General features: G+C 60.6%; 36 protein-coding genes and 7 pseudogenes. 12 read left to right on the forward strand and 31 right to left on the reverse strand.

Features of this window, described 5'->3' with window-relative positions; all coding sequences use genetic code 11:
* A partial coding sequence (locus tag N0B15_RS03710; RefSeq protein ID WP_263004897.1) for an IS5 family transposase occupies window positions 1-556 on the forward strand: 556 nt, incomplete at its 5' end.
* A gap of 5 nt (window positions 557-561) precedes the next feature.
* Here N0B15_RS03710 and N0B15_RS03715 read toward each other — a convergent pair.
* Window positions 562-1,872: a DEAD/DEAH box helicase gene (locus N0B15_RS03715; protein ID WP_263018098.1), complete on the reverse strand. Its 1,311-nt coding sequence runs from the start codon at window positions 1,870-1,872 to the stop codon at window positions 562-564.
* 44 nt (window positions 1,873-1,916) lie between these two features.
* On the opposite strand from N0B15_RS03715, the gene N0B15_RS03720 reads away from it, so the two are divergent.
* On the forward strand, window positions 1,917-2,909 hold the full coding sequence (locus N0B15_RS03720) for a transposase (RefSeq protein WP_263018099.1): 993 nt from the start codon (window positions 1,917-1,919) through the stop codon (window positions 2,907-2,909).
* A 138-nt stretch (window positions 2,910-3,047) separates the two neighbouring features.
* Here N0B15_RS03720 and N0B15_RS03725 read toward each other — a convergent pair.
* Window positions 3,048-3,551, reverse strand: a pseudogene (locus N0B15_RS03725) (DEAD/DEAH box helicase family protein); the annotation flags it as partial.
* 43 nt (window positions 3,552-3,594) lie between these two features.
* Here N0B15_RS03725 and N0B15_RS03730 point away from each other — a divergent pair.
* Window positions 3,595-4,353: pseudogene (locus N0B15_RS03730) on the forward strand (ISH3 family transposase); the annotation flags it as partial.
* 286 nt (window positions 4,354-4,639) lie between these two features.
* Here N0B15_RS03730 and N0B15_RS03735 read toward each other — a convergent pair.
* From N0B15_RS03735 to N0B15_RS03770, 7 genes and pseudogenes are all read right to left on the reverse strand, one after another.
* Window positions 4,640-5,560, reverse strand: coding sequence for a transcription initiation factor IIB (locus N0B15_RS03735; protein ID WP_263018100.1), 921 nt, complete (start codon window positions 5,558-5,560; stop codon window positions 4,640-4,642).
* Window positions 5,561-6,148: 588 nt separating this feature from the next.
* Window positions 6,149-6,585: pseudogene (locus N0B15_RS03745) on the reverse strand (PIN domain-containing protein).
* Window positions 6,582-6,887 carry an AbrB/MazE/SpoVT family DNA-binding domain-containing protein gene (locus tag N0B15_RS03750; RefSeq protein WP_263018102.1) on the reverse strand — a complete coding sequence of 102 codons (306 nt, stop codon included), beginning with the start codon at window positions 6,885-6,887 and terminating at the stop codon, window positions 6,582-6,584. The pseudogene N0B15_RS03745 and the gene N0B15_RS03750 overlap by 4 nt, the downstream one beginning before the upstream one ends.
* 72 nt (window positions 6,888-6,959) lie before the next feature.
* Window positions 6,960-7,682, reverse strand: a complete 723-nt coding sequence (locus N0B15_RS03755) for a DUF7437 domain-containing protein (RefSeq protein ID WP_263018103.1) — start codon at window positions 7,680-7,682, stop codon at window positions 6,960-6,962.
* A gap of 347 nt (window positions 7,683-8,029) precedes the next feature.
* The gene (locus tag N0B15_RS03760; RefSeq protein WP_263018104.1) at window positions 8,030-9,418 is read right to left on the reverse strand and encodes an ATP-binding protein; all 1,389 of its coding nucleotides are present in this window, start codon (window positions 9,416-9,418) and stop codon (window positions 8,030-8,032) included.
* 246 nt (window positions 9,419-9,664) lie between these two features.
* Window positions 9,665-10,099, reverse strand: a complete 435-nt coding sequence (locus tag N0B15_RS03765) for a hypothetical protein (protein WP_263018105.1) — start codon at window positions 10,097-10,099, stop codon at window positions 9,665-9,667.
* Between the two features lie 9 nt (window positions 10,100-10,108).
* The gene (locus tag N0B15_RS03770) at window positions 10,109-10,663 is read right to left on the reverse strand and encodes a DUF7342 family protein (protein WP_263018106.1); all 555 of its coding nucleotides are present in this window, start codon (window positions 10,661-10,663) and stop codon (window positions 10,109-10,111) included.
* 400 nt (window positions 10,664-11,063) lie between these two features.
* Here N0B15_RS03770 and N0B15_RS03775 point away from each other — a divergent pair, with 400 nt between their 5' ends.
* Entirely contained in the window at window positions 11,064-12,704 is a 1,641-nt protein-coding gene (locus N0B15_RS03775) for an MBL fold metallo-hydrolase (RefSeq protein WP_263018107.1), read from the forward strand.
* A gap of 127 nt (window positions 12,705-12,831) precedes the next feature.
* Here N0B15_RS03775 and N0B15_RS03780 read toward each other — a convergent pair whose 3' ends face one another.
* From N0B15_RS03780 to N0B15_RS03805, 6 genes and pseudogenes are all read right to left on the reverse strand, one after another.
* Window positions 12,832-13,152, reverse strand: coding sequence for a hypothetical protein (locus N0B15_RS03780; protein WP_263018109.1), 321 nt, complete (start codon window positions 13,150-13,152; stop codon window positions 12,832-12,834).
* A 1-nt stretch (window position 13,153) separates the two neighbouring features.
* Entirely contained in the window at window positions 13,154-13,558 is a 405-nt protein-coding gene (locus tag N0B15_RS03785; protein ID WP_263018110.1) for a DUF6166 domain-containing protein, read from the reverse strand.
* Between the two features lie 80 nt (window positions 13,559-13,638).
* Window positions 13,639-13,953: a hypothetical protein gene (locus N0B15_RS03790; protein ID WP_263018111.1), complete on the reverse strand. Its 315-nt coding sequence runs from the start codon at window positions 13,951-13,953 to the stop codon at window positions 13,639-13,641.
* A 685-nt stretch (window positions 13,954-14,638) separates the two neighbouring features.
* Window positions 14,639-15,256, reverse strand: a complete 618-nt coding sequence (locus N0B15_RS03795) for a hypothetical protein (protein ID WP_263018112.1) — start codon at window positions 15,254-15,256, stop codon at window positions 14,639-14,641.
* A 583-nt stretch (window positions 15,257-15,839) separates the two neighbouring features.
* Window positions 15,840-16,403 (reverse strand): annotated as a pseudogene (locus tag N0B15_RS03800) (hypothetical protein).
* A gap of 239 nt (window positions 16,404-16,642) precedes the next feature.
* Window positions 16,643-17,881 (reverse strand): orc1/cdc6 family replication initiation protein, encoded by a 1,239-nt coding sequence (locus N0B15_RS03805; protein WP_263018113.1) that lies wholly within the window; start codon window positions 17,879-17,881, stop codon window positions 16,643-16,645.
* Between the two features lie 627 nt (window positions 17,882-18,508).
* Between N0B15_RS03805 and N0B15_RS03810 the strand changes: the two are divergent.
* Window positions 18,509-19,188: pseudogene (locus tag N0B15_RS03810) on the forward strand (IS6 family transposase).
* Between the two features lie 40 nt (window positions 19,189-19,228).
* Here the strand turns inward: N0B15_RS03810 and N0B15_RS18385 are convergent.
* The 15 genes and pseudogenes from N0B15_RS18385 to N0B15_RS03880 form a co-directional block, all read right to left on the reverse strand.
* Complete coding sequence (locus tag N0B15_RS18385; RefSeq protein WP_464502988.1) at window positions 19,229-19,399, reverse strand: hypothetical protein; 171 nt, start codon at window positions 19,397-19,399, stop codon at window positions 19,229-19,231.
* A gap of 34 nt (window positions 19,400-19,433) precedes the next feature.
* The gene (locus tag N0B15_RS03815; RefSeq protein ID WP_263018115.1) at window positions 19,434-19,832 is read right to left on the reverse strand and encodes a type II toxin-antitoxin system death-on-curing family toxin; all 399 of its coding nucleotides are present in this window, start codon (window positions 19,830-19,832) and stop codon (window positions 19,434-19,436) included.
* Between the two features lie 293 nt (window positions 19,833-20,125).
* Window positions 20,126-21,013, reverse strand: coding sequence for a DNA-binding protein (locus tag N0B15_RS03820; RefSeq protein ID WP_263018116.1), 888 nt, complete (start codon window positions 21,011-21,013; stop codon window positions 20,126-20,128).
* Between the two features lie 679 nt (window positions 21,014-21,692).
* A complete protein-coding gene (locus N0B15_RS03825) occupies window positions 21,693-22,034 on the reverse strand; it encodes a PemK-like protein (RefSeq protein WP_263018118.1) in 342 nt (113 codons plus the stop codon).
* Window positions 22,031-22,390, reverse strand: a complete 360-nt coding sequence (locus N0B15_RS03830; protein WP_317618586.1) for a helix-turn-helix domain-containing protein — start codon at window positions 22,388-22,390, stop codon at window positions 22,031-22,033. The genes N0B15_RS03825 and N0B15_RS03830 overlap by 4 nt, the downstream gene beginning before the upstream one ends.
* Window positions 22,391-22,838: 448 nt before the next feature.
* Window positions 22,839-23,135 carry a hypothetical protein gene (locus N0B15_RS03835; RefSeq protein WP_263018122.1) on the reverse strand — a complete coding sequence of 99 codons (297 nt, stop codon included), beginning with the start codon at window positions 23,133-23,135 and terminating at the stop codon, window positions 22,839-22,841.
* A 539-nt stretch (window positions 23,136-23,674) separates the two neighbouring features.
* Window positions 23,675-24,952 (reverse strand): phage NrS-1 polymerase family protein, encoded by a 1,278-nt coding sequence (locus N0B15_RS03840; RefSeq protein ID WP_263018124.1) that lies wholly within the window; start codon window positions 24,950-24,952, stop codon window positions 23,675-23,677.
* A 292-nt stretch (window positions 24,953-25,244) separates the two neighbouring features.
* Window positions 25,245-26,429, reverse strand: a complete 1,185-nt coding sequence (locus N0B15_RS03845) for a winged helix-turn-helix domain-containing protein (RefSeq protein WP_263018125.1) — start codon at window positions 26,427-26,429, stop codon at window positions 25,245-25,247.
* A gap of 3,225 nt (window positions 26,430-29,654) precedes the next feature.
* Window positions 29,655-31,811 (reverse strand): VirB4 family type IV secretion system protein, encoded by a 2,157-nt coding sequence (locus N0B15_RS03850; protein ID WP_263018142.1) that lies wholly within the window; start codon window positions 31,809-31,811, stop codon window positions 29,655-29,657.
* A gap of 250 nt (window positions 31,812-32,061) precedes the next feature.
* Window positions 32,062-33,144, reverse strand: a complete 1,083-nt coding sequence (locus N0B15_RS03855; RefSeq protein WP_263018126.1) for a TraC-like domain-containing protein — start codon at window positions 33,142-33,144, stop codon at window positions 32,062-32,064.
* Between the two features lie 35 nt (window positions 33,145-33,179).
* Window positions 33,180-34,319 (reverse strand): TrbL/VirB6 family protein, encoded by a 1,140-nt coding sequence (locus tag N0B15_RS03860; RefSeq protein WP_263018127.1) that lies wholly within the window; start codon window positions 34,317-34,319, stop codon window positions 33,180-33,182.
* Window positions 34,316-34,744, reverse strand: coding sequence for a hypothetical protein (locus N0B15_RS03865; RefSeq protein WP_263018128.1), 429 nt, complete (start codon window positions 34,742-34,744; stop codon window positions 34,316-34,318). The genes N0B15_RS03860 and N0B15_RS03865 overlap by 4 nt, the downstream gene beginning before the upstream one ends.
* 481 nt (window positions 34,745-35,225) lie before the next feature.
* A complete protein-coding gene (locus N0B15_RS03870) occupies window positions 35,226-36,167 on the reverse strand; it encodes a DUF8186 domain-containing protein (protein WP_484549507.1) in 942 nt (313 codons plus the stop codon).
* A gap of 27 nt (window positions 36,168-36,194) precedes the next feature.
* A pseudogene (locus tag N0B15_RS18390) lies at window positions 36,195-37,079 on the reverse strand (DUF8186 domain-containing protein); the annotation flags it as partial.
* A gap of 17 nt (window positions 37,080-37,096) precedes the next feature.
* Window positions 37,097-37,510 (reverse strand): DUF7985 family protein, encoded by a 414-nt coding sequence (locus tag N0B15_RS03880; RefSeq protein ID WP_263018132.1) that lies wholly within the window; start codon window positions 37,508-37,510, stop codon window positions 37,097-37,099.
* Between the two features lie 350 nt (window positions 37,511-37,860).
* Here N0B15_RS03880 and N0B15_RS03885 point away from each other — a divergent pair, with 350 nt between their 5' ends.
* The 5 genes and pseudogenes from N0B15_RS03885 to N0B15_RS03905 all read left to right on the forward strand — a co-directional run.
* On the forward strand, window positions 37,861-38,250 hold the full coding sequence (locus tag N0B15_RS03885) for a hypothetical protein (RefSeq protein ID WP_263018134.1): 390 nt from the start codon (window positions 37,861-37,863) through the stop codon (window positions 38,248-38,250).
* Window positions 38,251-39,507: 1,257 nt separating this feature from the next.
* Window positions 39,508-40,710, forward strand: coding sequence for a Cdc6/Cdc18 family protein (locus N0B15_RS03890; RefSeq protein ID WP_263018135.1), 1,203 nt, complete (start codon window positions 39,508-39,510; stop codon window positions 40,708-40,710).
* A gap of 743 nt (window positions 40,711-41,453) precedes the next feature.
* On the forward strand, window positions 41,454-45,989 hold the full coding sequence (locus tag N0B15_RS03895; RefSeq protein WP_263018136.1) for a VWA domain-containing protein: 4,536 nt from the start codon (window positions 41,454-41,456) through the stop codon (window positions 45,987-45,989).
* Between the two features lie 4 nt (window positions 45,990-45,993).
* Entirely contained in the window at window positions 45,994-47,172 is a 1,179-nt protein-coding gene (locus tag N0B15_RS03900) for an Imm49 family immunity protein (protein WP_263018137.1), read from the forward strand.
* 276 nt (window positions 47,173-47,448) lie between these two features.
* A pseudogene (locus N0B15_RS03905) lies at window positions 47,449-47,658 on the forward strand (MarR family transcriptional regulator); the annotation flags it as partial.
* Window positions 47,659-47,900: 242 nt separating this feature from the next.
* On the opposite strand, the gene N0B15_RS03910 reads toward N0B15_RS03905, so the two are convergent.
* Window positions 47,901-49,067, reverse strand: coding sequence for a hypothetical protein (locus tag N0B15_RS03910; RefSeq protein WP_263018138.1), 1,167 nt, complete (start codon window positions 49,065-49,067; stop codon window positions 47,901-47,903).
* 201 nt (window positions 49,068-49,268) lie between these two features.
* On the opposite strand from N0B15_RS03910, the gene N0B15_RS03915 reads away from it, so the two are divergent.
* Both N0B15_RS03915 and N0B15_RS03920 read left to right on the forward strand, forming a co-directional pair.
* Window positions 49,269-50,573, forward strand: coding sequence for a metallophosphoesterase family protein (locus N0B15_RS03915; RefSeq protein WP_263018139.1), 1,305 nt, complete (start codon window positions 49,269-49,271; stop codon window positions 50,571-50,573).
* On the forward strand, window positions 50,570-54,094 hold the full coding sequence (locus N0B15_RS03920; RefSeq protein ID WP_263018141.1) for an SMC family ATPase: 3,525 nt from the start codon (window positions 50,570-50,572) through the stop codon (window positions 54,092-54,094). Before N0B15_RS03915 ends, N0B15_RS03920 begins: the two co-directional genes overlap by 4 nt.
* Window positions 54,095-54,492: the final 398 nt, after the last annotated feature.

The following is a 54,492-nucleotide window of genomic DNA, read 5'->3' on the forward strand; positions in this document are numbered from 1 at the left end:
CCAGATGGCGGTCTGGCGAGTGCTGCTGCGCCTGTCGGCGCAGTTGCACGAGCCATCTGGTCATGCAGCGATGGATGCGACGTTTTTCGACCGTGAAAACGCCAGCAAACACTACTGCCGCCGGACGGATTACCGCGTACAGACGCTCAAAACAACCGCACTCGTCGATACAGCGTCACAAGCTGTCCTCGACGTTCACTGCACGACCGAGAAACGTCACGATACGCAGATCGGCTGGCAACTCGCCCGCCGCAACGCGGGCGAGTTGCACAGCCTCGCCGCAGACAAAGGATACGACTGGCAACGATTACGTGATAAACTTCGAGAAGAGGGCGTCAGACCGCTAATCAAGCATCGAACGTTCCGCCCCATCGATCACGCGCATAACGCGCGGATCGATGAGGCTCTCTACGGCCGGAGAGCGTTGTCTGAGACCGTCTTCTCGGTGATCAAGCGCACGCTCGGCGACGCCGTGCGTGCGCGAAGTTGGTACCGCGAGTTCCGTGAAATCGTCCTGATGTGTGTCGTCTACAACATCAAGCGTGCCGTCAATTAACCAAATCAAGCGCCGTATAGCGATTCACCACGGCCGTCAAATTCAGTATCGATCACGCGTGGAATTTCTCCGCCGTCGACAGTCTTTCGGAAGGATCTCCCCGTTCCAACTGGCGAGCCTGTATACGTATCGACCAGTTCGCGAAGTTGCTCCATCTCGTCAGTATCGTCCTGTTCTCGTTCTGTCTCGAATGTCGATTGCTGACCATCGTCTGGACGGTGTCTTTTCACCGCTTCAGCGACTGGTCGAGCCTGCCGATCAATGGAGCTTCCGTTGAATGTTCTCAGGATCGACTCGTTCGTTTCAGCATCGCTCACACTCTCTATCGTCTGTCGTACTGTTCGAAGGAATTCCTGTGCAATTTCGTCCCCGACGATTTCGTCGACAGACCGTTCATCTGCAGTCACCGCAGCTGCACCGCGGCGTTCAAGCGTAGCGAGAGTCTTCTCTGTAGCTTCGTCAGCGACATCGTAACTAGGAAGTTGCCGGAGTCGTGCACCGAGCGCTCGGAACTCACTTGCCCGACGAAGCAACCGTCGTCCATCTTCACCCAGAAGTAGTCCCTGTGGATCCGATGGAAGAGTCACGAGGTGGTAGAATTTCGCTTCTTTGTCACCGTTTGGGTTTCGGAGAACACGACCGATCCGCTGGATGAGCGACGCGTTGACGCCCCCTTTCGAGAGGTTGATCGCAATTTCTGCGTTCGGGAGGTCGACACCCGTTCCGAGGACGCGTGCCGGACCGACGATAATCCCCGACTCTCTGTCTCTGAAATCCTTTATCTCGTCGAACTGTTCCGATGAACCACTGTCCGGTGTGTAGACGAAATCCTCTCCGTAGCGTTTCCTCAGTACGTCACCGACCTGTTGAGCCTGTTCGTAGCTTTGCACGAGGACAACACACTGCTGCTCGGGGGCGTGACGGGCCACCAGTTCGACGAGTGTTTCGACCGGTGGGAACAGCTGCCATCGCTTCGGTCGACGTGTGAACGCATCCGTCGCGAGTTTGTCGAATTCAGATGATGCTTCACGAGCATTCGCCCCCTCTTTCGACTGGCTAAACGACCGAAGATCAGTGAGTGTCTCGAACGTCTCTGGGACGGTCGAGGGCAGGTCTCCATCGAGGTCACCGACGCGGATTTTGTGCTTCTCACCGTCGTAGACGTCCCTGATCGAGGCTGTGGATTTGACCACCTCTTCCTGAGCTGTCGAAGTTGCCGCGTGAGCGTAATATACGTCCCACTCGAAGTCGGCGACGACACCTGCGTCTCGTGCTTCGTCGACGGAGAACCGCTTGCACTCGTGAGAGGGTGTCATAGAACGGTTACCATACCAAAGAGCAGGGTGAACGCTGAGGTGGAATGAGTTCAGCGACCCTGCAAGATGAGCCTTGGATAGACGAGTTCTTTAATCTCGTGGCGGTCGAGACGCTTCCGCTCTTCGAGTATCTCGAATTTGATTTTCTCAGAGAGTATGACGTGTTCGCCCCCACTTGTCGGGGGCGAACACGAGCCCATCATCCGCCAGCGTTGTTCAAAGCCTTTTTCCACTGCTACTACAAAGGTATCTACGGGCCTCGTCCGGTCACCCGAGAACTCCAGAACACGGCTGTCTGGGTGAGTTGTGGCTTCGATCGACCGCCGTCGAGAGACGCGGTCGATCGCTTCCTCACGGATCTCGGACTGGTCGTTGACGACGTGTTCAGTCGCCTCGTCGAGCAGGCCGCCGTCCGCGGCCTGCTCGACTTCACCTTCCGAATCGATTCAACCGATCTCGAAGCTCTCGCGTGGAACGATGACGCGTCGTGGAACTACGACCCAACGGCTGAAGAGTACTACTACGGATTCGGCCTCACCATCGTTTCGGCAGGGCCAAAAATTCCGATTGCGGCGGAGTTTATGCAGGCGAAACAGGCCTCGAAGGAGACGGCGATGCGCGTCACACGTGACGCGCTCGCGGTTAAACACCCGACTTGGATGCTTGGAGACAGTGCTTACGACATCCTCGATTGGCACGACTTCCTGCTGGAAGCAGGAGTCGTGCCGATCGCCCCGTACAACCCACGAAACACTAGCGAACCGCTCGATATCGAATACCGTGTCGAAAACCGAATCAGCGAATTTACCGAGAAGGTGACGCTGAAGCGTTCGAGCCTCGCTGAGACCTACAAGCGTAGAACACAAGTTGAGCGAACGTTTGGAGCGTGTTCAGACTGCGGCCTCGGGACGCTTCGCGCCCGAGGCCGCGTCCATGCGCGGGTACAAGCGTACCTCGGACTGTGTCTTCGAGTGATCGTCGCCATCACGAACTACGAACTGGGTGAAAACCCGGGCCGAACCAAGCTCGTGGCATGAGATGAATTGTATGACACCCTCCTCGTGAAGGTGTTCCTCTAGCATCCGTTTGACCACTGAATCACCTTGCCACGAGGTGTCAATCGACCCGGACATCGCGAGAACTGCCTCGCTCTTTTGAGCCAACTCCTCGAGCACAGTTCGCCATCCGCCACTTCGCCCTCCACGTTTGTACTGATGAGCTTCGTCGAGGATAACGAGATTGTATCCACCCAGCGTGTCCATCTGGAGGAGGTCGGGAGCCGTGCGGAACTCGATCGATCCCCACGAGGGGAATCGCATCGTGTTCCCTTCCACGCGAGTTCGCTCGCGCGGGATGTTGAGATGCTCGTCGAACTCGCTCTGCCACTGTTCGAGGATCAGTTCCTGACCGGCGACGACGAGAACACGGGCATGAGCCTGATCGACGGTGACCGAAAGGTACTGACGATAATCGGTTTCCTCGAGGACATTGTCATCTCCATTTTCAGAGAAGATCGTCGTTGCGTCGTCAGGATGCAACTGGCCATAAAGGAGGGCGACCGCAGCTAACCCGAGGACGGTTTTTCCAGTCGCCGTCGCCATATCGACGTAGCCCTTGCAGTCGTGTTCGACCCACTTTCGGAGTGCCTCGCGCTGGTGGTCCCAGAGTGGCGTCGTCATATGCGGTGCTTCGAGCCGCTCGAGAAAAGACTCCGTCTGAGCGACTGCGTTCCACGCTTACGCCACGCTCTACGCACGCGTGAACAACAAGCGCTACACCTTGGCGGTGCGCCGTCTCACCGACGGCGACACCGCCAGCGACGTCCTCGCTGAGTTCCTTGGACTGCTCAACAACTTCGAGTTCGACGTCAAAGCGGTCTATCTCGACAGCGGCTTCTACGACGGCAAGTGCCTCACGTTACTCCAAGCGCACAATTTCGCCTACATCGTTCCGATCATCAAGTGGGGCAGCAAGATCAAAACCGAACTCAACCAGGGCTGGAGTCGTGAGATCTCTCACGATCTCACGACGTCCTACGGCGAGCACGAGTGGACCGTCGAATTCCCGGTGATGATCGACTGTACCTACAAGAATGGCCGATACGGTGAGCATGGAGTGGCGCGTCACGGCTACGCCGTCGACGCGCCGTTCATCGACGAACCACGACAGGCTCGATCCCACTACAGCAAACGCTTCGGGATCGAAGCGAGCTACCGCCTTTCCGAGTCAACGCTGATCTCGACGACGACGCAAGATCCGGTGAGACGGCTGTTATTCGTCATGTTGAGTCTGCTGCTCCAAAACGTCTGGCGGTACTTGCACTGGGAGTACGCGGCGACGCCCCGCCGTGGCGGGCGTCGCCTCTGGTGGTGGCCCTTCGAAGAGTTCATCGACATGGTAACTCGGGCAGCGTGGACGGTCCTCGCGGTGCGTCGGGCCGTCCCCGCAAATCGGCCACCGGATGATCGGTTCCACCGGTAACTGGAGACCGAGTTCGCCCTGCCGATCAGTGGCAACCCTGTCGCGTCGGCGGCTGATCGCCGCCGACTGCGACGATCTCCCGTTTCTTGCCGTCGGTATAGATCTACGGAGCACCAAATCGAGCTCTGGTTCGTCGGTAACTCATGCTCCAGCGTCAGTTAGATGAGGATGCTTTGTGAGGTACTGATACTGCGGTGGACGAGGGTTACCCCACGTCACCAAACCGAGTCTTCATTGTGGGGTAACTGCGAGTACTTCAGTATCCCTTCTCATTTTCCTCCGGTAATCACGTGAGTCGCTCGAGTGCTTTCCAGTGTTTTCGAAGTGTGTTCGGAGAGATGTTCGCGAGTGAGGCGACGTCACGCTGTGTGGGCCACATACCGTGTTCACGTGCTGCAGTGTAGACGCAGGCCATTGCGAACGCCTGTGGACGTCTTCCGATCGAGAGACCGTTCTCCTCGGCCAGCGTAGCGAGGTCGTAGGCCCGCTGTTGGATCTCAGTCGAGACCTCGAGGCGACTGGCCATCGTCGGAATGAATGCACCCGGGGTAGGCGGCCTGGCCGGTAGTCCGAGCTCGGTATTCAGTACGTTGTAGGCGTGTTTCACACGGGAGTACTCGACGCGGGCACAGGTGACGACTTCTTCGAGGGATCGTGAGAAGCCGTTACATCGACAAGCACCGTAGACGCTCGCGGCCGCCATGCTCTCGATCGACCGGCCTCGAAGGAGGTCTTCGTTCTGAGCGCTCCGGAAGAGCTGACACGCCTGCTCACGAATCGTCTTCGGAAGCCCGAGCGCGCCTGTGATCCGTCGTACTTCTCCCAGGCCTACCGCCAGGTTCTGTTCTCGCTTCGATCGCCACTGGGCTCGACCATGCTCTCGCCGCAATCGGTTTAACTGCCGACGCTTTCGCTGAGAGAGGCGATTCCCGTGACCATCCGTAAACCGACCGATCTCGCTCGAGAGCCCACGATCGTGCCGGCCAGCCGTAAGCGGCGCTCCAGCTCGGTTCCCTGACTCACCCTCGAACGTTCGCCAATCTGGCCCCCGGTCGAGGCGGTCCTCCTCGAGGATCAGGCCACACTCGTGGCAGATCGTTTCGTGGTTCTCTGTGACCGCCCGCCCACCACAGTCCGGACACTGGTCTGTACGTAACGTCGAACGCTCCTCGTCGATCGTCTGCTGATAGTTGTCACTAGCTGCCATGATTCATTTGAGGGAACGCATCACTTCGCGACGCCCCTCAACCCTACAGGGGGTGAAAAATCCCACGGGGCGGACAGGGCAGGAATACGTGGACTCTGCCTACTAGAAAAGGAGCGCGAACACCTCAATGTCTGTCGCAGATGACTCCGTACCCTCCGAGGACGGTTTCGACGTACTCCTCCATCCAATCTCGACGGGCCTTGATTTCTCGCTGTCCTCGTCGCGTGACCGAGGAGACGTTCGTTCGACGCTAACCGATTCGGCGTGCTTTCGGACGCTCGCGGTCGCGATGCTCGGAATGTGCAACGCGTCTTCCGGTGCGCGAGGAACCCCGACGACGCAAGCACCGAGCGGAGTGAGGCACGTGGTTCGAACGACGCCTGCGTCTCGCCAGGCGCGGACTCGAGCCCGCCAGGGACTTTCGGTGTCAACAGCTCTGCTCTGACTCACGATGGGTCGGTTCTCGAGGTCGCTGTCGAAGCACGCGAGAACGCTGCGAAGCCGAATACCTTCCTGAAGCCACACAGTCTCGCAAGGAGTATGTACAGGAGCGCCTCGATCGTCTCTCGACGAAGGTATCGGACCAAGTTAGACGCCGTCCTCGCGAAATCGAACGACATCGACGTCGATCGGAAGCGTCTCGAAGTCATCATCAGCACCGGCGATGAGTGTCGCATCCCTCTCGTGGGCGAGTGCAACGCCATGAGCGTCCGCGAATGAGATGTGACCATCCGCTTTCACCTCGGCGGCAAGTCGCCAGTCAGCTCGTTCGAGTTGAATTCCCACCGCTCGAGCGCACGGAGATCGCGATCGGCAGTGCGAAGTGAGTCTGTCGTGGGTTTGTCGTCAATTCCTTCGAAGCGAGCGATAAGAGAGAGGACTTCACCAGCGTTGGTCTCTGTCAGCAGCCCATCGACAGCCCCGTCACGAACGTCTCGAAGATACGCTTCGACGACGCTCCGACCTGGCTCGTCGTAGAGGTATGCGATGATCGCTTCGGTGTCAAAGACGTACCGGTCGCTCATTCATCCTCCGAGTCAGCCGGTCGGAGTCGGTCAGCACGGGCCGCTTCGCGCCGGTGGTCCTCGTGTTTCAGTTCGCGAACCCGGTCGAGTACCTCGCCACGCTCGCGGTCGGTGTCGGCGTGAATCCCACCTAACTCCTCGAGTGAGGGAACCGGTTCGACGATGATTCGTTCGTCCTCCTCGTAGATGAACACCTCACCAGGGGTGTCGATCCCGAACTTCTCTCGGAGCGTCTTCGGGATCGTCGCCTGTCCCTTCTGCGAGACGCGTACGACCTCTGGGTCTCGAGTACTACCCGACATATTGTGTTGTACTACGAAATCGTCGTACTACTATTTGTCGGTGAGAAAACCCTCCCGGCTCATCCAACGTCCTCACTCGGTGGAACCCAACCCTGCTGAGGCACCATCTACCTCGTCGAGGGAAGAAAGATCCATCTCATCGTGGACATCCGGAAACAGATGCTCGAAGAATGGATCGTGCGTCCGGCCAACAGTCAGCGCTGGCTCGAGCGCATAGATAACCATCATCGCTTCGGTCTCGCGAACGTCGATATCGGTCGCGAGCATTCGTTGGGTCGTCTTCGCCGCGAAGTGAAGCCCTGCACCCCGTAACGCAGCGATGAGCTTCCCGGCACCATACCGATCCATGAAGTACTCGACGTCCTCGTCAACTTCCTGGAGTGCGAGTGCGTGCAGGACCGTTGGCGTGATGACGATGGGGACGTACTGCGCGACGATGATGATCGGATCGGCCATCAGTTGCTGCGGACGTGTCGAGTCATCCCGATCGACGAGTCCGAGGTCGACCAGCTGGTCGACGTACTCGTAGGCAGTCGATTTCGACAGCTCGAGACCGTCCATAATCTCCGGCGGCGAAACGGGTCCCCAATAGCAGACGTAGACGTACACACGAGCCAGCGCTGGCTGATTGAGGAGGTGAACAACTGCTTCGAGGCGAGGTGCGTTCTGAGCAAGCGCTGCCGGGTCGAGCGTCTCTTCATCTATGATGTCTGTCGGTGGTGGATCCAACGCGTCGATTCCACCATCAGGACGAAAACGATCCGTATCAGTCATACTCATTTGTTCGAAGTCCATGTACTTCGGACTGCCGCCGACCCTTCTCGAGTTTTCTGTACGCTTGGATATTAATTCGAATTCTGCAACTCCGGTGAATCACTAGACGTCGGCGACTGTCGGTGGAAAATCACGCCGCTCGAGGCGCCACACGGGGACGATCGTGACGAGAACCGTACCTCCCGAAAAGGCTCTGTACCAGGGCGAACGCGATCTCCCGGGACCTGGTCTCGAGTATCGATCGGTTCGAGGATGGTCAGCCCACCGTGACGAGCGCTCAGTTCGTCAACCTCAGTAGCGGAGGGTGCGGACATCGACGGGGACCGAACACGATCGACATCACCCTGGAAACGGTGAGGAAGTGACGGTCAGCCCGTCGTGAGGTCGTCTAGCTCCGTGAGGCTGAGCAATGACCAGGAGTCGTCGAGTTGGTCCTCGAGTCCGTCGACGAACCCACTTCTCGAGAACAGCGCGAAGCGTTCGTCTCGGTCACTGGGGCCCCAGCGTACGTTCGCTGCCTTCTCCTCGAGGGATGCCACCAGCGCGTTTCCGACCGGATCTGCGGTCCACTTACACTCGGCGAAGAGGATCCGGTCGTCGTTCGGCGCGAGCCCGACGATGTCGATCTCATCTTCCCCGTACCACCAGCGCCCGATCTCCCCGTAGGGATCGAACGCACCGCGTCGAACTCCCTCCCAGACGGCTTCCCGACACACGTCTTCGAACGTACTCGCAGTGTGGGTCGGCAAATCGGGCGCAATGGTCCCGTCGTAGACGATCTCCGGCGCTTCTTCGATACTCGAGCGGTTCGGCTCGACGTACCGGAACCAGAATCGGAGGTACTCGTCCGCAACGAGGTACCGGGACCGTTTTGATTTCTTTCTCGACGCAGTCACGGGGACCTCCCGGCCGACGAGTCGGAGCTGGCGAAGCGTCTGCAGGTACTTCGAAAGCGGGCCCGGGTCGATCCCCGTCGCACCTGAGATCTCGTTCGGCGTCGTGTGCCCCAGCGCGATCGCCTCGAGAATGCTCAGATATCGAGCCGGGTTTCGGAGCTCCGTCCGGAGCAAGAACTCCGGCTCGTTGTACAACACGGCAGTCGGCGACAGCACCTGTGATTTGACGTTCGCCGCGAGCGACTGCTCGTAGTCGAACAACGTGAGGTACATCGGCGTTCCACCGGTGACCGAGTACGAGCGAATCGCGTCTGCCGTCTCGTATTCGATGACCTTCCGCGCCTGCGTAAACGAGAAGGGACGCACGTCGAGCTGTGCCGTCCGACGACCGTACAACGGACTCTCGTGGCCGAGTACCTCCGATTCCATCGTGCTCACACTCGAGCCACACAGAACCAGCATGGAGTCAGTCTCTCGGAGTTGCTCGTCGACGAACCCCTGAACGTAGGACGGAATCGAATCGTTCTCCCCGACGAGATACGGGAACTCGTCGATGACGACGACCAGGTCTTCAGTGTGCAGCCTCTCTCCGAGGTAGTCGAACGCCTCGTCCCAGCCATCAATCCGGGGGACGCGCTCGTCGAAATACTCCGCAACCTGGTCGACGAATTTCTCACGCTGGCGACTCTCGGCTTCTTGCGCCGCCAGGAAGTATATGTGTGGGCGGTCAGCACAGAACTCCTTGAGTAGCTCCGTCTTACCGACACGCCGCCGCCCGTAGACGACGAAAAAGTCCGCGCCGGGAGACTCGAGCGCGGACGTCAGTGCGTCGAGCTCCGCTTCTCGATTGTAGAAGGTCATACGTTGGGTAATCATTATCTCGATAATGACTTATGTGTTCCGGGGATGGAGCTTCTCCAGTAGCGTACACACCAAGAAACCGGGACAAACGAGAGCGGACGCTCTCGTGAAGGACATTGGTGATGAGTCAGAGAACAGTTCGAATGATTTCTTTCAGGACGTCTCGTCCGAACCTGCGTGGGATTTTCCGGCGACGTTCGAAACATCCTCTATTAGTAGAGTCGTACAGAGAGAAACCACAGGTCGTTAGCGCACGTTGTCGAGTTCCGTTGGAAGACGACGAAGGCAGGTTTCGAGAAAACTCAGCGGTGCTTCTGCCTCGAGAGATCCAGGTTCGTGGACGACCTCTCCATGACTCTCGACCTGGAAGTGGGTCGTTCCCAGGTCCTCGTGGTCATCGTCTTTACGCCAGCCCAGGCTCACGGTGTCATCAATCCACTGAACCCGCTGGATGTCACTGCCGGCTCGTGGCCGCCACATCACCTCGAGTTTCGCCTGTTGTCGTGGAAACTCGCGACCGAGAAACATCTCGACAGCAACCTCTGCAACAATCGATCGAGGACGTAATCGCGAGGGACGATACTGCACACTCGAGAGCCCGGGTTCTTTCTCGATCCGTTCTTTGAGTCTACAAAGCCCTTCACGCTGGGTGAATCCCCGACCACCAGCAAGAAAGATCATCACTCCTCTCTACCCTTCCTGCGGAAGCACATTCGAACCCTGGCCCTCGAGACGGGGTTCTGCATCCAGCCTCGTTAGCGAGCCCTTGAGGCTGATCGCCAGCTGCAGCGACTCACGAACCTGGACGTTGTACTCCCACTCGTCGACGATCTCGAGACGCTCACGGCGATCCTCGGGCGAGAGCTCGTCGCTGCCGATACTGCGGCGAAGTTCCTCGAGCGAGTCGACCTCGTACGTGGCTTGCCACGAGTCGATTTCGTCTCCGATCGCTCGAAGCTCCTCGGTGAGGTCGTCGAGGGAGTACTCTTCAGCGAATGATCGAACCTCACGAAGGAATTGCGTAACGTCGTCGGGCTTGTAACACGTCCCGTCGGCTGTCTCCACCGCCTCGAGTTCGCCGTGATCGACTAACCGGGTAAGATACTTCACAGCGGTGTCCCTCGAGACGTCCGCCTCCTCGGCGATCCACCCTGCATTCTGGGGTGTCGTCCGCGTCAGCGCAACGTGACGGACGCGGTCCGCTGCATCCATGTCAGCAGGCCACTCGCGAGCCTGATCGGTCATTGGTCCTTCTTGGGCGCCGACACACTAATAATTTGGTATCGGCGCGCATTATATCTCATTCTCTAATTGGCGGGTAATGACGGTGGTGCATGTATCACTCGCCCTACGTTCACTTCGTCACTGTTGGAATCCTCGACGTCACAGTCGAGATCGTTCCAGCGTGACGCCTCAAGCGAGGTGAGTACTCATCGAAAGTTGCTGGCGTCTATCGATTTACCAAAACCAGTGCAAAGCGATGTTGTCCGAAAATCGTGCTCGTGAGGCCGTTACCCTGAGATGACTCCTCGTCCACCGTCAATCAACGTTTTGACCCCTAGCAAAATTGTCACCACAACGTATCGAGATGAGCGCTATCCTGAAGCTTATGTATTTATGGGTCGAATGAATGTCATCTCAGTGTATGCGTGTCTCTTACCAACATACGAACGTCCACAGCGGAAACGAGTCGACACTGCTCCGATTTAGGACTGCAGACGGCACGCGTGCGTGTATCCTCGTCGACGCCGGAGACGGTGTCGACCTGGATTCGCTCCTCGCAGACGACGAGTATCTGAACGCGGTTTTGCTCACTCACGCCCACATCGATCACTACCTCACGCTCGCACGAAACGTTCGCCATAGCGCGCCGGTCTACACCTCAGAGGCAACGGCGACGATTCTCGAGCACGCCTTGCCGGAAGCACAGAAAGACAACGACCTTGGTGACGTCTCGGTCGCGCTGGATGCACTCGAGCCAATCGACGAGTGGGTACCAATCCTCAACGATCTCGAGGTTCGTCCGATCTCAGCGGGTCACACACCCGGCGGGGCTGGATTCGTGATCCGATTTCGTGACGAAAGTGTAGGTGATGACCTCTTGAGTGGCGAACAGCACATCCTCGTCACTGGTGACTTCACTCACCGTCCGTGTACTGTCTTCCCGGGACTCGCGACATCGTATCCGTTCGAGATCGATTGCCTGCTTCTCAACGTCTCGACTGACGACTCGTACACGACATCGCTCAACGAGTCACTCGAGACGGTTCTCGAGCGAGCGTACGCTGGGTCGCGTGTGGTCGTGGCCACGAGTTCACTGACCGGCGTTCATTACGCGACGTTGCTGGCTCACAGTACAGAGACACTGGACCGGGACCTCCCGATTACCATTGTCGGGCAGGCCGCGAAACTCTACAACGCACTCGAGTGTGACGCACCTGGCGTCGACACGCAGGAGGTTTTCGATCGGGTTGGTGACGTCCTCGAGGACGGTGGTGTGACGATTGGAGGGCCGGAGACGCCGACGACGGGGAGTGCACGTCGACTCTTCGAGGCGATCGACGACGATCCGGCGGCGGTGTTCGTCCAGCTCTCGACGGGGGACGGCGACGGCTTCTCAGACGTTCGGTGTACGACGAAATCGTTTAGATTGTGTAACCATCCATCTCTCGAGACGGTCGACAGACTCGTCGACGAACTGGTTCCGTTGGAGGTCGTCATCAAGCACGCCAGTGGGAACAGACTCAATCAGTTACAGCGTCGCTTCGACCGCTGTTTTACCTGGGGAACGAACGACGAGGACGTCCACCGCCTCTACGAGGATGGGCAGTGGAAGGCACCAGGGTGGATCGCCGAGACCACGGCTCAACAAATCCGCAGACGTCAGTGGGAGGCACTGCAGGAGCTGTCGCTCGCGTCTGAGGCATCACTCTCTGCTAGTCAGCGCCAGCAGGTCGACCTTGAGGCAGAAGGCATCGACCTTGAGGCGCTCGAGACGGTGTTCTCACGGACATCACCTGACCCGTATCCTCAGTCCACACCTGATGCTCCTGGAGATGGTGATGACGAAGCGGATGTGGAAAACCCAGAGGAACGAGCAATCGAGGAGGAACTGCTCGCTCGTCTCGATGCGATCGACGCGAAACTCGAGCGCTCTGAGGAGACAGTCCAGGCTCGCGTCCTGAGTGGGGGAGAAGGTGAACAGTTCTTAGAACTGCTCGAGCGGGCTGATCTCGAGCCTGGAGCTATCGTGGAGCTCACGATCAGGACGTCTTCCCGGCAGTAGCCCGAAGGTGGCGTTCGCCGAAGAGATCGCAGACTCACACGGTCTCCAGTGACTGTCGCCGTGAACGACTCACCGCGACCGGAATCACAGTACGTCGATTCTGAAACTCTCTACCCTCGAGGGAACGCTACCTTCCGGTCAGAGCGTCCGCAGTCACAACCACGTTGCTGTGTGAGATCGAAAGAATTAGTCGTGGGAGATCGGTTTCGGTGGTCGTATCGAGACCGATGACGGTTGCTTCGAGGCTCTCGGCTGCGAGAGCGGTCTCCACAGCATCGAATGGGTAGTACTCTGTCTCGGTTGGATCCATTTGAACGCCGATGAAGGACGTCGTCGGAGCGACACCGATCAACTCAACCGTAGACAGTGGTGGCCACTCACACAGTGCCTGTTCCACGTGTCGGACGATCAGTGGCCGGTCGTCGACTGGACGAATCGATGTTGCCATCTCAGACACGTGCAGCCACCTCCGACTCGGTCTCATCGCGAAGAATAGCATCGATCTCACCCGTTGAAAGCTGCCAGCAACCATCCGATCCAGTACACTCGAGTTGGCTCACGACCTCGTCTTTGAACGCCACGTAGTGCTCGAGGGCGACGCCTTCGTCGTCAGTGTAGTCCAGCAGGATCGCGAGCGCGAGTTGTGCTGGGCCGCTTCCGTTGTAGCCCCACTCGAACCCACCGGGACTGTGATTTCGAAGCTCGAGGCTTCGCTCTGGCGAGAGTTCGTCGTTCGTCGCGAATCGCTCGACGACTGGCCGCCCGTGACGTCGGTGTCCGGTGTACGCGATAGCCGCAGTCGTTTGCTGGCCGTGCAGTTCCTTTGTCGGTCGGTTTTCGGAAATTCCACTCATATTCATACAGGAGTACGCTCTCGAGTACCCCCGCACCCTCCAGGGGTGAAAAATTCACAGGCGAGAGATGAGTGGCTGTGCTACTCGATCAGTGACTCACCATCCGCGCGATGCACAGCTTTCACTCGAGCGCATGCTTCTGCTGTCACCGTCACCTCTGTGATTGACGTGGAGAGCGTCAATGGCTCGGGAAGACGTGTCTCGAGTTCTCTCAGTTCCTGTTCGACCTCGAGGAGCGCTTCGTGAAGGTCGTCAACGAGGGTCTGACCGCCGTCGAGTTCACGCTCCGGGTGATACCCTCGGTCGCCGTACTCCGCATCGGGAACTGGATCGTCGATTCCGAGTGCGCGATCCAACCCCGGGACGTCGTATGGGTCCGGATCGGTCGGTGTCATCGCTTGTGTACCTCGTTGTCGGTAGTCGTACCAGCCAGCCCGGAAACTGACCTCGCACGCTCGAGTGACCCAGCGTGATCGTACCGTGTGACTGGTGCGTCGTCGACATCCTCCTCACAGACCGTGAAGCGCTTCCCCCAATGATCGCGTTGCTCGAGCATCAGTAGTCCTCCTGGGCAGCGTCTCGAGCGTCTGCCTGCAGATGTTCATACCGGACTTCACAGCTGTCCGAACAGAACCGTCCAGCGTATCCTACCTGATCGCGAGTGGGTCTCGGGCAGTTCGGCATCCGATAGTCGCTTCGTTCGGTCATTTGGCGACACCTCGACTCGAGTTGGTTGTTGCCTCCGCATCCGCTGCTGGCTCTCTGTCGATTGATTTCATAACTGTCTTCGAGGGGCTGTACTCGAGCCCCCGCAGCCCTGCAGGGGGACAAAAAAACTGCTCGAGGGAGTCAGCGGTTTACTTCTACCTTGCCGACATATTTCTGGAGTCCTACTGAGTACAGGTCACACAGTTTTCAGAGTACCTTCAAAACATCAGTAAAATGTTAAAATTGTCCTGCTGACTACAGAGGATGGATAAAGCAAACCGAGTTCGCTAATTCCGAAGGTCTTGAGGTGAATAAGAGGACAAGCAGATACGCAAACCGAGTAACTCTACTTGTGACCCATTTAATAGATATCTACCGCAGCACTCGCAGTTCAGCTTCTCCCATCCCTGACAGTGAACGACCGATCCCGAATGCTAAAGCGAGAAAGTCAGCTGCGTCAGAGCCCGGCTCAACGTCGTAATCTATCGCTGTCTGCTGGTGTTTTATCCAGCCTTGGAAATCCTCCGGGAGTTTCTTTCTACTGAAGAGTTCTGGGGCATCTGCCCACTCGACTTCCCGAACGTGAGGGTGGTTATAGTTACTTTCCGGTCCATGAAAATCACCGTTCCAATCGAATTCGTACTCCCCTTTGATATATCCGACTCGATACACCATGTTCCGGCCCAAATACAGGAATAATGGCGTTCCGATTGGCCAATCACGGAATCTCACCAGCTGGGAGGCTCTGTTGTCCGCTTTGTTTTCTGAGCTTCCTTCTTTCAGGTATCCCTCTTTAATGTCATTCTTTGATAGGTTCTTGATCTGTTTTGTCTTGAGCGTTTTGTGAAATGGGTGGCCGTCAGCATCGAGGAACGAGATCGCTACCTTACCCGCGTCTACGAGATCTCCAGCGAACTCATACCGTTTGTTGAATCCCGGACCCGATCCACCATCTTTCCAATGACCTGCGTTGACTTTTGCAATTCTCATTACAATCTATACTTCTCATTCCTTCGTATGTATTGGTTACGGTTGATGTTGGTTGATCAGGGTTGATTTGGGTTGAATTCGGTAGTTGGGTATTAGATTATACTTGACCAAGTGATATAAAATCTTCATTTATATGCTTAGCGATCACCATCTCGCTCAATTAACCTTCATGCCGTGTATCCTGCACAGCGCTGCGAATATTTCCTGAAATTGGCAGGTACCCAAGAGATCACTAAGCACGCGTAGTGAGCGTGTGGTTCTCCGACTTCGGCGTGAAACAAACGGGATCGCCTTGCTGAACTCATCCTCAGTATTCTGCACGCAGTTCCTGTCAAATTTGAAGGCGCACAACAGAGCCAGTGCACCTTGAGCAGCCATACGGAAGGTCGGGAGAACGGACAGGAAGATCGCTTACTGTCCCGAGCTCTGCAGCGAGATGTGCACTGATGCCACCGTCGCGATGCACTGTAATGAGGGCGTCGTCAGTGCTGATCCCTAAGTGGCTCACGATGTACTCATGAAGGAGCGCCGCGAGATGTTCGGTCTCGGGTGCTGCAGTACCCGTGTATCGATACTCATTGGATCACCGGACGAACGTCCCATCTGATGCAGGAACTTGTCGGGCCCGAATCTCGAGATCGACGCGTCTGAGATATTTGCAGCCACCGTCTGGGTGGCGCTGTTCGAAATTAGGGCAGGTACAGGTCTCTTCGTCGACGTTGACTTCGTACGTGGCACCGCTTTCACTGTGGACCTCGTAGCGAGGTCCCTGGCTGCCGAAGTGGACATCCATGTCTTCGGTCATCTCTCGACGGGTTCGTGGGTCGTCGATCGAGTAGCCACCAGCCTCGAGTGTCGTCGGTGGTGCTGGTGTCTCACAGGCTTCGGCAAACTCATCGCGATGAGTTCGTTCTTGCCCGCACTTCCTGCAACGCCAGTACCGAGTTCGGTACTCGTATCCGTCGGTAGGGGTAAGATCGTACGGTGTTGCTTCCATGCCTGGCAGCCACTCGTCGACGCCGACGAGTTCGTGCTCGTTCAGGTGGGAAACGTCACCCCGATAGTGACGACCTCGATCGCTCGTCTACTCGTGGTCGGGTTGGTGTTCGCGATGCGACTCGCTCTGGATCGGTTGGTCTGTACTCATTGATGATCTCGAGGCATGTTTACGCCTCACGCCTGTTGGCGCGCAAAAAATGACTTGTCGCGTCTGCTGTTGCAGTCCAATTTCGAAAAGAGCGGAGTTTTTCTGAGCGGGTGAAGAGTCACCCCACAAATTCGACCCTACAAAATCTGTGGGGTAACGGCACTGAGAGTCACTGCGAATCAGCTCGAGAAACGTTTGAACAGGTGGTGTGTGGGTCGATCGCTGATCAACCCAGTAAGCTACAGAAAGCCCTGGGTTTCAGCGTTCTGGCGAAGCGATTCCAGATCCAGCTCACCACTCATGTGTAAATTCTCGAGCGTCGAAAGAGACGCATCGATCGGTACATCGATTTCGTATTCGTAATAGATCCCACCACCTCTGCCTTCATTTCGCTTCGTTCGATCGAGGATACCGAGCATTGAGAGTTCAGCGAGATGATTATGGAAGGCTCTCCCACCGAGAGGGTCGCGGTTGGTTGCAACTGCGAGGTCATGATACTGCTCATAGAGCTGTTGTTTTTGGAACGGAACCTGCGAAGGATTGGCAACTGTAGAGGTAACCACAGCTAAGAGTGTGAGGTGTCCGTGGGAGGTCAACTCCTTCATGCTCTCTTCGATCCGTTGCTTCTCGAGCAGTTTTTTTGCCTTGCGGACGTGATCTTCGGTGACAACTGGGTCGTTTCGTCGCCGAGCTAGATCTCCTGCCTCGAGAAGCAGATCGAGTCCCTGGCGGGCACTGCCCTTATCTTGCGCGGCGAACGCTGCACACAATGGGACGACGTCGCCTTCGAGGATCCCGTCTTTGAATGCTAACGCTGCTCGTTTTTCGAGGATATTCTGGAGTTCGTTTGCGTCGTATGGTGGGAAGTGGAGCTCACGTTCGCAGAGGGTATCTTCGACACGTGGATCGAGCTTCTCACGATATTTGAAGTCGTTACTGATTCCGATGATCCCTATACGAGCATATTCGATTTTCTCGTTGCTGCGTGCACGGGGAAGCTGATAGAGAATTGAATCGTCATCGCCGATGTAGTCTACTTCGTCAAGGACGATCAGCACCATTCCACCGATCTGATCGAGTTCTGCCCAGAGCTTTTCGTAGACGGCATTCAGCGGGTAACCCGTGCGACTGATCTGTTCGGATGAATCACGGAACGTATTGACGAGTTCCACAGCAACCCGATAACTACTGGTCAGATCTTCACAGTTGAGATAGGCCGTCGTCACTGTGAGGTCATCGTACTGTTTAGCATCCTTCTCGAGATGGTGAAGGAGATACTTCGTGACGGCTGTTTTCCCCACACCTGTCTTTCCATAGAGGAAGACGTTTCGAGGCTGTGAACCGTTGATGACGGGTTGGAGATATGCTGTGTACTGCTCGAGTTCATCGTCTCGTTCCTCGAGCGATTCAGGCTGATAGTCGTCATGAAGGACGTTTTCATCCTCAAAGATAGCTTCAGATCGCTCGAATAGTGTCATGAGTTCTTAACTCTCTACCTCTTCAATAAAACCACCGGTGCGAACGTTACGAACGATTCGTTCGTTTCGATCGATAGTAGAAGAGAGAGACACCACTGGTTCAATCGTTTCATGGCGCGAGAGTACCTCACTACTGCCATTTCGCCTAATGGGAGTCTAGTGACTGGGCTAGATTTATTATAGATCGGTGATAACCAAATCCGTATTGCTAGTTCCCCAGTAACGATTGAATGGGTGGTGTGTTCTATCTAATATCTTTTTCTGGGGATGGGTTTTAATGAGAACCGTCACGAACGCGCTTCTATCTACACCTAACGTTTGAATAGGTGGTGGGTGTCGGACTGACATCCAGAGCGTTTTCCCGGTGGAAACGTTTGAATGGGTGGTGTCTCTCTCTGTGTCTCTTGCTACGCTTCTGTATAGTCTCGTGTGGCGGAGGAATCTGTAATTCCGTTACGATTGAATGGGTGGTGTCTGATCGCAAATTGCGAAAAACAAGTCGATAGGGATGCGTTCTTTGATGGATGTTTCAGGAACAAATCGAGAGAGATCCGCTTATAGGTCTCTGTATACGGCGCTGTCTAGATGAGGAATTGAAGGACGAGCAGGTCGGAGCGAATTTTGGACATGACGCTCGCAAACCTGCTCAGAGACACCTTGGACGTGGATTCTCTTGAGGCTTGGGAGAACGAACGCACCCCGACGCCCGTCAGGGTGTTCGGGGTGCGCCTGCATTCGCTTGGATTATCGGTGAGAGAAACGACCGCCGTCTTGCGATGGTTGGGCGTTGAACGTTCACACGAAGCCGTCTGGGCGTGGACGCATCGGCTGGCTGATCGCCAACCAGACCCGCAGACGGTGAAGCCGTCGCGGGTCGCCGTTGACGAGACGGCGATCCGCGTCAACGGCCAGTGGCGGTGGCTGTATGCGGCGATCGACGTCGAAACTGAACTCGTGCTTGATGCTGAAGTGTTCGGTCGTCGGGGAACTGATCCTGCTGCAGCGTTCTTACATCGAGTGAACGAGAAACACGATCTCTTTGGGGCAGTGTTTCTCGTCGATCAGTTTGGCTATCGGACTTCCCTTACCCGGTTTGGGCCAACTGTCAGTTCGGCTATACCGGTCGAAACCCCGTCGAAAAGTGGTGTCACACGCTCAACATTCGGGGCGACTGTTTCCATGACTTCTGGGTGGTCAGTCGTCGGAGTGCCCACAAATTAATTGCGCAGTTCGTATATTACTACAACCATCAGAGACTGCGTCAATCGCTCGATGGACGGACGCCAGCTGACGGGGTGTTGAACTAGACAGTGCCCGTCACTCTGTTTCTACAACAATTCGATCGGTTCACTCGTTCTCGAGGGCTGCATAGATCTCAGTGTGTCGACGTCCGTCAAGTTTCCCCATCTCGAGGGCAATCTCGTGACGTTCTTCGTCACTCTCGGCGGACTGATAGCGCTCATATAGCCGGCGAACTTTGTCATCGACTGCCGCCGAAGAGTCAGTACTGGACGCCATTTCTCTGGGTGAATGTACTCGTCGTGCCCCTTTATCAGTTGCGGCGAGCACACGCTCGGAAGTAGATGACTGCTGTCTCGACATCAACTGCTGCTTCATCGGTCGCGAAGCGATGCAACAATGCACGTATTTCATCGCCATAGTCGAACGTATATCCATTCAGCATGTAGAAGACAACAGTCGTTCGGAGTGCAGTTCGCTTGTTCCCATCAACGAATGGATGATCTGCAACGAGCAATCGCATTAGGTTAATTGCTTTTTCATGAAGCGTTTGCGGAACTTCGCCAAAATAGCCCACTGATACATACTGGAGTGCAGATTCAACCGCCTCCTCAGATCGAACTCCGGACTCTGTATCGTCGCCTTCCTCAACAACCTGTTCATGGAGATCAAGGATCAGTTCGACGGACGGGTAGACGACGTCATCGCTCACGCTCCCAACTCACTCACGCCACTCGATAACCGTTTCTGATGTGGGAGCCCTTGTTCAGTCCCCCCATTTGTCATCTTTATATAATATCGAGAGAAGTATCTCGGTTCCGAACAATCACGTAACGACAACGAATGCACAAGTAGTGATACGACCCCTCCTGATTGTTCTCCCAGTCTCAGCGAAAGCCCGGCAGCGCAACGACCGCAGGTCGTGAGCAGCCCGGAACGTGGAGGTGGGTGGGGCGGCGGGCAGTGGGTGATCGGGCACCAGCAAAAAAAGGGCACACAACCCGGCTACTCCCACCACCGGCCGCGTTCGGGGAACTCGAGTCTGGACCAGCCAGTCACGGCAACCGACGGCCGTCCCTGATACCAGCTTCGCGAGACGTTTCGGAACCGAACGACCTCTCCCTCGCGCACCGACGACTGCCGACTCTTGCGCCAGATCGTGAACTTGATCCGCCCGCTCTCGTCCTCGAGGAGACCCACCTGTTGAATTCTGTGATGGGATGGCTCCCAGAGTTGACACACCGTCCCAGCGATGCTCACCTCCCGCCGTGGTACCTCCCCAACCTTCGCGATCGGGATCACCGTCCCCGGCGCGGTCTCGAGTTCCTCGACGACCTCGAGAATCGCACTCATCAGGTCCTCACCATCGACGACCCGCTCGGCTAACCGCCGGCTGATCGCCGCCCGTGTCCATCCCTCGTGTTTCTGTGCCAGCCGCATCGCCTGCTCGTTCACCACTCCCAACTCATCTCGTGTGAGTAGCTCTCGAGGGTCCGCACGATCCGGATCTGCCCACGGATCCACGCTCGCCGCTCGCTTCCCGAACTCCTCACGTCGCGCCCGAGAAGCCGCGCTCACCGCCCGCCGCGTCCGTCGCTCACGCCCTGTCTGCGTTCCGAATTCTCCTCGTGCGCTGATCCGCTCGAGTTCCTCTTCTCTCGCCCGGATCCGCTCTTCCTGGGCCAAGGTCACACCATAGATCCGATCCTCGCTCGTGTCGACGATCCCCGCTGGATGGTTCGCATCCACCTTCGCCTGAATCTCCAGTTCCACCGTCGCTCTGAGCTCCGGCGTCTCGTCCACGTAGGCTTCGTACTCCTCTCGAGCCGCCTCATGTTCGTATGCCTGTTCATCGACCGAAACCAACTTACTGACCGAGCTCTTACTAGACATTGGAATTCCTAGTTCCGAAGGCGCTCACTCGGCGTCTTTTTCCGACACCACGACCCTCCAGCCGTGGCTGTCTCCATCGACCAACTCATCTCACACCTTGCACGCTTTCGCGAGCGCCTTCGCCCGTCTTGACGGGCGCTCGCGAAGCGCTCTCTGAAGACCACACAACCAGAACCGCGCGCCGTCTCACCGAGCGAAGCGAGGTGAGGCTCGAGGCGCTCGCGAAGCGAGTGGCTCGTAGACCCGCCCGGAGCGAGCGTCCAGCGGAGTAAGCCCTTCGTGTCCGGCCCGGAGTGCGGGGTCGTGTCCAGGGCGACTGTCGTGAGCACGTCCGCCGGCGAAGACGGTGGACGCGCACAACGGCACCAAGCGCTGGAACGCGAAAGCCCGCGAGGGGCGCAACCGACGGGCATAACCCGCTGGCGTCGAAGGCACACGCCCGGAACGGGCGCTCGCGGTGCGGAGAGCGCCCGCACGCCCGGAATGGTCGGTCGCGAAACGGCGAACGGAGTGAGCCGTGGGCGACGCGACGGGCGGCAGCGGCGAGCGGGGCGGACCCTCTAGAACTGGCCGATCAACCACTCGGGTGGGACTGAAATCACGATTGGTCCAGCGTGACGCCTTGGGCGGCGTGATTCCCAGCGCCGAGTTGATACGTATGGTGATTCACCAGAGCCGCTCAAGAGGAAATGTAATTGATTACCTGTGTGGCCACATCCTCGGTCCGTTCGTCGACCAGAGAAGTCATATGAAATTTTACCTCTGACGCACTGTTGAGGGTTACGAGCGACCACGGGAGGACGTGACTCCGTTCTCCGAGTGGCTCGCCTTTGTAGTCGTCGTCGCGGAGCGTGAGTGACTCCTCATGGTAGGTCTTCGTGGAGATCAGGACGGTGATCAGCTGTACGCCGTGGTTCGGGAACTGAGGTGCTCCCAGAACGAGCATCGGACGACCTTTGTCCGAGAGCGGATCGGTCCCCCAGATAATATCACCGCGTTCAAGTTCATCGAATGCTGTCACTTCACTTCCTCCATCTCGTCAGTTTTCAACTCCTCGAGATGCTCCTCACCGTACTGCTCGTCTGCAGTCTGGTAATGCTGGTGAAGCCGGTAGGCGGCTCGAAGCCGCTCCTCGTCGTCTGTGATCGCCCAGTATGGGCGCTTGTGCCGTACAAGATCTCGTTCCTTCAGTCGCGAGAGGATGGCACTGACAGCGTCCGAATCTAGGTCGAGTTGGTCAGCGATCGTCATCGCCTTCCACGCCCGGTCGTCGTTCTCATCGAGGAACAGCACGATCCGTTCAGTGTCGTTTCGTTCCTCGAATTCATCGTCGTCGGCGTTCTCGAACTCGTCGATATCGATGGTACCGCTCGACATAACGTACTGTTGGTTCCGTGGTTGCATAGCTATTTTGGGTGTTTGTTACAGGAGGATAATACCTACATCAACCACATAGCACACAATCGAGTCGACCTCATTCCCCATGGCTCGAAAAGGCTCGCTGCTGGAAGTACAATCGATGGTGAGTGGGAAGAGGGAACTCACGAACTGGGATCTGACCCGAAGGCGATTCTTCACGTACACGACTACGATCCGATCACTTACATCGAAGATCTCGATTGGGCACTCGAGTACTGGCGAGGAAACCGAGATCCGATACCGACGACGAAACCAGCGAAGTGCCGTGCGTGCGTCTACAACGACATCTGTGATGACTCCAAAGCGTAGGCTCATCGAGAATCGTCGACACCGAACGATTCACCAGACCACTATGAGGGAACACAGAGAGTTCGCCCGTAAGCGAGGATAATGGTAAACTTGATCCTCACGGAAAGTCTGGAAAGTCGCCCGGTCGCTGGATTACGTACGCCGGTTGTCGTGAATACCCTTCGTCGATGGCACCATCGCCGGAGAGCTTCTGCAGTTCTGTCTGAGGAAACGGCTCGTCGAGTCGCTCGCCATCGGTGACGACGAACGTGGTCGTGTCCAGCACGTCGTTGTACTCACCGTAGATATCATCGTCAGTGATGTGCGTGATCAGTTCCTCAGCCTCTGCTGAGTGCTCATCCGGATCGATGACGAGCTTCGAAATGTAGCCCTTGTGCGTCACGTCGCCGTCCATTCGGTAGTAGACCGGTAATCGGCCGTGTGCATCGAAGCCGACTTTAGCCGACTTCCAGGCCTTGCTCGAGCGGTGAGTCACCGCGTCGTTGGACTCGAGTTCTGTCACTCGTTGTTCGTGGTTGCTGGCGAGAACGGCCACGTCCGTCCGTGAGTGCATTTTTCCTTGCAGACCGGTCGGGGACGATTGCGTTCGACGACGGGTCTTAGAACGGTCTCGCTGTTTCGCTCCCTCGAGATGTTGCATCATCTCTTCGACGGAGTCACTCGAGTGGTCAGAAGCAGAGGCCCCCGGTTCGTTAGTCATTCCTATAGTGAAAGATCAACTGTCGTGTAATAACTCCTCTGACGCGATTGTGTGAAACTATCGGCTCTCGAGGTACGGAGACATGGGTTCACCAATGCTGGAGGGAGTTCTCGTAGGCACGCCAGCGACGTCGACAGAGCAAGGTCGCTCGTTGGTCGAGGAGTACGCCCAGGCGAGGAGCCCAATTGAAACGGCGGTGCGGCCCCACCAGTAGCCCGGTCACGCCGATCGGCTCACTCTCCCTTCCGGCCAGTGAACGTTCGAATCCGTTCCCACACCGGGGGACTCTCCTGGGAACTGTTTCGCTGGTCCCCGAGCCGATGCTCGAGCTGTCGAATTCGAGCATCGGACGCTCTGAGCACGTCGCGAAGCGCCTGGTTCTCCTCCTCGAGTTCCGCGAGTCGCTCGCCCTTGCGCTCGAGGTCGGTTTCGAGGGCGGAGACGCGCGTGCGCAACAGCTGGTTCTTCTCGGCCAGATACGCCGCTCGAGTGCTGGCAGCCTCCTCAGTACTCGAGTCGGGCCGGGCTCGAGTCTGATGCCCAGTATCGGTGGAGCGCTCGTGGCCCTCCGTCGAATCGGTCTCGGCTCTGGGTGGTTCGTAGATGTCGGTCGTATTCGCAATCGCCCGTTCGACCGTCTTCTCACCGTAGGTCGACCCATCCGCGTAGTGGACGTCGTCCCACTTCTCGCGCATCAATCCCGACTCCCGAAAGAGTCGGTCGATCCGGGTCCGATCACGGCCCGTCCAGAACGCCAGCAGATAGCACAGCGCCATGTCGGCTTCCGACCCACTCGCGTACCCCTGCGTGCTCCCTCGCCACAGCCGCTCGAACTTCTCCCCGTTTTTCGCCGCCCGCGCTCGCTCGAGCAACTCCTCGTCCTCGAGGTCGAGTGACGGTGGCGAACCCGAATCAGTATCGGACCCAGCGTCGATCTCTGTGGACCGGTCTGGACGCTCGTCGATAGCAACGTACTCCGCGTGGACCGCCTCGAGTGCGTCCTGACGCGCTCGAACCGACCGTGGCGCCCCCTCGACGTGGTCGGCAGTCACCGTGAAAAAGCGCGCCTGGTCGTACATCTCGACCGACCCTCGCCGGTTCCGACCCCGTGGCAGGTCGCCCTCGAGAATCACGTGGTAGCCCGTTCCCGATGGCGACACCTCGGTGAACGAGTCCAGTCGGTCGATGATCTGCTCCGCTGGCCAGAGCGCAGCCCCCGTCTCGGGGTCACGGCAGTCGTCCAGGTCGACACCGACAAACGGATCCACCGCGGTGAACACGAAGCCGATCCCATCCGCGGCGTCGGTCGACGCACACGCCAGTGCCGACTCGAGGTCGGCCCACGTCCCGTCGTCCGTCGTCGACGCGAAGCCACCGGTCGACGGATCGACCGGGACTTTCGTTTGCTTTCCACCGCGCGCTTCGGCTCGCCAGCAGATCCACTGTGCACGCTCGGCGAGTGCCTCGGGAATCGCCCCCACGTCGATACCAGCCGCAGTCCGTGTCGTCATGATTTCCTCCATCGGTGATGGCTCCCCGAGCCATCGGGAGCCAACGAAACACGACCGCTCGAACACTCGAGCGCCGCTCCGACGGGGCCACCCGTCCCTATACTGGTCGGTCCAAGCGGCCGTCCTGGCTGGACAGGCACCCACGGCGGGCGAATCGTCCCTGGACGAGCCTGTCCAGGCACCGCCGGTCGGAGCCGAGTGCCTGGACAGTGGTCGGACGGAGCTGGACGGCGGCCGGACGTGGCGGAGCGCTGGTCAGCGGTGACTGGGGTACGGTGTGGACTCGAGTGGATCATGGCTGTTGGTCGGACAGTCGGATGCCCTGGTAGGTGAGCGAGAGTCCCGCGTAGCAACGGATACGCTCGCCATCGCGAGTGGGACGTGACTCCTCGACGGAGACGTGCTCGCTCAGTTTCCGGCCGAACCAGGACTTCGCGTACGGGTCCTGGCCGTGGGTCGCCGCCCACGCCAGGTAGACCTCGTAGAGGTCGTCTTTCGGAATCTCAGCACCCGGTTCCTCGCGGACGCACTCGGCGACGAACGTGGTGAAGTCGACGGGGTCCGAAGCGTCATCGGCAGTACTCGAGTCACCGGTGTCTCGAGTCGGAACATCTGGATCGGCGTCGGCAGTACTCGAGTCGGCGTCAGAATCCGGCGTTCCGGCCTCGAGTGCGGGGAGGCTCGCGGTGCTCGGTGAGAGAGGCGAGTCAGCCGGGTGGACGGCCTCACCGGGAGCGGGGTGATGGGCGTCGAGGAGCGTCTCGAGCGGGAAGAGCTCGCCATCACGGTAGGAGCGAACGTCGCCACTCTCCAGGTCGGCGACGACGATTTCGTACGGGCCGTGGGCCGCCGTGGACGGATCCCACTCCCGGTCGGGGACGAACGGCCGTCTGATGGGGACCCACTCGTGCTCGAAGTCCTCCTTCCGGTCGTAGACGTGGCGCCTGTTGTGTTCGTAGACGACGTACTCCTCGGCCGCCCGGTCGTAGCTGTAGACGCCGGGGACGTCGCTCCGCGAGAGCGAGTCGAACGAGGCGATGGTCGCGAACACCGTTCCCTTGCCGTCGCTCAACACGTATCCGTCGTCCTCGAGCGTCCAGACCGACCGTCTCGAGTCGCCGACGACCGGCCGGACGGCAGTCACTCCTTCGCGGGCGTTCGCACCGCCCTCGAACGTAATGTGGGTGTCGGTCGTATAGAGGCGCGTCTCGCCCGAGTCGAGGTCGTTGACCGGCGACGAGACGACGTTCTCGAGGCGGGCGGCGGCTCGAGTGGGGTCAGCGCTGTCCGACGCCGCGACGACGAACAGCGGGACGTGTCCAGCCTGCTGGGCTCGCCTGCAGTTACGGAGGAGGGCCTTGTTTAGACGCCTGAAATCTACTGCTTCAGTCCATCTCTTCGATTTTGAGATGGTATTTTGACCGAGGCAGGGGTTTCCTGGGGCCGCTATATATGCCAGCTCGTCCGATCTGGCCATTGGACACCGGATNGGAGGAGCTTTACCGGTTTGTCGATCGTCGTCAGTTCGACCTCGATGTCGAAGAGAGACGTACTGTCCGGGTGGATCGCCCGACCATCGGGCTTCTCACTGCCGTCCTGGGTGAAGACCGTGACGTCGAACCCGTGTCTCGAGAAGGCTGTCTCGACGAGCGCGAGCAGTTCGTCGTGCGTGTCGCTCCCAGCGGAGCGGACCGTACCCGTATCCGGTTCGGTGACGGACGCTCCCTCGTCGGTCAGCCGGACGACGAGGTCGTCGGTACCGTCCTCGAGTGTGACCTCGAGCAAACGTGAGCGCCGACGGATCGCAGCGAGGTCGTCGACTGGCGGCGGTGGTTCACCAGCGGCCTCGTATCGTGTTCGGAGCGCCTGGTCGACGGCCGGGACGGGAACCCAGCCGTTCTCCGCGCGGACGGACCGGTGAAGCTGGACCGTCCGAACGGCACTGGCGAGTGCGACGTCGAGGTCAGCGGTTGAGAGGTCGAACACCTCACAGACGGGGTCCGGCGTCTGCGTATCCGGCAGGCTATCGGCAGCGGTACCGTACTCCGTGGCCACCCGCTCGTGGATCCGCTCGAGTCGGGCCTGAAACTCGCGCTCCTCTCGAGCGGTGAGCGGGTCGTCGCTCTCGGGGTGGCCGGGTGGGATCGGGAGCGGGGCCAGACTGAACGGCGCTGGTCCCGTCTCGCCGAACGTCGGGCTCGGGAGGCGAACGATCCACTCGCCTCTGGGAAGCGAGCGAATCCGGTTCGCGAACGCGGCCGGGTCCACGTCCTCGTGGGCCATCGCCTTCGCGATCTCGTCGTCGACGGCGATCTTGCCGATGATGGGGCTGCCGACGTCGTTCAACACGTTGAGGTAGACCTCACGGCCACCTTTGACCGAGAGCTGTTCTGGAAACTGTAGCGAGAGACCGACGGAGAGGCGAAAGCCACGGCCCTTCTCGAGGAGTGTAGCCATCACGTCCGAGACCGCCAGACTCGAGGCCTCGTCGATGAGCAGGTTCACCACGTAGTCGTCCGGGTAGGACTGGACGTGGTCGGCGCGTTCTCGTAGCGCGTCGTAGAGCTGTGTGAGAATTACGCCGGTCAGCACCTTGGCCGACTCGTCGCGAAGGCCGCTCAGATCGAACAGGATCACCGTCTGCTCGTCGAGGATCTCGCGGAAGTCGAAGCGAGCCTCGGTGTTGTTGAACACGCGCCGGAGGTGCTCGTCCTGAGAGATGTAGTCGAGTCGGTTGCTCACACCGCCCATAATCGCCGCGAATGTGGTCGGGTCGAGTTGCAAGGTACGCTCGAGTCGCGAGCGGACCTGCGGGTCGCTCGAGCGCGGAAGCGCGGTCTCGTCGGGGTCGGGAGGGCCAGCCTGCCAGAGCTGGTCGACGGCCTGCTCGAGGTGGTCGTGAGCGAAGTAGTCCACACTCTCGCGGTAGCGGCCGTTCTCGCGGCCGTGCTCCTCGTCGTAGAGCGCTTTGATCAGGTACTTGATGAGGTTCGGCGCGACGACCGCCCGTTCGTAGCGCTCCTCGCTCATCACCATCTTCAGGATCTCGCCGTAGTGGTCGGCCCGGTTCTGGACGGCGTCGACGCGCCTGACGCCGCTCTCGAGTGCGGGTTCGAGGTTGAAAAAGGCGAAGCCGGGCAGGACGTCGGGGATCGGAACGTGGAGGACGTTCGCCTCGAGATCGTCCATGCCGAACGCACGGGCGTGAGCGCGCATGTAGTCCTGACAGAGTCCGTCGCCTTTCGCGTCGATCAGGATGATCGGGCCGTCGGTCGCCTCGTAGAGCGAGAGTTTGTCGTTGGTCAACGCCTTCGACTTCCCGCCGCCGGTCGTCGCTGCACGAACGTAGTGCGTCGGCAACAGCGACGGCGGGATCCGAACCGGGTCGGTCTCTGGCGTGGCGGTCTCGTCGAGCGCGTAGCCGATCGCCATGCCCTCGCGAAATCCCTCGAGCAGGTCCGGGTGTGGGCGAGGGAGCGGCGTCCGTGAACGCTGTGTTGCCCGGACACCCCGGCTGCCTTCGACCGTCAGATCCACCGACGAGGGGACGACCACCACGTTCGCGAGCTCGTCACCGTTCACCACCAGGTCCGGACGGCACCTCCCGCTCCCGGTCTCGATCCGCCCCTCGAGCACGCTCTCCAAGATGGGGCGCGTTCGTCTCGCCTTCGCCAGAAGCCCCCGGCCGTGGACCTGGCGACTCTCGAGTTCGTAGAACGGGCCGTCGAGCGAGTGCAGCGACTGGGCGAGGTGCTCGAGGCGGGCCTCGGTGGAGCGGCCACCGTCGTCGGTCGGAATCGCCACCGCACGGACGTTGGCCGTGAACGTCCGTTTCGGGTGTTTGGCCCGGATGCGGTCGATTCGTGCGCGGGCGTCTCCACCGACCAGATGCTCGGGTTCGTCCGGATCGACGGCGTCGGTCTCGAACAGCGGGCCGACGTAGCGCTGGCCGAACGTGTCGCGGCCCGTCCGGAGGTCTTCGATACGCAGTTCGGCGTCGGCGACCCACTCGGGTTTGCGCCGCCAGACGACCTGGAACACGACCGGATACTCGAGGTCCGTCAGGTGGTCGATCAACGTCGCCAGCGGTGGCCGGTCGGTCGCGTACTCCGTCGAGTCGGGCGTCGCGACGGCGAACGGCTTGAGCGTCGTCATCCAGTCACGTGCCCGCTCTGCCCGCCCGTACCACTGGATGGCGATCGGATCTGTCGACTCGAGAGAGGTCCGTTCCGTGGACTCGAGAGGGGCCTGGTCTCGGGACTCGAGGCGGCTCTGGTCGTTGGGCTCGAGAGGAGCCTGGTCTCTGGACTCGAGGCGGCTCCGGTCGTTGGCAGGGTCCTCGGCCGTGCCAGCGCCACCACCCCTGTCGTCGGTTCGGGCCGACACGGCGGAGGCGAGCGTTGCCCCGAGATCGAGCTCACAGCGTGAAATCTCGAAGGTCCGGGGATAGATCGTCCGGAGACACTTCTCGAGCGTCTCGAGGTGGGCTCGCTGGTCGACGCCGTAGTAGAACGCCACCGGTTCGTCGGTCCCCTCGCTGATCGCGAGGAACTCGAACGTCGGCGGTGACGTATCGGTCAGTGGATTCAGCCGGTTCGAGAGGCTGTGTGCCTCGGGGTTGGACAGCCGGTGGAGGCTCTCGAGGGCAGCGGAGACGTCCGCCATGCGAAGCGCTTCCGAGGTCGGCCGGACGCGAAGATAGTCAGCCACGCGGGGGGTCACCTCCATCCGGTCTCGTGCGGACGTCCGAGTGGGACGGCTGTGCCGAGTCGGCCGAAGGCGTCTCGCCTCGCTCGAGTGGCCGTCGCGAGGTGCGTTCTCGGCCGCCGTGGCTGTCAGGCGCTCCGGGGTGGGTGGGACTGCCGAGCAGATCACCGTCGGGGTGGTCACTCGAGAGACCGGGGAGCGAGTCACGGTCCTCGGACTTCGGATCGAAGTCGATCACTCGGGTCTCGTTCTCGAGGGCGCGTACCTCGAGTCCGCGCCACTCGCCGTCGATGCCGACGAGCGCCTCGGAGTAGCCGACCGACTCGCTCCCGGGGACGGCGTCCTGGACGAAGCGCATCTGAGCCGAGTTCAGGCCGAACTCCTCGGCCCAGTGGGCGTCCATGCCGTCGAGGTGGTGAAACTGCTTGATCGCACACTGATCGAGGATCGCTTCGGCCTCCGGGTGCTGGAAGAACTCGTCGACCGTCTGTGTGACCAGCCGGATCGAGAGGTCGTGGTGACGGTGGTGGCGGAAGACGATCTCGAGATACTCGAGGCTCGCTGCGTCTCGCATCAGGTAGCGGGCTTCGTCGATGACGAACACCACCTCCCGATCGGTCTCTTTCGCTCGCTCGTAGACGAGCGTGATCAGCAGCTGCATGACGAGACTCGTACTGCCACCGAGGCTCCCCTCCTGCTGGGCGAGGTCGAGATAGATCACCTTCTCGTCTCTGATGTCGAACTCGGTCTGGCGGCCGAGGTTCTCGTAGCGGCCACCCGCCGCGAACGAGCGGAGCTGGTCGATCAGCCAGGTCGCATCCGAACGGATCTTCGTCGCCTCCTCCGCCGTACGGACGACGAACGAATCCGGCTCTGAGACCATCTCCTCTAAGACGTCGAGGACGTCACGCATCGTCGGACTCTCGTTGTGGTGGGTGGCGATGTCGTCAGTGATCCCCTTGCGTGCGTAGGCCGTCTCGATGGCGTTCTCGAGCGTGGGGCGCTTATCACCGAGGCGGATCCCACGGAGCGCGAAGAAGTTCGCGAGGAAGCTCATCACGCTATCGAGCTTCTCGCGGTAGGGGCTGGCATCGTCGCCCATCGCTCGCTGGACTCGCTCGGGCGTCGGCTTGAGTTCGAGCGGGTTGAGACCCAGGTCGCCACCGACGGTGATGCGCGTCCCACCGAGTGCCTCCGCGACGCCCGCCCAGTTGTTGAGCGGCTCGAGGATGATCGCCAGCCGGTCCTCGCGCTGTTCGATCGAACGGACGACGTTCTGCTTCGCGCCGAACGACTTTCCGGATCCGGGGTCGCCGACGGTGAACATCGCGTAACCGTTCTCTCGAGCGAACGGGTCGATCACGACCGGGCTCTCGTTCTTCCAGTGGGTCCCGAACTCGACACCGCCGTCTTCGAGGATGGTCGCGTTGTGCGGTGACGCCAGCAGCGCGCCGACGGCACCGCCCAGGGCGATCGCCTCACGGCCGAAGGGGTTCGGACCGGTCGGTGCCGCCGCCTGAAGGGCGAGGTCTTGCTTACAGATCGCCGTCTTCGGTGAGAGTCCGGCGGGCTGTTCGCGCAGGCGGCTCTTGACGGTGCGGACGGCCTCGCGAAGCTCCGCTTTCGTCGCCGCCCTGATGGTGACGAACGTCGCCTGGTCGAACACCTGGCTGCCGTTCTCGACGGCGGTGTAGGTCGCAGCCGCCTCGCTGGCACGCTCCTGGAGGTAGGCCCCACGGACGCTCCGCTCGAGGTCGGCATCGACCTGAAGGTCGTCGGCGACGCGCTGGAGTTCGTCACGTGCTCGCTGGTGGTTCTTCGGCGTGAGGTGAACCGTGAGATCGAACTCGACGTCGGTGAGTTCGAACAGCTCGTTCAGGTAGCCGTCTTTCGGGTAGTCCGGATACTCGGCGACGTACAGCGTCGACGTCCACTGCTCGTCGAGTCGAGCGGTCCGCGTCTCCCACTCGATTGCTGCGGGGGCGATCGTACTCCGGTGGCGATCACCGAGTGCCTCGAGAATACGGCCCTCGACGACGCCGCGTTCGAGTGCGTCGGGCTCGAGGACATCCTCGAGTGAGACCTCCTCCTCGTCGGTCCGCCAGCGTCGAACACCCAGCACACCGGCGACGAACAGGACGACGAGTACCACGAGCGCGGCGTGCGTCTGTGTGAAGCCGCCACCGAACAGTTCGGAGAGAACCCTGGACAGGGTGCTGGCGTGGCCTTTCGCCGTTACAATCAGATACTCGGTCGCTGTCGCGATCGGGTACTCAATCGCCGTCGCGATCGGGTACTCAATCGCCGTCGCGATCAGGTACTCAGTCGCCGTCGCGAGAGGTGTGTTCACAGTCGCGGCCTCGAGAAGTGTGCGACCAGCCATGGCCGGAGAGAGCGTCGGATCAGTCATCGTCGCTCCTCCGTCTGTGGCCGAGAATCGGCTGTTCGCGAACCGCATCCGTCGCGTCGTCGTACTCGTACTCCTCGCCCGACCAGAACGCCATCGAGAGGAGGAACAGTTCGACGGTCTGGAGCCGACGCGCCGACCAGCCCGGCTCCTTCTGGACGAGTTCGGTCTGGATCGTCCGACAGCGCCGGTCGAGATTCGCGAAGAGTTTCGCTCTGATCTCGGCGTCACTCAGATCCTCACGCCGAGTCACGAATGGGTTGAACAGGAAGCCGACGAACGGAAGCCCGGTCAGGTTCTCGGCCGGAGAGCGTTCGTCGCGATAGCGGCTGTAGACCTCGAGCGGACTCACCTCGGTTCCGATGAAATATCGCAGCTGCTGGGTCCCTTCGAGGTCACGCGGGCGTTGCTCGCGATACTCACGCAGGAGTGACTCGAAGACCGGGTTGCTCGAGACGTCGTCGTCGGCCAGCCGGTCTTCGATCCGGGCGATCAACTCGTCGACGGGGAACGGGCGGGTCGTCACGTGGACCGTCAGTCGGAAGTCGAGTTCCGTGTTGGCGAACTCGGCTGCGACCGACTGTGCGTGCGCCCAGTCGCCCGACATCGCGAAGTCCATGTTACCGGGGTCGATCTCGAGGAGGGCCACCATCGAGCCGTCGGTCCGCTCGAGTGCGTCCACGCCCGGCCACGCGCGTTCGACGTTCGTCAGATCCTGCGTACGTTCGTCGGGAGCGAACGGCGTGTAGTTGATGAGCCCACCCTCGTTGGCTGTGGTGTCCTGCTGGCCGTGTGCCTGGTCGTGTCCATCCGGAACGTTGTAGGTCACCCGCGGGCGTGTGCAGTAGTAGCGATAGAGATCGAGTAGCCACGTCGAGGCGGGAAGGTGCGAGGGGCTGGCGTACACTGCGGCGACGCCGACGACGATACCGCAGAGGACGAGCGGCAACACGAGCGCATCCACACCCGTGAGCCCACCGAAGAGTAAACCCGCCACCGGAAATCCGAGCAAGACGTAGACGTCGCCCTCGTCGACGTTGACGATGGGGACTCGCGCCCCGTCACCGAGCTCGTTCATGATGCGTCTACCGGCTGCGTTTCTGTCACTCATTGTCAGTAGTACCCTGGATCGTTCTCCGTTCGACGGTACGCCGCGACGCCGTACTGTCCGTGGGCGTCGGGTGCGACGTTGTCGTGTGTCGTCCCGCGAGTGTGGGGTGAACTCGAGCGGCGGTCGCCGTCACCCCACTGTGTGGCGAGCGTCTGTGCGGCCGTGTGGCCCGCCGCCGCCTTCGGTCCCCAGGTCGCGGCGGTCGTCGCCACGGCTGGCCCGGCGACGTACGCAGCACCAGCGACGGTGCCAGCGGTGAGTGCGACTCGAGTCGTCCCGCCAACGATGCGCGTGGTGAGCGGGCTGGCGTATCTGAACAGCTTCCAGACGAGTACGAGCGCGAGAACGGGGAGCAAGACGGCAACGAGGTAACTGAAGAACGCGCTCGCAGGAGCCAGCGACGAGTCGGGCCCGCTCGAGAACAGCAGTTCGTACCCTCTGAAGAGGATGGCCACCGGGAGCGGCATGATCGCGAGCGGGACGAACTGGATACACAGGCGTCTCGCGATCTGTGAAACAACTGGGAGCCGACCGTACGCCAGAGCGAGCGCGAGCGGCATCGCGTACAGGTAGATGTAGAGGAGAATGTCGCGGATGAAAAAGAGCGCCTGCAGGATCCACATCGCGAGACCACCGATCGACGCCATCAACAGCGCGAGCATCGGGTTCGTGATCGAGACCTCGAGGAACCGAACAACATCGTTCATGAGAACGTCCAGACTCGGGACCAGAGCGAGCGAGAAGCCGTTGACGAGGTAGAGTGCGAGAACGGCAACCCAGTACCACGTGACGATTAAGAAGGTACCCACCCAGGCAGAGCGCTGGGCTTTCCGCGCCTCGTACGAGCTACCGACGTTGAATATCCGTATCGTATGACGTGCCTGGACACTGATAACGAGAAGCAACAGTGCCAGCAGTACGATCTCACCTCCGACGAGTGCTGCGTAGAGACCAATCCATGGCTCGTTCGTCGGGGTTCCAAATACGAAGGCACCATCCGTCTGTGGAACAGGTGTTCCGAAGAAGGCCTGTGTCAGTTCACTGTATCCCTGGGTGAGCCCCTCCTGGAACCACTCGATGACGGTGTCGATCGCGTCTTCGAACCAGCGGCGGCCGTACTCCGCGAGCGAGAACGGACTCACACATCCACCCCAATCTCACAGTCAACCAGGTCCGTTCCGGTGTACGAGACTCCGTACTGTTCTACGATGGGACGGTCACTCAGACGAGTTTTTACGACGACCTCGAGTTGGCCGTGGGTAGTCCCTTCAGAACAGGTGACGCCATCGTCAGCAGGGGAGAAGGGTCTCGACTGGCTGTAGAGTGTAACGGTTTCTCCAGGATAGACGGGGAGATCGTCTGCATGTCGACGAATCGTGCTCTCTGTATCGTATATACCGCTCCAGGGGAACGTATCGGGTGTTGGACGGGGAACGTCACCAGCAAACGACAATTCAGTTACTGCGTCGGGACCTGTCCCAACGTTCTCGATCGTAACGATCGCCTCCGTTAGAATATCGTTTCTGGTCGCCCTCTCGAACATCTCGTCGGGGTGGTTTCGTCCCACCCGGAGGTCGACGATTCGGACCTCTGGCTCGATAAAAATCGTCGTACGAGCGACTTCCTCGCCCCCCCCCCCTCGAGCGCGATGAGTTCGTAGGTTCCGGAGAGGTAGCTGGTGCCGAGGGTTACCGTCTCTCGGCGGACACCCGCAGGGAGGGTTCTGGTCGCGAGGAGCGTACCGTCGGGACGGATCACCGAGAGCTGCTCGAGCGCCGAGTCGTCGACATCGACGACGAGATCGGTCCCCTCGACGGCGACGGTCTCGAACACGTCGGGTGTGGACGAGGCGAGACAGCCACCGATCACCCCGGTACTGCCTGCGGCGAGACAGCCGAGAACGGCTCGTCTGGTTACGCGGCCGGATCGCCTGGTCGTGTGGTCGGCTCGCCCAGATCTGTGGTCGGCTCGCCTGGTCGTGTCGGCTCGTCCGGATCTGTTGTCGGCTCGCTTGATTGTCTGGTTGGACCGTCTGAGGTGTCGTCGTGTCATGGGTACCTCTCTTCGTCGAACTCGAGGAACGAGCCGAGTTTCAGACCGGCGTAGAGGGCGACGAGAAACGGAATCGAGAGCCAGAAGACGCTGAACGCGAGCGCGAACCAGCCGCCTGCCGAGGCCAGTGGGTGCCACGCGACGCTCGCCCGTGCGCTCAGATACGCTGGGTCGTGAGTACGCCAGGGCCCGGGATGGTACTCGACGGTGTACGAGCCGGGTTCGGTGAGCGTCGTCGTCGCCACACCCGAGGAGTTCGTCTGCAGGCGTCTGTCACCGACGGTGAGGTACTCCTGGCGGGTGTCGTGGCCGATGGGGATGAACCGCGAGACGACGTCGTGTGAATCGTGTCGCATCACGATCGGCTCGCCCGTCGTGGCATCCCGGAGTTCGACACGAAGTGTCGCCAAGTTGTCCGTCCGGTCGACGACCTCGGCGGTGAGCGTACTGTCACGGACCTCGCGTTCGCCACCGCCGTCGGGCTCGAGTATCGTCGCACTCACGCCACGGACGATTCCCTGTACCTCGAGCGCATCGCGGTCGACCTCGTCGTAGCGGATCGCCAGCCCGTACGAGCGCGTGTACGACTCGGGGACGACGTCCACCGTCACGTTCTCGTGGATGGTCTCCGCTGGTGATGGACTCTCGACTCCCCACACCTCCTCGATCACCGGCCCATCACGAATCGGATCCGCTCGCGGGCCCATCTCGGACGGATACGCCCGGACGTACACCGGACGAGCGTCCGAAGCGACGGTGTCGGTCCCGTCGCTCGAGGCGTGTACGAGCGTATCCCAGTCAGTATCGCGTGCGGTGTAGTAGCGCCAGACGCCACGAACTCGAGCCTGCCCGTCTTCGGTGAGCACGTAGCCGTGCCACGGCTGAGACTGGTAGATCGCGATGCCAGCGCTTCCGTCGGGGTACTCGGCGTGGTACACCGACGCCGTCAGATCGTAGACGTCGACGGAGACGTCACTCGAGACGGTCGTGGTGTCCTGAAACGCCACCCTGTCGATGACAGAGTCCTCGAGCGTCCCCTGCAGAACGCGGCGTTCGTAGCGGACCTCGATGTCCGCCTCGAAGGTGAGCGTCGACGGGCCTCGGCCCTCGAGTGCGTACGGCACCGTCGGAGTCGCCTGGCCGTCGACCGCTGCGATCACTTCGCCGTCCTGTTTCAGACGGGCACCGGTGATCTCGTGCTCGAGGAGGTGCCACTCGATCGTCTGGTGGGGCAAGGCCTCGTCGTCGGGCAGACGGACGCGGTAGTCGACGAACCCGCGAAGGTCTCCTTCGGGTGCGACGTAGCGAACGACGTCGCGGTCGTCCTAGTGGACCCACGTCGACGGCTGGATGGCGAAGACCGTCGCGTGGGCGTCGGCGATCACACCCGAGTCCGTCCGGTCTGCGTGTTCCGGATAGCGGGCGGTGTCGTGGCCGCCGGGGCTGAGCGACTCGAAGTCGAGTGCCGTCCAGCGTTCAGCCGTCTCCGGCGGCTCACTGAAGGTGACGTCGGTACACGAGACCAGCGTCTGCATCGCCGTGAGCGAGCCATCACTCGAGCACTCGTTCGGTTCTTTCGACCAGAGGGTCGCCGTTTCGTTCTCGTCGAGGTGGTCGTCGGAGGACCAGAACACCGGATTTGGGCTGGCGGGTGTGTTCGCTGGCTCAGTCGATGTGCTGGTGCTCGCTGGTTCGGTGGATGTGCTGATGCTCGCCGGTTGGGTTGGGGTGCTGGTCCCCACGGCAGTCTCACCCGAACTGGCACCATCGCCACTCACACCGATGGCGACACTCGAGGTGAGACCGACGGCGACGACGGCGAGACAGAGGGTGAGCGAAACGAAGTGCATGGCGCAGACGGGTGTGATCACCACGGGACCAGGTCGACGCAGTCGGCCAGCGGTAGCCCCATCGCGGAACCGGCGACCGTATACAGCGGCCCGAGCACGAGGAGAATCACCGCGGACTTCAGTGCCGTCCGCTTGTGCTGTTTCAGCCCCTTCTTCTGGTCCGGACTCATAGTGAACATCTCGGCTAAGGAGTCCGCCTGCCAGACGACGACCAGGCCGACGAGACCGATTGCCGTCGTGATCTGGAAGAACCCGGAGATCATATCCGGCAGCTGCTCGGCTTCGCAGACGATGCTGTCCTGGGCGGTCACCGGTTCGACGAGAACCACAGCCAGGAAGAGACAGCCGAACGCAATCTGGCGAGACAGACGCCGCCAAACGCTGGCGGTGTCGAACCTCGGCGCAGCCGCCACTCGTCTCGACTCAGACATCTCGATCACCTGCAAGCGCACAGGACAACGGATCGAGAATAACGACGTCTCCCCCCTCGAGTACGGCAGGCCGCGCCGTACTGTAGTCGTAATTCATCGAAGTAATTCATAACTCAGATCGTATAAAATATTTCGATTATATTTTGAATATAAGACATAGAGAGATCCAGGCGTGTGGAAAGAAGAGACTGCGTTGAGATATTGCCATTGTGGAAGGTGGTTGCGTCGGACAGGAAATGGCGATACGAGAGAAGCACAAAGTGCAGGCGGCGCAGTGTGGAGATGAGAGAGTGAAACCGTACACAGAAGTTACCCCACAGAGTGATGTGAGTAGACTCCGTGGGGTAACTATGGGTGACGACTGCCGAGAGAAGCCCCCGGCTCCAGACCTCCCCGCGTACGTCAGGGAACCGCTCGAGAAGCAGTCACCGGACCGGCTCGAAGCGATCGCAGCGTATGCGTCGGCGCTAGCCGCCTGGAAACGAGACGAACGTGAGCGCGAACTCGAGCAACGACGTACTGAGGAAGCCGTCGACGAGGACGAACTGGACGAACTCGAGCGACGGGGCGTCTCGACAGATCCGGCCGACTACGAAGGTGTTCCCTCGAGCGGTGCGTACGTGACCATCAAAGAGACGAAACCCGGTTACCGGTACTACTACTGGCAGTGGCGTGATGGTGAGGAGTGGCTGAACGAGTACATCGCCCCCGTACAACCGAAGGGGACAGAGAAAAGGTGAGAGAAGGAGGGGAGGAGGAGGAGAGACCGTGTGTATGGGAGATGAGTGGAGGAAGTGAGGGATGGATGAGAAGGGATGAGAAGGAAGAGATGGTGAACACACACACCCCTCAGTGCCGCTGTATAGAGTGCGAGGGTAGGTGGGGTGTCTGGGAGTGATCGTGGCTGTGGTATAGCGTCGAATACTAGCGATCGTCGTCCGTCCGTGAGAGTGTCCTCAGGACCGTTTCAATGGTTTTCTTTGCCGTTCTCAGTGTGGTTGAGTATTCGTCTGTCAACGATACCATCTAGGTACCTCATCAGAACCGCTACGTTGCTCTACACTAGTTTCTACTCTATTCCACTCTAGTTTCCATATTCCACATTGATTTCCATGGTAGCACAGCCTAGCACAGTCTAGTACATTCTAGTATATTCTAGAATCGCATATTCTAGTATCAGTGAAAACAGCTCCTGGAACAAGAAACTTTAAATACAATACCTTCGTAACAGTCCATTAAGTTAATCGAACGCACTAGTGTTCGATGGTCGATCGAACGCATCCCGCATCGACTCGAAACGTATCTCTTCTCCAATCAGTTCTCTCCGAACTCTTCTCACGTATCCTGCTGTAGAATAGTCTCTCGAGGCGTCTCGCTACAGTTCTTGTGTACTGGCCGGTCCAGCCACCGCTCGACACCTCACTTTCCCCTCCACACACCTTCGCAGCTATACAGCGGCACTCCGGGGTGTGTGTGTCTCGTTACAGCGGCACTCCGGGGTCTGTCTCTGCACTGTTCACCCCATTTTCTTCCCTTCTCTCCATTATACAGCGGCACTCCGGTGTCTCACCACTCTCCCCTCCCGTACAGGTTCTGCCGACCCACGCTCGAGCGTCTGACGTGCGTCATACAGCGGCACCGAGGGGTGTGTCTTAGAGCGTTCGACCGTGAGGGACAGTGAACAGCGTCGTTCGTCGCTCCACCGACCGGTGGTCTGACCGTCGCTCGAGGATCAATCTTCAATTATCAGCCGGGTTCGAAAACCTAGTCTTCACCCACCATCGGCCGGGTCGTGGGTTCGCCGATTTCCACCTCGCTGCCGGCCGACCGCAACACCACCCTATACAGCGGCACCGAGGGGTGTGTGTTCCTGCATACAGCGGCAACACGGACCCACGAACACCGATAGTAGCCTGTCACAACCGACTTCGCTAGATATACAGCGGCAATATGGTGTAAAGAGTTAAGTCGTGTTCACGTAACAGTGATGCAAGAAGATGGCTGACGCGCACGACTATTTCGCTCAAGAGAACGAAATCTTCCGCAACAAAGATCTCTTACAGGTGTCTCACCTCCCCGAAGGAGACCGAATCATCGGTCGCGAACAGGAACTCACGAACCTCGCGAGCGCGATTCAGCCAGCGCTCACCGGCAGCACACCCAACAACGTCCTCGTCTACGGCAAGACCGGTACCGGAAAGTCCCTCTGCTCTAAGTTCATCACCACACAGGCGATCTCTCGAGCCGCCGAAAACGACGTGACGATCGGCGTCGCCTACGTCGACTGCCTCCAGGAGTCGACCGAGACGCAGGCCGTCCAGTCGCTGGCACACCAGCTCAACGACCGCGCCGAAACCGATATTTCGATTCCCCACTCGGGGCTGAGCACCTCCGAGTACTACCGGCGACTCTGGCGCATCCTCGACGCTCGCTTCGACGCCGCACTCGTGATTCTCGACGAAGTCGACAAGATGGAGTCGGACGACATCCTCATGCAGCTCTCGCGAGCGGTCGAATCCGGGAAACTCTCCTCGAGTACGATCGGCACGATCGGTATCTCCAACAAGATCCGCTACAAGGAGTCCCTCGACGAGCGCGTCAAATCGAGTCTCTGCGAGCGCGAGTACGTCTTCCCACCCTACGACGCGACCCAGATCCAGGAGATCCTCCACTCGCGTTCGGACGCGTTCCACGACGACGTCCTCGAAGATAGTGTCATCCCGCGCGTGGCCGCGCTGGCAGCGCGCGAACACGGCGACGCCCGCAAAGCCATCGACATCCTCCGCTTCGCCGGCGAAATCGCCCAGGAGAAAGACCTCGAGCAGGTCACCGAATCCTGCGTCAACCTCGCACACGACCGCGAAGAGACCAGCCGGCTGGCAGAGCTCATCTCGAAGTCGCCGAGTCACGCGAAACTCGTCCTCGAGTCGATGGCACTCCTCGCGAAACAGCCCGACCGTACCGACGAGGCGGTCCAGACGACCGAAATTTTCGACCTGTACAAACGCCTCTGTGACCGCGACGACTCCTCTCACCTCAAACTACGACGGGTCCGCGACATCCTCTCCGAACTCGAGTTCCTCTCGATCATCGAACAGGAACGGAAGTGGGCCGGGAAGGGAAAGGGCAACTACATGGAGAACCGTCTCGTCGACGACCCGGACGTCATCATCGCGGCGTGTGAGGAGTCCAGTCGCTAATCTTTCGGTGCCATAGACGGATCGAGGCGGATGGCCCGCACGCTCGAGATGGTACCGACTGCTTCTGCAAGATGGTGCCGGCTGCTTCTGCAAATGAGTACGTGTCCGCGAACACGAGTACGCGTCCACGAGCGAGTGAGAACTATGTTTGAAACATGCCGATGTCCTTCACGACGTACACGAATGATGACTGAAATTTAATAGAAACTCTCATATATAATTTCCATTGCTTACTGCATATGGATAGTTTCTGGAGGACGACAGTTACGATCCTCTTTTCGATATTGATGATGACGTCGCTTGCAGCCCCGGCTCTTGCTGGCGGTGGGTTCGATACTACGGATTCAGTGAACGGAGTCGCAGGTTTCGGTTCGGGCGCTGGCATTGGCGACATTCCGGTCAGCAGTCCCACTGCAACTTCGGTGACTGACCACTCGAACTCGAGTGGCGCGACCCCGGTAGTCTCGTCCCAGAACGGGACTACTGAACCACCCGAACGAGACCCAGTTTCCGCTGGTCTGCCAGCGGTCGAGAGATTGTGGCTGACCGAGGCGGCGCTGCTCGACCTCGAGGAGAGCACGAATCGGTCAGACGCCGACTACGCTTCGGTTGCGGACTCGTTGAACGCATCGCTCGAACACTATCCAACGGCGCTTCGCGTTGACGACCGTCGTGCGTTCGACCATCAGGCCGACGCGCTCCATCAGTTGTCGAGGGAAACCGGAAACGGTGACGACGATATCGTGAATGCTTCCTCGCACGCAATTTTGTTAGCGGGTGAAGACACCGCTCGGCTCGCCGTCGAGGAGGCAAACCGATCGCTGGCATGGTTCAGAGACGATCTCGATCAGTGGGCAACCGCCGATATCGAGCGGGCCATTAGTGACGGCGAGCGGGCACTCGAGCGTGCTGATGCTGACCTCGAGAGCGACCACGCGTACGATCTCGAGCAGGAGATTCAGGCACGAGCAAATGCGATCGATCATTACCGCGAGGCAGTCCACCACGCTGATCGGGCGCACGACCGTCTCTCGAGGGCGGCTGACCCCGACTTCCGGGTGTCTGCTAACCAACCCGTCGACGTGAACGGGACGATCTTCGTGAGCGTCTCAGGAACCGTCCGCGGGCCGCAGGCCACCGACTTCGAGACGCTCGAGGCGAGTGTCAGTGGCGAGGCGATCACCAACAGTTCGCTCCACGACCGGCGAGGATACGGGACGTCAGTCACCAGTACCGTTCTGGTCGAACTCGAGGGCATCGACGACGAGAACGTGACGATCGACCTGGCGGCCGTTTCTACCGACGGTGACGAGCCGTTGACACGGTCGGTGACGATCGACCTCGACGAGGCGTCGGTCCACTCGGTTCGCAACCCCAACAAATCCTACACCGAGCGCGTCGTCGACGACGAGAGTGGCGTTGCCGTCGACGTCACTGGTGACGGTCTCACCCCCGGTGACGTAACGGTGCGCGACGAGACGCCCGCAGCCGACGACGCATTCCGGGCGGGACCGATGGTCCGCATCGAGAACCGCACGGCGATCGACGCGGCCGAGGTGACGATCCCACTCGATGACGGCGTCGACCCCGCGGCGAACCTCTCGATCTACACCTGGGATCCGACGAGTGACGAACCCTGGACACCCGTCGAGACCGAGATCGACGTCGAAACTGGCGTCGCAATCACCGAGGTGGACGCGTTCTCGTACTTCTCGGTCTTCTACATCGATACGTGGACGGACGCGACGACCGCGTCGGCAATCGTCGACGACGACCACATAATCGAGGAAGGCGCCGGCGGCTTCGACCTCGTGGACCTGGTGTTCGTCGTCGACGCAACGCAGACTGACACCGAGGACGCACTCACGGACACGACGGAGACGGCGAGCGTGCTTCTCGACGCCCTCGTTCCGGAAGACCGCGCTGGGCTCGTCACTTTCGGGACGAACGCGACCCTGAACGAATCGCTCACGAGAGATCACGGGACCGTCCGAGATGCACTCGAGGGTGCGGCAGTTCGCAACGAATCGCCGTCGCTCGCGGCTGGGATCGAGGCTGGCGCCGCCGAACTCGACGCCCAGGGTCGGTACGACGAGCGCGAACTGATCGTCCTCTCGAGCGGGGCGACCGACAACGAGTCGGCCGCCCTCGCTGCTGCGGACGCGGCTGCGACCAGCGGCGTTTCCGTCAACACGCTCGGTGTCGGGCCGACCGTCGACGAAGACGTCCTCGAGGCGGTGTCCGAGGCGGGTGGCGGCGACTACGCACGCGTGTCCGATCCGGCGGACCTGCCACGTGATCTGCTCGGTGCGACCGGCCAGGCGGGATGGACGAACGAGAGTCTGTGGGACCTCTCCAGTGGCTGTTCGTTCCAGGAGAGTCAGGTTCTCGAGGGCGAGCAGGCGCTCTACTGTAACAACGTCGAGACGGCAATCTACGAGCAGGTGACGATCGACACCGAGGAAGAGTACACCGTCGCCGGAGCCTACATCACGGATCGCGAGTCGGTCGGGGCTGGCATCCGGTGGGGACTCGGCAGCGGGAACGACGTCGACCTCGGCGTTCGTATCACCGACTCCGGCATCGAGTGGCGACGGACCGACGACAGCGATCCCGAGATCGAAACTGGGGTGAGCAGGGATAGCTGGGTCCGCTTCGAAATCGCCTGGGACGACGGCGAGATGCTCTACCGGGAGTGGGAACCCGGGGAGAGTAGGCCCGACTGGCAGGCGAACACGACCGCGTTCGAACCGCTGCAGTCGCAGTTCACCATCTCGACGGGAACTGGCGCGTGTTGCGGCCGCGAGATCTATTTCGATGGCTTTAGCGAGGACGTCGTCCTCGAGCGCGTCGGCGAACTCGACGTCTCGCTCCGGGATACCAACGGCGACGGCATTCCCGATGCGGTCGCTGACCTCGACTTACGGATGCCAACCGGCGAACCTGGCGTCGTCGGCCAGCCACTCGAGCTCGACCCCATCGCGGTCGACACGAGCGGTGATGGAATCCTCGACACCGAGACCGTCGACGTCGACTACCGCGTGCTCGAGCGAGACAACGAGACGTACCTCGAGGCGAGAGTCACGAACGCCACCCACAATCCCGGACGGATCGACACCACCGGTGACGGATTGACCGACGCCGAGCAACTCCGTGGATGGAACATCTCCTACACGACGGACGTCGAGTCCACAGATGGCTTCATGGGGGCGATTGCGGTCGAGGAGGGTGAAGAGATCGACCTCGAGTCACTCGAGGCGTTCTTCGAGGAGGACACTGTCTACGCGAACCCGCTGACCAGCGACACGAGCGGTGACGGTCTCGCGGACATCGACGAACGACTCCTCGGAACGGACCCGGAGCGAACCGACACCACGGATGACGGAATCGACGACGCTCGAGCCGAGCGCTTCGGCGCGGATCCGACGTTGTTCGACAATCAGGGCCCGGATATCGACGTCTACTACTGGGCCTGGGCGAAGCCGCGGGGCAGTCTCACGACCTACTACGAGGTCAGCTTCTTCGCTGGAGATCCCGCTGGTCTCGAAGTCGCGGAGGTGCTCTACGAGCAGGAGGTTAGAACGACCCACGACCTCGAGGGCGAACACGACAGCGCCTCGAGTGAGTTCGAGACGGGGGCGTTCAATACGGTCACCGATGTCTTCAGCGGCACGCAGGTACACGTCGAAGCGACCGACAGCCACGGAAACGTCGGGCATGAACCGGCGATCACGCGCCACGATGTCTTCGGTGAACTTGCCAGCGAACTCGCAAGCGAGGGATTCGGTGGGGAACGACTTGCTGGTGACCTCGGGACGCTCTCTGGCTTCTCCACCGGCGCGGTCGAGACCGCGGAGTTCTTCGAGGCGCTGTTGACCGATCCGCTCGGCATGTTGGCGGCGATCAAGGACGTGATCGGCACGATCACCGACTTAGACGAGATCATCGCCGCGCTCCCGGATGCGGTCGAGCAGGAACAGGAGCGACACAACCCGTACGACGCCGACGATCCCGAGGAAGCCATCCTTCACGCCGCCTACCGCCAGGGCTGGTACGAAGGCTACGTTGCGTACATGGTCGTGGAAATGGCCATCCCCGCAGGGGAGGCCGGGCAGGCGCTGCGGAGTTCCGATCGGCTGCAGAGTGCAGTGAACACGGTCGACCAGACGGGTGACCTGCAACGGGCGGCCCGCTACGCTGGGCAGGCAAAACACGCGGCTGGCGCACCGGTTCGCTACACCGGGCATCACCTCTCGCAAGGACTCCACAGGACGTACGGGCTGAGTAGCCAGGCCACCGAGAAGGTGTTGGCGCAAGTTCGGACGACCGGCCAGCAGCAAAAGGTGGTGACGCAGCTGCGTGACGTCGACCTTCGAACGACCGACCGTCTCTCACCGCCCCAACAAGAGCGTCTCGGGTTGCTGCTGGCGAGGTCAGGAGACGACGGTGTCGCGACGATCAACCGGATGGACGGGCCGGCAATCGAGTCGCTGCTCGATCTCCCACAGGCACAGCAGGCCACGGCGCTCAACCGGGTGTCAGAGGTTGATCAACAGCGGTTAGCCGACCTCAGCGGCCAGCACGATGCCCTCGTGCGCGCCGTCGCTCGTGAGGGTGACGTTAGCCGGGTGCTGAACGACCTCGATTCGGCGTCGCAGGTGACGTATTCGGGATCACAGGTCGTCGTCCACGGGACGCGCCACGGCGTCGACGTCGACGTCACCTACCCACAAAACGGTGAGAACTTCTACGTCTCGCGGAGTGATCGCGTGGACTCGATCGACGAGCTTCGCGGGATAAATAGCCAGGACATCGGACGGACGGTCGTCGAAGAAGACATTGCCCGAACGATCGTCAGGGACCGTCCCAACCAGGAGGTCGTCTTCTCCGGTCAGGGCGCGGATCCGGGGATCGATCTGATCACCAGGGACACCCAAACTGGTGAGTACATCATCACCGAGGTCAAGTTCACGCGCTCGTCCGAGACGATCGGGAAGGGCAAGTTTAGCTCGACGCGGCAACTCGACGATGGACGAGACGCACGACAGATGTCCGACGAGTGGGTCGAAGATGCGTTCCAAAAGGAGATCTTGGATGAAGGTGTGGACGTTCCGTCAGATCTCCGAGCGAGTATACAGGATGGAACCTACCGAAAGGAGGCCATCGTTGTCCAAGACAGCAACCCTGGAAACACGATTACGAAAGGACTATCGGATCCTGAACTAAACTTCGATCACGTGTCGGTAGTTCGGACTGGTGGTGTAACAAAGCCTTCGTGAAACCATGATTTCAGAAAACCGCCTTGAGGCCATACACGAGCGGGTTCGAGAAGATATCGAGTTCAGGCTCCAACGGTGGAACAAGGGCGAAATCGCGGACCAAATCGTCCCAAAGCACAAGTATGGGGTCGCTGGTCGTTACCAGACGCTCGGGCACTGCAATGCACTCCTTGGGAACGGGGAAATGGCACAAGAGGCCTACGCCGAGGCCACGGTATACTACCTCGAACGCGTTCAAGAAGCTCGCAAACGTCGAGACGACCTCGACCCGACGTACTGGGAGCACGAACCGGCGGTGCTCGTCAGCGCGATGACCGCCGCACAGCTCGCCGAAGCCGGCGAACTGCTCGCCGACGCCGCCCGGAAAGCGCTCGCGATGGACGAAGCGTACCTCGATCGGTTCGCACCAGAGTACGACGACAGTCCATTTCGCTTCTACAATGCCCAGGTTCGGGGTGTAATCGTGCTCGACGACGACCGGCAATCGGATCTCCTGGACGCATACCGCGACGCAGTCGCTGGATTGAACAACCCGTACGCGGAGACGATGGGTGACGTGTACGCGGCCATCATCGATGGCGATGCGGCCGGCGTCGTCGCAGGACTCGAGACGCTGCTCGGCAACCACGACGAAACCGTGACCGCGTCGACTGACCACCCGGACGACTTCATCGCGGACACACCGGCAGCGCTGTGTCTGCTCGTACGCGATCGTGGCCTCGACGTCACGATTCGAAGTGAGTACGTCCCCGACGTACTCGTCCCGACGGACGCGAAACACGTCGTCGGACAGAACGGCGATCGGACTGATCAAGGGGACGCCAACGTCGACATTCCCCACGTTGAGCGCGACGACGAAACGGGCGGCTACGTGATCGTCGAGACGATCACTCACCCAGGTGGACGCGACCTGACCGCAGAGGACGTGCCGAAAACAGAAAAGGGGCGGCTGCTCTCTGAGGAGTGGCTCGACGCAGTAATCGACGAGTTGCAGAGCGCAGACGAAGCGTTCCCGCAGGAACTCGGGAAGGAACTCCAGATTGCCCACGAAAAAGGCGTGTTAGCGCGGAAGCTGGTCGTTCTACAGGAGCGTACGGGAGCCCACACATTCGGCGAGTCGGTGAGCGAGCTGGGCGTCGACCAGATCGAACTTGTGAAGGGAACGGGTGACACCGCGAACTAACTCCACCGTCCTTGGATAAACGTGGATCCCTCATTACTGAAGATTGATAGGACGTTAACGTAGCCTCTTCCTGAATCTTTCGAAACCGAAGGATGACGGGTTCGTGGCCCACCAGCAACCGCAGCAGACGCCTTCCTAGTCCGAACATTAATTACATGGGGTACTTCTCTTGTGGCATGGCGGATTATTGGTTAAGTTAGGGGCGTCGGCTCGCATCCGCTGACTGTAACATTACCCGCAACTCATTTATATATAAGTTTCGTACGGTGTTACACCGTGCTCCGACGCATCGAACTCGAGGTCCTCGCTACCATCGAACGCGGCGACACGATCTCCGAGCTCGCGATGAAGCTCGACCACAGCGAGAGCTATCTCTCCCGGGCTGTCGCGGCCCTCGTCGAGAAAGGCCTCGTCTACACGGAACGCGACGGTCGCCGAAAGCGGGTCGTTCCCTCTGATAGCCGGGCCGTCGAAGTCTACCGTGACCCGCGATACAGTTGAGCGTATCCTCTGTACGCAGTGTAGGTGTTGGCAACTGCTGACGAAATTTGGGGCGGTTGTGGTAGCAGCGCTTTGATATCGCGGGGTGGATTGCTGACGACGTTTGGCTTTCGCTCCGTTCGGCACTCGAGGATGGCGAATCTCAAACCGTAGTCGCGGCCATCTCTGTCGGATGCGCCGGTGACAAACTCGACGACACCCTGCTCGAGCGGTGACGACTCCACCCGTTACTGGGCTGCCGAGTCGCGACAGTGCTCGACGAACTCTTCGACCATCTCCTTGAACGCCTCGAGATTGTCACCCCTCGTGAGAACGCTGAAGGGCGCTCTCGGTTCGCCACTGGGTACGCCATCGAGTGACTGGAACCGCTCGAGGAACGTGTCGAACGCGGCGGGGTCCCAGGAGACGGGCGACTCCTCCGGGTTCTCGTCGTCCAACGGCGTCCTCGCAGGCCACACTTTCACTTTGCCGGTGACGTTCGCGGTGAACACGCTCGGGCGGCCACTGTGGTCTCCCTGGTGGGCCCGTACTTCGACTTTCACTCTGGCATTTTTCACCCCCGAAATGTCGACGTGGTCACCGATCTCGTTCGAGAACTCGTAGAGATCGACGAACGCTCGGTACTCCGCTTCGGTGATCTCTGCCGTTCGCACCTTCCGGTCGAGGTCCTCGAACATCTCCGCCTCGGTCGCGATGAAGTCGGCTCCCGTGCGGGACGTGGAGGACGACGCCTTCGCCTCTTCAGTCTGTCCGTACAGCCGTGGGACAAAGACCGTCTCCTCGTCGCTCGCGAACTGGACGACCTCGATTGCGAGTACTTCGACGTCGCGCATGGTCTCGTTGAGGAACTCGACGACGCGCTTGAGTTCGCTCGGGACCTCGTCGGCGACGAAGACAAGCCGAATCTGCTTCGAGCGAAGGTTCTTCTCGACGTCGTCGAAGAACCCGTCCGTATCTTCCTCGCCGAGCAGTGCTACGAGCGTTTCTTCGGCAGAAATATCGCGTTCGTCACACGTCTCGACGAACCGCTCACGGAGCGTCTCCGCATCCCAGAACATGCTCGCGTGAGCGACGTAGTCGAGCATCTGGCCGACGATTTTCCGTCGGATCTCCGTATTGTCGCTCCGTTTGACTTCGACGATGGTTGGAACCGCGTCCTGGTCTACGAACAGGTGATCGGCGGACCACCGTTCGCCCCCGCCGCGTTTGTCCGGAACGGCCTGCTCTCGAGCGATCAGCGCCCACCGGTCGACACCACTGTCGGATAGCTGTCCTCCGGCGAGGAGTCGCGGGTACTCGGCGAGTTTCTCCTGGAGTAATCGCTCGTATTCGTACGGTTCCTCGGTCATTTCGATCAGATCGTTCCCCTTCCGCAGGTAGATGATGTCGTTCATCGACTCTGCTGTCCCCTTCGAGGCCGCTGCCAAAAGTATAGCTATCTGAATGTTTTGGGGTTCACATAGTCTACAGGGGGTGCACCCGGTGATCTAAACCGTCCGTAGATGGGGGCCAACCCCACCAGCCGAAACGTATTGCCCCATGGATTTATCTCCTGACAGTTACAACTGTTCCATCTCTGAAATGGGAGGAGGAAAATGGACAGACGAAACCTGACTTTACTTTGTACTGGAGACCTTCACTTGGGTCGCCACCCCACGCGGATACCGTCGGAACTCGACGGCCAGCAGTTCTCACCGACGGCAGTCTGGCGGGAGACGGTCGAAGAGGCGATACGGCGCCGTGTCGATGCGGTCCTGGTTACGGGCGACGTCGTCGACCGTGAAAACCGGTACTTCGAGGCGTACGGGGCGTTCGAAGAGGGGGTGCTGCGACTCGAGACCGAAGACATCCCGCTCGTCGCGGTCGCCGGAAACCACGATTTCGACGTTCTCCCGCGGCTGATCCGAGAGATCGACTCCGAGAACGTCACGCTGCTCGGAGACGGCGGTCGCTGGGAGCAGTGGACGCTGACCGGTGATGACGAGCCACGGCTGCACGTCCACGGCTGGTCGTTCCCACGCGCCCACGTCGTGACCAGCCCGCTCGAGGAGTACGACCTCTCGGCCGAGTCGGCGGCACCCGTCCTCGGAGTCGTACACGCAGACCTCGGATCGGCCGGTAGCCAGTATGGCCCCGTCCACCCGGACGAATTGCTCGAGAAACCCGTCGACGGGTGGCTCCTCGGACACATCCACAAGCCCACCGTTCACAACGAACGGGATCCGTTCGTCTTCTACCCCGGGTCGCCCCAGCCGCTGGATCCCGGCGAGCGCGGTGTTCACGGGCCGTGGGAACTCCAGATCACCCCCGGTGGGGCGCTGACCGCAGCACAGGTTCCGCTGGCGACGGTCCGCTACGGCCGGTTCGAGGTCGACGTCAGCGGGGCCGGCGACCCGAAGGCGGTTCCTTCGCTCGTGCGAGCGGCGGTCGAAGAGCGAGTCCGGTCCGGTGGTGAACTGGAGGCACTCGAGTTGGTGCTCGCTCGTGTTCGGCTCACCGGCCGGACGACTGCGCACTCGGCGCTTCATCGCCACCGTGCGACGATCGAAGACGACCACGGGTTCACGGTCGGGACCGTCCCCGTCCGTCTCGACTCGATCGAGGTTGCCACCAGACCGGCGATCGATCTGGAGCAGCGAGCGGGGGGTGACGGTCCCGACGCCTACCTCGCCGACCTCTTGCTCGCGATCGAGAACGGCACCGTCACCGACGACTACGGCCCGCTGGTACAGGAGGCACTCCGGTCGGTACGGACGGCACAGGACTCCGGTGCGTACCGAGAACTACGACGGCAGGGACGGCTCGACTCGTCGGACGAGACCGACGCCGTCTCGGTGCTCGAGTCCCAGGCGAGACTGTTGCTCGATACGCTGATCGAACAGAAGGAGGCGAGCACATGAGCGAGAACAGCCTCTCTATCGAGGACCTCGACATCGTCCGGGCACCCGGGTTCGAATCAGGTGGGTTTCAGGCAACTGATCTCTCGGGCGGGATCAACGTCGTCTACGGGCCGAACGCGAGCGGGAAGACGACGATGGCGCGATCACTACAGGACCTGCTGTGGCCGGGCGAGGCTCGAGCGGGCTCGTCACTGGTCGGCCGGCTCTCCCTGAACGGTGACGAGTGGCGGGTCAGGACGGACGAAAGTGGTGTCGCGTACCAGCGAAACGGTCAGGAGGCGAACGGGCCGGGGCTGCCACCGGCCGACCAACGCGACCGGTACCACCTCTGTCTGCACGACCTCCTCAGAGCGGAGACCAGAAACGAGTCGTTCGCGGCGACGATCGAACGCGAATCGGCTGGCGGGTTCGACCTCGCCGCGGCCGCCGACAGCCTGGAGTTCGACGATAGCCCGAGTACGAGGGGGATTAGAGAGGTGTCCGATGCCGACTCCGCCGTCGAGGACTGGCGGGAGGCGCAGGCTGCGATGGAGACCCTCCGGGACGAGCAACGACAGCTCACGAGACTCCGGGCCGACCGGGAGAGAGCGAACGAAGCCCGCGACCGGGCCGAACTCCTCGAGCAGGCCCTCGACCACGCGGAGGCACGGAACGACCTCGATACCGCAACTGCAGCGGTCGCGGCGCTTCCGGACACGCTGGCGTCGGTCGACGGTGACGAGGCCGAAACCGTCGCCGAACTCGAGGGCGAGATTTCGGAGTGGCGAGGAAAGGAGGCCGATGCGGAGGCGACGCGAGCTGACGCACGCGATGTGCTGGGCGAGGTGGCCCTCCCGGACGAGGGCGTCGCCGACGGCGTGGTAGAACGGCTGAAATCGTTGGCGAACAGACTCGGCTCGCTCGAGCGAACGCGCCGCGACAACGCAGCCGATCTGGACGCCGCCCGCGCCCAACGTGCAAGCTGTGTCGAAGACGTTTCGGTCGACGTCAGTGAGGAGGCGCTGGCCGGTCTGGATTCCGATGCACTGGGTGAGATTTCCGCCTTCGTTCGCGATGCCGAGCGGGTCCGGGAGGACCGCCAGCGCTACGAGGCGACCCAGCGGTGGCTGGAAGACCAGCAGCATCCGGACGCGGATCTTCAGACGCTTCGACAGGGCCGACAGGCGCTCGAGAACTGGCTGAAAACACAGCACAGGGAACCGGTGACGACGGGTGCGTCGCCGTTGCTCATCGGTGCGATATCCGCCCTCTTGCTCGGTGTCGCCGGGGTCGCTCTCGGCTATCTCGTCCACCCGGCACTCTACCTGTTCGTCGCCTCCGGTCTCCCTATCGTCGCCTACGGCTACTACGCACGGCCGTCGGTGCCGGAAGCGTCGGACGCCGACACGGTTCACCGAACGTCGTTCGAGGACCTCGGTCTCGAGCCACTGGAATCCTGGGAGCCCGAGGAGGTCAGGCGGCGTCTGACAGACATCTACGGAGCGATCGCCGCCCACGAGTTCGGAGCGCTCGTCGACGAACGCCGAGACGCGCTCGAGAGTGGCTCAGAACAGCTCGAGAGACAGGAAGACGACATTCAGCGCCGCCGACGCGACCTTCGAGCGCAGTTCGGTATCGACCTCGACGTCTCCGACGTCGAGCTGCTCGCCTTCGCGAAGTGTGTCCTGCGCTGGCAGGAGCACAACGACCGCGTCGTCGGTCTCGAGAGTGAGATCGGTACGATCGATGGCCAGCTCGAAGCCGCCCGCGAGGACCTCGACGCAGCGCTCGAGCCCTACGGCTACGAGACCATCGAAGACGCCGCTCGCGCGGACGAACACATCGCCAACCTCGAGTCTCGAGTGAGTCGCCACCGTGAGGCGAGACGGGACCTCTCGCGGGCGACGGCGACGGTCGAGGAGGCGACAGCGAAGATCGGCCAACTCGAGACCGAGCGGGACGCCGTTTTCGAGGATGCGGGACTCGACCCCGGCGAAACCGAGCGACTGCGGATGCTCTGTGACCGCGCAGACGAGTACCGGACCGCCGTCCAGGAGGTGAACCGGGCGGAGGCCATCGTCGAGCGGGAGGCTCGAGCGCTCGAGACCTATCCCGGCTTCGAGCCAGATCTGCTGACGCAAGCGGTCCCCGAACTCGAGCGAGAGAAACGACGTGTCGAAGAGACGGCGGACACCTACGACGAGATCCAGCGTACGATCACCGAGATCGAGACGAAGGTGAACGAAGCGAAAGACGGCTCCGCCGTGGAGGCAGCGGCCGCCGAGAAGCGACGGGCGCTCGACGCGCTCGAGGGGAAGCTGGCAGAAGACTGTGCCTCGCTCGTCGGCTCCGTCCTCACCGACCACGTCCGGGAGGCGACGGGTGAGACGAGCCGCCCAGCCGTGTTCCAGCACGCCCGCGAGGTACTCGCCCGGATCACCCACGGCCGGTACCGTCTCGACCTCGACGAGTCGGGTGACGGCACGTTCCGGGCGTACGATACGGTCACCGAGCAGGGATACGACCTCGACGACCTCTCGAGTGCCACCAGACTCCAGGTGTTGCTGGCCGTCCGCGTCGCGTTCGTCGAACAGCGAGAGCAGGGAACACAGCTCCCGCTGATCCTCGACGAAACGCTGGCGAATACGGACGACGGAAAGGCAGGAGTCATCATCGACTCGATGATCGAACTCGCGAACGGAGGCCGCCAGGTGTTCTACTTCACGGCACAGGGCGACGAGGTCGGTAAGTGGCGACGTGCACTCGAGGAGACGGCGACCGTCGACTACCGTGAAATCGATCTGTCGACCGTGAGGGGACTCGACGACGACATCCACGTTCCCGACCTCGAGAGTCTCTCCGTTCACGCCGCCTCGCCGCCGACTCCGGACGGCCACGACCACGAGTCGTACGGCGAAGCGCTCGGTGTCGAGCCGTTCAACCCACGTCTGGGCGCTGGCAACGCCCACCTGTGGTACGTCGTCGACGACGTGGCGCTCCTGTCTCAGCTTCTCGAGCAGGGCATCGAGCGGTGGGGCCAGCTACGGACCCTCCTCACGTGGGTCGGCCCGGCCGTGATCGTCGACGAGCCGGCGCACCTGGACGGCGTCGAGGCAAACGGTGTGGCACTCGAGGCGTTCGTCCGTTCGTGGGAGATCGGCCGCGGCGAGCGTGTCGACCGGGAAGTGCTCGAGGACTCTGGGGCCGTGAGTGGGACGTACATCGACCGCGTCACCGACCTCGCCGAAGGGCTCAACGGCGAGGCCGAGCGGATCGTCGAGGCACTCAGAGACGGCCGCGTCGACCGGTTCCGCACCGGAAAGATCGACGACCTCGAGACCTACTTCGCGGAGAACGGGTACATCGAGTCGGTCGAACCGATCGCCCCCGAGGCGATCCGGCTCACGATGGCCAGCACCTACGTCGAGAACGGTCTCACTCGAGCGCAGGCGACCCAGCAGGCCGACGCGCTGCTCGAGCGGATCGCGTCCACCGCACGGGCGGTCACAGACCCCGTCGAGACGAGCCACCAGTCGGCGTAGGATTCGATCGCGCTGGCCGATCACGAGTTTTCGGCCGTGTTTCGGTCACTACCTCACGGTGTCCGCTGGTAGCGCCTGTCAGCTGGGCACTGGAGTGTACGCCGGTTTCATCGGTGGTGCCTGCTGTGTTCTCGAGAGAGGAGTAGAGGCCGTCGTACAATTCGCGGTTTCTGCTGGGGGCATTCCTGTGTATCTCGGTGTGTGATCAGTCACCGCGAGCGCACAGAACCGTCTGGGACCGTCATCGCCACGGCCAGTCGGCGAGGATACGGTCACAGACCAAGTCGGTTCGCTATCCGTCTTTAGCTAAGCGGAGAACCACGTGACAGCGGCGGCTTATCGAGGCATCTTTTCGAGAGGAATGAGGAGGCAACGGCTGTGTCCAACAGCGCCTCCTC

The sequence above is a fragment of the Natronobiforma cellulositropha genome (assembly GCF_025629245.1).
GTDB lineage: Archaea > Halobacteriota > Halobacteria > Halobacteriales > Natrialbaceae > Natronobiforma > Natronobiforma cellulositropha.

Excerpts from the sequence above, each read along its gene's own strand:
- N0B15_RS03715 (WP_263018098.1), bottom strand. The coding sequence starts at position 1,872 with ATGACACCCTCTCACGAGTGCAAGCGGTTCTCCGTCGACGAAGCACGA.
- N0B15_RS03720 (WP_263018099.1), top strand. The coding sequence starts at position 1,917 with ATGAGTTCAGCGACCCTGCAAGATGAGCCTTGGATAGACGAGTTCTTT.
- N0B15_RS03735 (WP_263018100.1), bottom strand. The coding sequence starts at position 5,560 with ATGGCAGCTAGTGACAACTATCAGCAGACGATCGACGAGGAGCGTTCG.
- N0B15_RS03750 (WP_263018102.1), bottom strand. The coding sequence starts at position 6,887 with ATGTCGGGTAGTACTCGAGACCCAGAGGTCGTACGCGTCTCGCAGAAG.
- N0B15_RS03755 (WP_263018103.1), bottom strand. The coding sequence starts at position 7,682 with ATGGACTTCGAACAAATGAGTATGACTGATACGGATCGTTTTCGTCCT.
- N0B15_RS03760 (WP_263018104.1), bottom strand. The coding sequence starts at position 9,418 with ATGACCTTCTACAATCGAGAAGCGGAGCTCGACGCACTGACGTCCGCG.
- N0B15_RS03765 (WP_263018105.1), bottom strand. The coding sequence starts at position 10,099 with ATGATCTTTCTTGCTGGTGGTCGGGGATTCACCCAGCGTGAAGGGCTT.
- N0B15_RS03770 (WP_263018106.1), bottom strand. The coding sequence starts at position 10,663 with ATGACCGATCAGGCTCGCGAGTGGCCTGCTGACATGGATGCAGCGGAC.
- N0B15_RS03775 (WP_263018107.1), top strand. The coding sequence starts at position 11,064 with ATGCGTGTCTCTTACCAACATACGAACGTCCACAGCGGAAACGAGTCG.
- N0B15_RS03780 (WP_263018109.1), bottom strand. The coding sequence starts at position 13,152 with ATGGCAACATCGATTCGTCCAGTCGACGACCGGCCACTGATCGTCCGA.
- N0B15_RS03785 (WP_263018110.1), bottom strand. The coding sequence starts at position 13,558 with ATGAGTGGAATTTCCGAAAACCGACCGACAAAGGAACTGCACGGCCAG.
- N0B15_RS03790 (WP_263018111.1), bottom strand. The coding sequence starts at position 13,953 with ATGACACCGACCGATCCGGACCCATACGACGTCCCGGGGTTGGATCGC.
- N0B15_RS03795 (WP_263018112.1), bottom strand. The coding sequence starts at position 15,256 with ATGAGAATTGCAAAAGTCAACGCAGGTCATTGGAAAGATGGTGGATCG.
- N0B15_RS03805 (WP_263018113.1), bottom strand. The coding sequence starts at position 17,881 with ATGACACTATTCGAGCGATCTGAAGCTATCTTTGAGGATGAAAACGTC.
- N0B15_RS18385 (WP_464502988.1), bottom strand. The coding sequence starts at position 19,399 with ATGGCGTCCAGTACTGACTCTTCGGCGGCAGTCGATGACAAAGTTCGC.
- N0B15_RS03820 (WP_263018116.1), bottom strand. The coding sequence starts at position 21,013 with ATGTCTAGTAAGAGCTCGGTCAGTAAGTTGGTTTCGGTCGATGAACAG.
- N0B15_RS03830 (WP_317618586.1), bottom strand. The coding sequence starts at position 22,390 with ATGTCGAGCGGTACCATCGATATCGACGAGTTCGAGAACGCCGACGAC.
- N0B15_RS03835 (WP_263018122.1), bottom strand. The coding sequence starts at position 23,135 with ATGGACGGCGACGTGACGCACAAGGGCTACATTTCGAAGCTCGTCATC.
- N0B15_RS03840 (WP_263018124.1), bottom strand. The coding sequence starts at position 24,952 with ATGACGACACGGACTGCGGCTGGTATCGACGTGGGGGCGATTCCCGAG.
- N0B15_RS03845 (WP_263018125.1), bottom strand. The coding sequence starts at position 26,429 with ATGGCCAGATCGGACGAGCTGGCATATATAGCGGCCCCAGGAAACCCC.
- N0B15_RS03855 (WP_263018126.1), bottom strand. The coding sequence starts at position 33,144 with ATGAACGAGCTCGGTGACGGGGCGCGAGTCCCCATCGTCAACGTCGAC.
- N0B15_RS03880 (WP_263018132.1), bottom strand. The coding sequence starts at position 37,510 with ATGTCTGAGTCGAGACGAGTGGCGGCTGCGCCGAGGTTCGACACCGCC.
- N0B15_RS03885 (WP_263018134.1), top strand. The coding sequence starts at position 37,861 with ATGGGTGACGACTGCCGAGAGAAGCCCCCGGCTCCAGACCTCCCCGCG.
- N0B15_RS03890 (WP_263018135.1), top strand. The coding sequence starts at position 39,508 with ATGGCTGACGCGCACGACTATTTCGCTCAAGAGAACGAAATCTTCCGC.
- N0B15_RS03900 (WP_263018137.1), top strand. The coding sequence starts at position 45,994 with ATGATTTCAGAAAACCGCCTTGAGGCCATACACGAGCGGGTTCGAGAA.
- N0B15_RS03910 (WP_263018138.1), bottom strand. The coding sequence starts at position 49,067 with ATGAACGACATCATCTACCTGCGGAAGGGGAACGATCTGATCGAAATG.
- N0B15_RS03915 (WP_263018139.1), top strand. The coding sequence starts at position 49,269 with ATGGACAGACGAAACCTGACTTTACTTTGTACTGGAGACCTTCACTTG.
- N0B15_RS03920 (WP_263018141.1), top strand. The coding sequence starts at position 50,570 with ATGAGCGAGAACAGCCTCTCTATCGAGGACCTCGACATCGTCCGGGCA.